This is a genomic window from Streptomyces sp. NPDC053665 (assembly GCF_055585285.1).
The window spans coordinates 397125-452462 of record NZ_JBVJKK010000002.1 but is presented as its reverse complement, the minus strand read 5'-3'; the positions used below and the strand labels follow the sequence as shown (position 1 = coordinate 452462).

General features: G+C 71.1%; 50 protein-coding genes, 1 other RNA gene and 1 pseudogene (2 of these 52 running past the window's edge). 24 read left to right on the top strand and 28 right to left on the bottom strand.

From position 1 onward, the window contains the following. Both ACZ6ZN_RS09585 and ACZ6ZN_RS09580 read left to right on the top strand, forming a co-directional pair. Nucleotides 1-158, top strand: partial view of a zinc ribbon domain-containing protein gene (locus ACZ6ZN_RS09585; RefSeq protein WP_469645643.1) — the end only. Its footprint begins 586 nt before the window's first position; the window shows 158 of its 744 coding nt (coding positions 587-744); the start codon falls outside the window, past its left edge; its stop codon occupies nt 156-158. An 18-nt stretch (nt 159-176) separates the two neighbouring features. Next, on the top strand, nt 177-1853 hold the full coding sequence (locus ACZ6ZN_RS09580) for a bifunctional RNase H/acid phosphatase (protein WP_469644658.1): 1677 nt from the start codon (nt 177-179) through the stop codon (nt 1851-1853). Here ACZ6ZN_RS09580 and eda read toward each other — a convergent pair. The 4 genes from eda to ACZ6ZN_RS09560 all read right to left on the bottom strand — a co-directional run bounded on the left by eda (nt 1828) and on the right by ACZ6ZN_RS09560 (nt 4713). Next, nucleotides 1828-2481: a bifunctional 4-hydroxy-2-oxoglutarate aldolase/2-dehydro-3-deoxy-phosphogluconate aldolase gene (eda, locus tag ACZ6ZN_RS09575; RefSeq protein WP_451876486.1), complete on the bottom strand. Its 654-nt coding sequence runs from the start codon at nt 2479-2481 to the stop codon at nt 1828-1830. The two genes, ACZ6ZN_RS09580 and eda, sit on opposite strands and share 26 nt — an antisense overlap. A 72-nt stretch (nt 2482-2553) precedes the next feature. After that, nucleotides 2554-3336: a peroxide stress protein YaaA gene (gene yaaA / locus ACZ6ZN_RS09570; RefSeq protein WP_451876485.1), complete on the bottom strand. Its 783-nt coding sequence runs from the start codon at nt 3334-3336 to the stop codon at nt 2554-2556. Nucleotides 3337-3379: 43 nt separating this feature from the next. Then, complete coding sequence (locus tag ACZ6ZN_RS09565; RefSeq protein WP_451876484.1) at nt 3380-3958, bottom strand: hypothetical protein; 579 nt, start codon at nt 3956-3958, stop codon at nt 3380-3382. Next, nucleotides 3955-4713 carry a MerR family transcriptional regulator gene (locus ACZ6ZN_RS09560; RefSeq protein WP_469644655.1) on the bottom strand — a complete coding sequence of 253 codons (759 nt, stop codon included), beginning with the start codon at nt 4711-4713 and terminating at the stop codon, nt 3955-3957. Before ACZ6ZN_RS09560 ends, ACZ6ZN_RS09565 begins: the two co-directional genes overlap by 4 nt. Nucleotides 4714-4879: 166 nt before the next feature. Between ACZ6ZN_RS09560 and ACZ6ZN_RS09555 the strand changes: the two genes are divergently transcribed. From ACZ6ZN_RS09555 to ACZ6ZN_RS09530, 6 genes and pseudogenes are all read left to right on the top strand, one after another. Further along, a complete protein-coding gene (locus ACZ6ZN_RS09555; protein ID WP_451876482.1) occupies nt 4880-5458 on the top strand; it encodes a Uma2 family endonuclease in 579 nt (192 codons plus the stop codon). 24 nt (nt 5459-5482) lie between these two features. Continuing rightward, nucleotides 5483-6313 (top strand): AraC family transcriptional regulator, encoded by an 831-nt coding sequence (locus ACZ6ZN_RS09550; RefSeq protein ID WP_469644651.1) that lies wholly within the window; start codon nt 5483-5485, stop codon nt 6311-6313. A gap of 19 nt (nt 6314-6332) precedes the next feature. Then, nucleotides 6333-7112, top strand: a pseudogene (locus ACZ6ZN_RS09545) (DMT family transporter); the annotation flags it as partial. 115 nt (nt 7113-7227) lie between these two features. Beyond that, nucleotides 7228-7631, top strand: an RNA gene (gene rnpB / locus ACZ6ZN_RS09540) — RNase P RNA component class A. A gap of 778 nt (nt 7632-8409) precedes the next feature. Beyond that, a complete protein-coding gene (locus ACZ6ZN_RS09535; protein WP_469644648.1) occupies nt 8410-9342 on the top strand; it encodes a hypothetical protein in 933 nt (310 codons plus the stop codon). Between the two features lie 39 nt (nt 9343-9381). Further along, the gene (locus tag ACZ6ZN_RS09530) at nt 9382-11487 is read left to right on the top strand and encodes an AIPR family protein (RefSeq protein WP_469644645.1); all 2106 of its coding nucleotides are present in this window, start codon (nt 9382-9384) and stop codon (nt 11485-11487) included. A 27-nt stretch (nt 11488-11514) separates the two neighbouring features. Here the strand turns inward: ACZ6ZN_RS09530 and ACZ6ZN_RS09525 are convergent, their stop codons facing one another. The 3 genes from ACZ6ZN_RS09525 to ACZ6ZN_RS09515 form a co-directional block, all read right to left on the bottom strand. After that, nucleotides 11515-13131, bottom strand: coding sequence for a serine/threonine-protein kinase (locus tag ACZ6ZN_RS09525; RefSeq protein ID WP_469644642.1), 1617 nt, complete (start codon nt 13129-13131; stop codon nt 11515-11517). A 79-nt stretch (nt 13132-13210) separates the two neighbouring features. Next, on the bottom strand, nt 13211-13402 hold the full coding sequence (locus ACZ6ZN_RS09520) for a hypothetical protein (RefSeq protein WP_376323417.1): 192 nt from the start codon (nt 13400-13402) through the stop codon (nt 13211-13213). Nucleotides 13403-13414: 12 nt separating this feature from the next. Then, on the bottom strand, nt 13415-14263 hold the full coding sequence (locus tag ACZ6ZN_RS09515; RefSeq protein ID WP_376323419.1) for a helix-turn-helix domain-containing protein: 849 nt from the start codon (nt 14261-14263) through the stop codon (nt 13415-13417). A 252-nt stretch (nt 14264-14515) separates the two neighbouring features. On the opposite strand from ACZ6ZN_RS09515, the gene ACZ6ZN_RS09510 reads away from it, so the two are divergent. Then, nucleotides 14516-14929, top strand: coding sequence for an ATP-binding protein (locus ACZ6ZN_RS09510; protein WP_376323421.1), 414 nt, complete (start codon nt 14516-14518; stop codon nt 14927-14929). Between the two features lie 44 nt (nt 14930-14973). Here the strand turns inward: ACZ6ZN_RS09510 and ACZ6ZN_RS09505 are convergent, their stop codons facing one another. The 4 genes from ACZ6ZN_RS09505 to ACZ6ZN_RS09490 all read right to left on the bottom strand — a co-directional run bounded on the left by ACZ6ZN_RS09505 (nt 14974) and on the right by ACZ6ZN_RS09490 (nt 23978). Beyond that, on the bottom strand, nt 14974-18177 hold the full coding sequence (locus ACZ6ZN_RS09505) for a type I restriction endonuclease subunit R (RefSeq protein ID WP_469644637.1): 3204 nt from the start codon (nt 18175-18177) through the stop codon (nt 14974-14976). 243 nt (nt 18178-18420) lie between these two features. Beyond that, a complete protein-coding gene (locus ACZ6ZN_RS09500) occupies nt 18421-19710 on the bottom strand; it encodes a restriction endonuclease subunit S (protein ID WP_376323425.1) in 1290 nt (429 codons plus the stop codon). After that, nucleotides 19707-21773 carry a type I restriction-modification system subunit M gene (locus ACZ6ZN_RS09495; protein WP_376323427.1) on the bottom strand — a complete coding sequence of 689 codons (2067 nt, stop codon included), beginning with the start codon at nt 21771-21773 and terminating at the stop codon, nt 19707-19709. Before ACZ6ZN_RS09495 ends, ACZ6ZN_RS09500 begins: the two co-directional genes overlap by 4 nt. 78 nt (nt 21774-21851) lie before the next feature. Continuing rightward, nucleotides 21852-23978: an N-6 DNA methylase gene (locus ACZ6ZN_RS09490; protein ID WP_469644632.1), complete on the bottom strand. Its 2127-nt coding sequence runs from the start codon at nt 23976-23978 to the stop codon at nt 21852-21854. A 30-nt stretch (nt 23979-24008) separates the two neighbouring features. On the opposite strand from ACZ6ZN_RS09490, the gene ACZ6ZN_RS09485 reads away from it, so the two are divergent. Next, nucleotides 24009-25862: a TIGR04141 family sporadically distributed protein gene (locus ACZ6ZN_RS09485; RefSeq protein WP_469644628.1), complete on the top strand. Its 1854-nt coding sequence runs from the start codon at nt 24009-24011 to the stop codon at nt 25860-25862. A gap of 224 nt (nt 25863-26086) precedes the next feature. Here ACZ6ZN_RS09485 and ACZ6ZN_RS09480 read toward each other — a convergent pair whose 3' ends face one another. After that, on the bottom strand, nt 26087-26464 hold the full coding sequence (locus tag ACZ6ZN_RS09480; protein ID WP_469644625.1) for a MazG-like family protein: 378 nt from the start codon (nt 26462-26464) through the stop codon (nt 26087-26089). Between the two features lie 44 nt (nt 26465-26508). After that, a complete protein-coding gene (locus ACZ6ZN_RS09475; protein ID WP_469645641.1) occupies nt 26509-27066 on the bottom strand; it encodes a DoxX family membrane protein in 558 nt (185 codons plus the stop codon). Nucleotides 27067-27227: 161 nt separating this feature from the next. Between ACZ6ZN_RS09475 and ACZ6ZN_RS09470 the strand changes: the two genes are divergently transcribed. Next, entirely contained in the window at nt 27228-27554 is a 327-nt protein-coding gene (locus tag ACZ6ZN_RS09470) for a nuclear transport factor 2 family protein (RefSeq protein ID WP_376323437.1), read from the top strand. Between the two features lie 276 nt (nt 27555-27830). Here the strand turns inward: ACZ6ZN_RS09470 and ACZ6ZN_RS09465 are convergent, their stop codons facing one another. Further along, entirely contained in the window at nt 27831-28589 is a 759-nt protein-coding gene (locus ACZ6ZN_RS09465) for an SDR family oxidoreductase (protein WP_469644623.1), read from the bottom strand. Nucleotides 28590-28723: 134 nt separating this feature from the next. On the opposite strand from ACZ6ZN_RS09465, the gene ACZ6ZN_RS09460 reads away from it, so the two are divergent. Further along, entirely contained in the window at nt 28724-30364 is a 1641-nt protein-coding gene (locus ACZ6ZN_RS09460) for an alkaline phosphatase D family protein (RefSeq protein WP_469644620.1), read from the top strand. Here ACZ6ZN_RS09460 and ACZ6ZN_RS09455 read toward each other — a convergent pair. Then, on the bottom strand, nt 30351-31385 hold the full coding sequence (locus ACZ6ZN_RS09455; protein ID WP_469644617.1) for a Gfo/Idh/MocA family protein: 1035 nt from the start codon (nt 31383-31385) through the stop codon (nt 30351-30353). The genes ACZ6ZN_RS09460 and ACZ6ZN_RS09455 overlap by 14 nt on opposite strands. An 85-nt stretch (nt 31386-31470) precedes the next feature. Between ACZ6ZN_RS09455 and ACZ6ZN_RS09450 the strand changes: the two genes are divergently transcribed. The 3 genes from ACZ6ZN_RS09450 (at nt 31471) to ACZ6ZN_RS09440 (ending at nt 35130) form a co-directional block, all read left to right on the top strand. Next, entirely contained in the window at nt 31471-32796 is a 1326-nt protein-coding gene (locus ACZ6ZN_RS09450; RefSeq protein ID WP_469644614.1) for a multidrug effflux MFS transporter, read from the top strand. Next, nucleotides 32730-33917, top strand: coding sequence for a serine hydrolase domain-containing protein (locus ACZ6ZN_RS09445; protein ID WP_469645640.1), 1188 nt, complete (start codon nt 32730-32732; stop codon nt 33915-33917). The genes ACZ6ZN_RS09450 and ACZ6ZN_RS09445 overlap by 67 nt, the downstream gene beginning before the upstream one ends. A 193-nt stretch (nt 33918-34110) precedes the next feature. Beyond that, the gene (locus tag ACZ6ZN_RS09440) at nt 34111-35130 is read left to right on the top strand and encodes a small ribosomal subunit Rsm22 family protein (RefSeq protein ID WP_469644611.1); all 1020 of its coding nucleotides are present in this window, start codon (nt 34111-34113) and stop codon (nt 35128-35130) included. Between the two features lie 189 nt (nt 35131-35319). Here ACZ6ZN_RS09440 and ACZ6ZN_RS09435 read toward each other — a convergent pair whose 3' ends face one another. Then, nucleotides 35320-35565, bottom strand: coding sequence for a DUF6243 family protein (locus ACZ6ZN_RS09435; RefSeq protein WP_469644608.1), 246 nt, complete (start codon nt 35563-35565; stop codon nt 35320-35322). 107 nt (nt 35566-35672) lie between these two features. Between ACZ6ZN_RS09435 and ACZ6ZN_RS09430 the strand changes: the two genes are divergently transcribed. Continuing rightward, entirely contained in the window at nt 35673-36314 is a 642-nt protein-coding gene (locus ACZ6ZN_RS09430) for a TetR/AcrR family transcriptional regulator (protein ID WP_451876474.1), read from the top strand. Between the two features lie 43 nt (nt 36315-36357). On the opposite strand, the gene ACZ6ZN_RS09425 is transcribed toward ACZ6ZN_RS09430, so the two are convergent. Continuing rightward, entirely contained in the window at nt 36358-37233 is an 876-nt protein-coding gene (locus ACZ6ZN_RS09425) for a glycerophosphodiester phosphodiesterase (protein WP_451876473.1), read from the bottom strand. A gap of 208 nt (nt 37234-37441) precedes the next feature. On the opposite strand from ACZ6ZN_RS09425, the gene ACZ6ZN_RS09420 reads away from it, so the two are divergent. Next, nucleotides 37442-38176 (top strand): bifunctional DNA primase/polymerase, encoded by a 735-nt coding sequence (locus ACZ6ZN_RS09420; protein WP_451876472.1) that lies wholly within the window; start codon nt 37442-37444, stop codon nt 38174-38176. Between the two features lie 47 nt (nt 38177-38223). Here the strand turns inward: ACZ6ZN_RS09420 and ACZ6ZN_RS09415 are convergent, their stop codons facing one another. The 4 genes from ACZ6ZN_RS09415 to efeO all read right to left on the bottom strand — a co-directional run bounded on the left by ACZ6ZN_RS09415 (nt 38224) and on the right by efeO (nt 42576). Continuing rightward, a complete protein-coding gene (locus ACZ6ZN_RS09415; protein ID WP_469644603.1) occupies nt 38224-39216 on the bottom strand; it encodes an SCO2278 family lipoprotein in 993 nt (330 codons plus the stop codon). Between the two features lie 125 nt (nt 39217-39341). Continuing rightward, nucleotides 39342-40172, bottom strand: coding sequence for an iron uptake transporter permease EfeU (gene efeU, locus ACZ6ZN_RS09410; RefSeq protein ID WP_469644600.1), 831 nt, complete (start codon nt 40170-40172; stop codon nt 39342-39344). A 2-nt stretch (nt 40173-40174) separates the two neighbouring features. Further along, a complete protein-coding gene (efeB, locus tag ACZ6ZN_RS09405; protein ID WP_398111295.1) occupies nt 40175-41413 on the bottom strand; it encodes an iron uptake transporter deferrochelatase/peroxidase subunit in 1239 nt (412 codons plus the stop codon). An 11-nt stretch (nt 41414-41424) separates the two neighbouring features. Next, nucleotides 41425-42576, bottom strand: coding sequence for an iron uptake system protein EfeO (efeO, locus tag ACZ6ZN_RS09400; RefSeq protein ID WP_469644597.1), 1152 nt, complete (start codon nt 42574-42576; stop codon nt 41425-41427). 219 nt (nt 42577-42795) lie between these two features. On the opposite strand from efeO, the gene ACZ6ZN_RS09395 reads away from it, so the two are divergent. Together ACZ6ZN_RS09395 and ACZ6ZN_RS09390 are read left to right on the top strand one after the other, a co-directional pair. Further along, nucleotides 42796-43473, top strand: coding sequence for a PhzF family phenazine biosynthesis protein (locus ACZ6ZN_RS09395; RefSeq protein WP_469644594.1), 678 nt, complete (start codon nt 42796-42798; stop codon nt 43471-43473). 98 nt (nt 43474-43571) lie between these two features. Beyond that, nucleotides 43572-43775, top strand: coding sequence for a hypothetical protein (locus ACZ6ZN_RS09390; protein ID WP_369197323.1), 204 nt, complete (start codon nt 43572-43574; stop codon nt 43773-43775). Nucleotides 43776-43845: 70 nt separating this feature from the next. Here ACZ6ZN_RS09390 and ACZ6ZN_RS09385 read toward each other — a convergent pair whose 3' ends face one another. Further along, nucleotides 43846-44493 (bottom strand): biliverdin-producing heme oxygenase, encoded by a 648-nt coding sequence (locus ACZ6ZN_RS09385; protein WP_469644592.1) that lies wholly within the window; start codon nt 44491-44493, stop codon nt 43846-43848. A 153-nt stretch (nt 44494-44646) separates the two neighbouring features. Further along, nucleotides 44647-45504 (bottom strand): type I methionyl aminopeptidase, encoded by an 858-nt coding sequence (gene map / locus ACZ6ZN_RS09380; protein WP_398111290.1) that lies wholly within the window; start codon nt 45502-45504, stop codon nt 44647-44649. A gap of 58 nt (nt 45505-45562) precedes the next feature. Here map and ACZ6ZN_RS09375 point away from each other — a divergent pair, with 58 nt between their 5' ends. Continuing rightward, the gene (locus ACZ6ZN_RS09375) at nt 45563-45793 is read left to right on the top strand and encodes a hypothetical protein (protein ID WP_398111289.1); all 231 of its coding nucleotides are present in this window, start codon (nt 45563-45565) and stop codon (nt 45791-45793) included. A 121-nt stretch (nt 45794-45914) separates the two neighbouring features. Here the strand turns inward: ACZ6ZN_RS09375 and ACZ6ZN_RS09370 are convergent, their stop codons facing one another. Continuing rightward, a complete protein-coding gene (locus ACZ6ZN_RS09370) occupies nt 45915-46517 on the bottom strand; it encodes a hypothetical protein (protein WP_369197327.1) in 603 nt (200 codons plus the stop codon). A gap of 209 nt (nt 46518-46726) precedes the next feature. Here ACZ6ZN_RS09370 and npdG point away from each other — a divergent pair, with 209 nt between their 5' ends. Continuing rightward, nucleotides 46727-47446: an NADPH-dependent F420 reductase gene (gene npdG / locus ACZ6ZN_RS09365; RefSeq protein ID WP_398111287.1), complete on the top strand. Its 720-nt coding sequence runs from the start codon at nt 46727-46729 to the stop codon at nt 47444-47446. 65 nt (nt 47447-47511) lie between these two features. Further along, on the top strand, nt 47512-47691 hold the full coding sequence (locus tag ACZ6ZN_RS09360) for a hypothetical protein (protein ID WP_469644586.1): 180 nt from the start codon (nt 47512-47514) through the stop codon (nt 47689-47691). An 11-nt stretch (nt 47692-47702) separates the two neighbouring features. Here the strand turns inward: ACZ6ZN_RS09360 and ACZ6ZN_RS09355 are convergent, their stop codons facing one another. Next, a complete protein-coding gene (locus ACZ6ZN_RS09355; protein WP_451876463.1) occupies nt 47703-48503 on the bottom strand; it encodes a site-2 protease family protein in 801 nt (266 codons plus the stop codon). Nucleotides 48504-48739: 236 nt separating this feature from the next. On the opposite strand from ACZ6ZN_RS09355, the gene ACZ6ZN_RS09350 reads away from it, so the two are divergent. Beyond that, entirely contained in the window at nt 48740-52015 is a 3276-nt protein-coding gene (locus tag ACZ6ZN_RS09350; protein ID WP_469644581.1) for an AfsR/SARP family transcriptional regulator, read from the top strand. Between the two features lie 20 nt (nt 52016-52035). Here ACZ6ZN_RS09350 and ACZ6ZN_RS09345 read toward each other — a convergent pair whose 3' ends face one another. The 3 genes from ACZ6ZN_RS09345 to panB form a co-directional block, all read right to left on the bottom strand. Next, a complete protein-coding gene (locus tag ACZ6ZN_RS09345; RefSeq protein ID WP_398111283.1) occupies nt 52036-52851 on the bottom strand; it encodes an ABC transporter permease in 816 nt (271 codons plus the stop codon). Continuing rightward, nucleotides 52848-53867 carry an ATP-binding cassette domain-containing protein gene (locus ACZ6ZN_RS09340; RefSeq protein ID WP_451876461.1) on the bottom strand — a complete coding sequence of 340 codons (1020 nt, stop codon included), beginning with the start codon at nt 53865-53867 and terminating at the stop codon, nt 52848-52850. The genes ACZ6ZN_RS09345 and ACZ6ZN_RS09340 overlap by 4 nt, the downstream gene beginning before the upstream one ends. A gap of 167 nt (nt 53868-54034) precedes the next feature. Then, nucleotides 54035-54904 carry a 3-methyl-2-oxobutanoate hydroxymethyltransferase gene (gene panB / locus ACZ6ZN_RS09335; RefSeq protein WP_469644577.1) on the bottom strand — a complete coding sequence of 290 codons (870 nt, stop codon included), beginning with the start codon at nt 54902-54904 and terminating at the stop codon, nt 54035-54037. A 200-nt stretch (nt 54905-55104) separates the two neighbouring features. Between panB and ACZ6ZN_RS09330 the strand changes: the two genes are divergently transcribed. Further along, nucleotides 55105-55338: the beginning of an MFS transporter gene (locus ACZ6ZN_RS09330; RefSeq protein WP_469644574.1), read on the top strand. Its footprint extends 1368 nt past the window's final position; only the first 234 of its 1602 coding nucleotides appear in the window; the start codon lies at nt 55105-55107; its stop codon lies off the right edge, out of view.

Sequence of the window (55338 nt, the reverse complement as noted above, 5' to 3'; positions counted from 1 at the left end):
TCGGCGCGGCGAAGCTGTACGCGCGCTCCTGCCAGGGCTGCCGGCAGGAGCTGGCCATCACCGAGCTGAACGAGATCCGGCGGGCGGCGCCCGACACGGTCGTCCGCTGCGAGAACTGCCGCCGCATCCTGGTGCGCACGTCCGAGTCCGGCCTCTAGGCCGAGGGAGCGGTACCGGTGCGGGAGTTCATCGTCGAGGCCGACGGCGGGTCGCGGGGCAACCCGGGGCCCGCCGGCTACGGTGCCGTCGTCAGCGACGCGGCGACGGGAGAGACCCTGCGGGAGACCGCCGAGTACATCGGCGTCGCCACGAACAACGTCGCCGAGTACCGAGGACTCCTCGCCGGCCTGCGCGCCGCCCGCGAACTGGACCCGGCCGCGACGGTCCACGTCCGGATGGACTCCAAGCTCGTCGTCGAGCAGATGTCGGGCCGCTGGAAGATCAAGCACCCCGACATGAAGCCCCTGGCGGCGCAGGCCGCCCGCGTCTTCCCGCCCGGCAGCGTCAGCTACGAGTGGATCCCGCGGGAGCGCAACAAGCACGCGGACCGCCTGGCCAACGAGGCGATGGACGCGGGTGCCAAGGGGCAGCAGTGGTCGGAGTCGGCGTCGACGGCCGAACTGGACGCGGCACCCCGAGCGGCGGCACCGCGGCAGTCGCCCGGCGACGCGGTCGCGGGCGCGGCCCGGGTGCGCGATGCCCTGGCCGCGGGACGCGCCGCCGGGTCGTCGGACAAGGGTGCCTCGACGGGTGCGGCGGACGCGGAGCCGTCGCCGCGTGGAGTCGCCCCTGCGGCGGCCGACACCGATGTGGACGCCGCGCGGGCCGTCGCACGCGGCGGGGCCGCGAGGACCGGCGCCTCGAACACCGGGACCGCAGCCGGGACCGCCGAAGGCGCCCCTGTTGGAGCCGGTGATGCCGAGGCCGACGACCGGGCCGGTGCTGCGGAGACCGATGACCGGGCCGGTGCTGCGGAGACCGATGACCGGGCCGGTGCTGCGGAGACCGATGACCGGGCCGGTGCTGCGGAGACCGATGACCGGGCCGGTGTTACGGAGACAGATGACCGGGCCGGTCAGGTCGAGGACGGCGGCGGTGCCGATGGCAAGAGCGGTGCCGGTGCCGATGTCCCGGCCGGTGAGGCCGAGGAGGGCGTCGGTACCAAGGGCGCTACCGCTGCCCGGGCCGCTCAGGCCGTGGCGAGCCCGGGGTGGGCTCCCGCCGACATGGGCGCCCCGGCCACGTTCGTCATGCTCCGGCACGGCGAGACCCCGCTGACCCCGCAGAAGCGGTTCTCCGGCAGCGGCGGGAGCGACCCCTCGCTGTCCGACGTGGGCCGGGAGCAGGCCGAGCGGGCCGCCGCGATGCTGGCCCGGCGCGGCACGATCCAGGCCGTCGTGTCCTCGCCCCTGGCCCGCACGCGCGAGACCGCCGGGATCGTCGCCGCCCGCCTCGGCCTCGACGTACAGATCGAGGACGGCCTGCGCGAGACCGACTTCGGCGCCTGGGAGGGGCTGACCTTCGCCGAGGTGCGCGAGCGCCACCCCGACGACCTGAACGCCTGGCTGGCCTCCCCGGACGCCCGGCCCACCGGCGGCGGCGAGAGCTTCGCCGAGACGGCCACCCGGCTCGCCGCCACCCGCGACAAGCTGCTCGCGGCCCACGCGGGCCGCACGGTCCTGCTCGTCACGCACGTGACGCCGATCAAGACGCTGGTGCGCCTGGCCCTCGGCGCCCCGCCGGAGTCCCTCTTCCGCATGGAACTGTCCGCCGCGTCCCTGTCGGTCGTCGCCCACTACGCCGACGGCAACGCCAGCGTCCGCCTCCTCAACGACACGTCGTACCTGCGCTGAGCTCCGCCGCCGCCCGGGCCAGCGCCTCGACGCGCCCCCAGTCGCGGGCGGCGACCGCGTCCGCCGGCAGCATCCAGCTGCCGCCCACGCAGCCCACGTTGGGCAGGGCCAGATAGTCCGGGGCGCGGTCCGGGCCGATCCCGCCCGTCGGGCAGAACCGCGCCTGCGGCAACGGCCCCGCCAGTGACCGCAGATACGCCGTACCACCCGCGGCCTCGGCCGGGAAGAACTTCATCTCCCGCACCCCGCGCTCCAGCAGCGCCACCACCTCGGACGTGGTCGACACCCCCGGCAGGAACGGCACCCCGGAGCCCCGCATCGCGTCCAGCAGCAGGTCCGTCCAGCCCGGGCTCACCAGGAACCGCGCCCCCGCGGCCACGGCGTCGGCCACCTGGCCGGGGCCGATCACCGTCCCCGCGCCGACCACCGCCTCCGGCACCTCCCGGGCGATCTCCCGGATCGCGTCCAGCGCCACGGGCGTGCGCAGGGTCACCTCGATCGCCGGCAACCCACCCGCGACCAGCGCCCGCGCCAGCGGCACGGCGTCACCGACGTCCTCGACGACCACGACGGGAAGGACGGGCGCGAGATCCAGCACGGAGGCAGGCGGAGGGGAGGAGGAGACCATGGGCCTCATCCTGCCGTCGGCGATGCGCAGTGCGCAAAGGTCGTTGCGCAACATGCAACGCGTCGGCGGCTCCTAATGCACCTCGTCCACCAGCACGTCCAGGGACCACGGCTGCCCCGCCTTCGCGGGCGCCTCCGCCTCCACGACGTACCCGAGGTCCCGCAGCGCCTCGACCAGCGCGGCGGGCGACTCCGGCGCCGCCCCCGAGGTCAGCAGACTCCGTACGATCCGCCCCTTCGTCGCCTTGTTGAAGTGGCTGACGACCTTGCGGGTCGGCGCGTGCAGCACCCGCACCGACGCGGTCCGCCCCGCGACCTCGCCCTTGGGCTTCCAGGCGGCGGCGTACGCGGCGGACCGCAGGTCCAGCACCAGCCCCTGCCCGGCCGCCTCCGGCAGCACCGACGCCATCGGCGCACGCCAGTGCGCGCCCAGCGCGCCCAGACCCGGGAGCTTCACGCCCATCGAGCAGCGGTAGGAGGGGATCCGGTCCGTCACCCGCACCGCCCCCCACAGCCCCGAGAACACCAGCAGCCACCGCGACGCGCGGCGCTTGGCCGCCGAGTCGAGGGTGGCCAGGCCGAGGGCGTCGTACAGCACGCCGGTGTAGATCTCCCCGGCCGGCCGGGTCCCGGCGGTGCGCAGCGCGGCGTTCTTGGCGACCTCGCCCCGCAGGCCCTCGCTCAGCCCCAGCACCTCGCGCGCCTTCTCCTCGTCACCGGAGCACAACTCGACCAGCTCGGTGAGCACGGCCTCGCGGGCGCCGGCCAGCCCCGGCAGGGACAGCGACTCGGGCTTCAGCGGGGCACCGCGGCCGGACGCGGCCTTCCCCTCGGACGGCGGCAGCAGGACGAGCACGGGTACTCCTTCGATCGAACTCCGCCGCCAGCGTACGGGGGCGTCAGACCAGGGCCCGCCCGAGGGCGCGGACCAGGCCGTCGGCGTCGTCGGCGTGGAAGCGGACGACCCGCACCTCGCGGCGGCGGCCCAGGAAGGTGACGTGGGTGACCGGCTCGGTCAGTTCGAGCGTGACGGTGGTCTGCGCGCCGACCTCCACGTCGAGCTCGCCCTCGGCCCGCTCGTGCGTCATCCGCAGCTCCCGCCGTACCGAGGCGATCCGCTCCAGCGGCACCTCCAGGTCGACGTGGACGTACCGCCGGATCCGCAGCGCGCCGCCGTCGGCGTCCAGCACGTGCGGGCGCACCACGGACGAGGCGTGCAGGGCGACGACCAGCACGATCGTGTACACGTCCAGGAAGAGGACCACCGCGTGCACGGTCGGCCAGTCCTCCAGCAGCACGGACATCGCCACCGTCTCGACCAGGCACACGAAAGCGAACCCGGCCATCATGGCGCCCTGCCCGCCCGCGTACCCGAAGCTCTGCACGCCGGCCGCGCCCTGCCTGCGCCGGGCCGCCCACAGCACCAGGCTCCACAGCAACCGCAGCTCGTGCCCGGCCAGCCGCCGCACGGTCCTCACCGCAGCTCCTCGCCGAGCAGCCGCATGGTGCGGCGGACGGCCTCCGCCTGCGCCGGGGCGAGGTCGGCGTAGAGCGCGCGCACCACGCCGTCGTTCTCGTCGACCTCCCCGGCCTGCGGGAACAGGCCGGGCGGGATGCAGCCGGCCAGCGCCCGGGCCGCCTCCTCGACCCGCGGGTCGTCCGGCTCGACGCCGGCGAGCGCGTCGAGCAGCGCGTACGCGGCCGCCACCCGCTGCACCGCCTCCGGCGCGCCGAAGGCCTCCCCGATCGACGCGACCATCCGCTCCCGGTCCCCGGCCGGCATGGCGGTCTCCAGGAACGCGATGATCTCGCGGTCCTTGGCGGCCATCGGCGAGTGCTCGGACAGATGCGCCGTCCCGGCGAACAGCGCCGCCAGCTCCGGTGAGACCGGCCCCTCGGCGGGCAGCCCGTCCTCCGCCTCCAGCAGCGCCCTCAGCCGCGCCCGCCGCCCGCGGATCTCCTCCTCCTGCCGCGCCAGGTCCTCGTCCAGTTCGGTGAGCACCTCGACGAGGTCCTTGCCCTCCTCGTCGGCCAGTACGTCCCGCACCTCGGCGAGCCCCAGCCCCAGCTCCGTCAGCCGCCGGATCCGCGCCAGCACGACGGCGTGCCGCAGGGTGTACTCCCGGTACCCGTTGGCCCGCCGCTCGGGCTCGGGCAGCAGCCCGAGATGGTGGTAGTGCCGCACGGCCCGCGTGGTCACGCCGACGACCCGGGCGAGTTCTCCGATCCGCATGCCACCAGTGAAAACGCTGACGCCACGGCAAGGTCAAGCGGCGGGTCCCCGGCCTTCTGACGGGGACGGCGGGCGTGTGCCACGATCGAGGGAACGGTTCCCGATCTCACGGGCGGGTGGTTCGGCGATGTCCCAGTCTGGCGAGCGACAGAAGGAGGGGCGTGACATGACTGCCATGGCCCACGAGCCGCTCTCGCAGGAAGACGTCCTGCTGGAGGGCTTCCTCGCCCTGGACACACCGGAGGGTTTCCGGGCCGAACTGATCGAGGGGGAGATCGTTGTGACGCCGCCGCCGGACGGGGATCACGAGAAGTGCATCAGCCGGATCGTGAGGCAGGTCATCAGGCACTCGCGGACCGACATGGACTTCTCCGGCAACAAGGGGCTGAAGCTCACAAGCGGGGGTGCCTGCCCGAAGAACCACCTGGTACCGGACGCCACCTTCGCTCCCCTCGACCGCGACCTGTTCGGCGGATCCGGCTCATGGATGCCCTGCGACGGCATCGCCCTGGTCCTGGAGGTGACCTCCACCAAACCGCAGGCCGACCGCGAGGCCAAGCGCCGCTGCTACGCCCGCGCGGGCATCCCGCTGTATCTGCTCGTCGACCGCGACACCGCGCAGGTCACCGTGTTCAGCGAGCCCAAGGACGACGACTACCGCGAGCACTGCGCCCGCCCCTTCGGCAAGACCGTCACCCTGCCCGACCCCTTCGCCTTCGACCTGGACACCGCCGACCTCCTCTGATCCCCTGGAGGCGGGGGGTACGACATGGGGACACCGCGGGAGCAGGCCAGCTGGACCAGGGCGCGGCTGGGGCGGGGCGGGCCGGCGCTCGATCTGCTCACCGCCTGCTTCGACCGGCACGTCTACGCGCCCCACGCCCACGACGAGTTCACGATCGGCGTCACCGTCGGCGGGTCCGAGATCATCGCCTACCGCGGCGGGCACATCCACTCCTACCCCGGCTCGATCGTCGTGCTGGAGCCGGGCGAGATGCACACCGGCGGCCCTGCCGCGTGCGACGGCTACGCCTACCAGGCCCTCTACGCCGGGACCGCCCTGCTCCGCGACGGCACGCTCGGCGGGCTGCCGCACTTCCGCGACCCCGTCCTGCACGACCCGGAACTGGCCGCCGCCCTGCGCACCGCGCACACCGACATCAGCGCCTGCCCCGACCCCCTGGAAGCCGAGTCCCGCCTGCCCTGGCTGCTCACCGCCCTGGCCCGCCGCCACTCCACCGCCCGCGCGGCGGACGACACCGTGCCCGGGGCCGCCGCCCTCGCCCGGACCGTCCGCGACCGCCTCGCCGACGAGCTGCTGGACCCGCCGTCCCTGGCCGCCCTCGCCACCGACCTGGGCCTGTCCCGCTACCAGCTCCTGCGTGCCTTCCGCACGACCGTGGGCGTCCCGCCGTACGCCTGGCTCGCGCAGCACCGCGTGGCCCGGGCCCGGAGCCTGCTGGAGGCCGGCCTGCGCCCGGCCGAGGCCGCCGCGCTCGTGGGCTTCGCCGACCAGGCGCACCTCACCCGCTGGTTCCGCCGGGTGCTGGGCGTGACCCCGGCGGCGTACCGCAACAGCGTTCAAGACGCGGTCCGGTGACGCGGCCGAGAATCACCGCATGACTGCACGCGGCTGGTTCCTGTTCTCCCTGATGGGAGTGGTCTGGGGCATTCCCTATCTGATGATCAAGGTGGCGGTGGACGACCTGTCCCCGTCCGTGGTGGTGTTCGCGCGGTGTGCGCTCGGCGCCGCGCTGCTGCTCCCGTTCGCGCTGCGCCAGGGCGGACTCGGCCGGACCGTCCGGACGCACTGGAAGCCGATGCTGGCCTTCGCCGTCATCGAGATCATCGGCCCCTGGTGGACCCTGACCGACGCCGAACGCCACTTGTCCAGCTCCACCGCGGGGCTCCTCATCGCGGGCGTGCCGATCGTCGCGATCCTCCTCGCCCGCTTCTTCGGCGCGGGGGAGCGGGTGGGGGCCCGCCGTGTCGCGGGGCTGGCCCTCGGTCTCGCGGGCGTCACCGTCCTCACCCTGCCGCACCTCACCGGGGGCGACGCCCGCTCCCTGGCCGAGATGCTGGTGACGGTCGTCGGCTACGCCACCGCCCCGCTGATCGCCGCCCGGCACCTCAAGGACGTGCCGACGCTGCAACTTATCACGCCCTGCCTGACGCTGGCGGCCGTCGTCTACGCCCCGGCCGCCTTCCTCACCCGCCCCGACGCCATGCCCTCCGGCGAGGTCCTGGCGGCGCTGGCCGGGCTGGGTGCCGTCTGCACGGCGGTGGCGTTCGTGGCGTTCCTGGAGCTGATCAAGGAGATCGGCCCGACCCGGGCCGGGGTGATCACGTACGTCAACCCGGCGGTGGCGGTGGCTGCGGGCGCGCTCCTGCTGGGCGAGGAGCTGACCCTGGGCATCGGTGTCGCGTTCACGCTGATCCTGGCGGGTTCGGTCCTGGCCACGGCCGCGGCACCGAAGCGGGACGCACCCCGGGTACCATGGTCGACACGGCAGACGAGCCGGGCGGACGGCCGCGTGGAGTCCCCGTGAGGGGGCTTCCCGAGGAACGTCCGGGCTCCACAGGGCAGGGTGGTGGCTAACGGCCACCCGGGGTGACCCGCGGGACAGTGCCACAGAAAGCAGACCGCCGGGGATCTCGGTCCTCGGTAAGGGTGAAACGGTGGTGTAAGAGACCACCAGTGCCTGAGGTGACTCAGGCAGCTAGGTAAACCCCACCCGGAGCAAGGTCAAGAGGAGACACCTCGGTGTCTCTGCGCGGACGATCGAGGGCTGCCCGCCCGAGTCCGCGGGTAGACCGCACGAGGCCGGCGGCAACGCCGGCCCTAGATGGATGGCCGTCGCCCCGGGCTCCGCGAGGAATCCGGGGAACAGAACCCGGCGTACAGCCCGACTCGTCTGCCGCCAACGGTCCATAACCAGGGAATACTCCTGGCAAGACCCTTTCCCCGGATCAGAGGCTTAGCCGCTCCGATCCGTACCGGCCCAAACCGGACCTCATGGCCACGAAGGTAGCCAATCACGGGGCCCACTGTGGGCACTCCTCCCGAGCGCTGGATGCGATGATCTCCGTGCGCGACAGCCCGGTTTGGCGGAAGACGAGACACCTGGGAGACGTACCCAGGGGTGGGTGGGAAAGTGATGGAGCCAGCCGGGGTAGCGAGAACCAGGGGCGTGTAAGCCGGATGCTGGAACTGGCGCGTTATCATCCCCCTGAGGCTGGCTCGGTGTGGTGGCAGGTAGTTCGGGGGAGTGGATGACGTTCGTAGAGCCAAGACGATTAGATTTTCCGTCTTCGGGGCGATCGCCGCGACTGGCGATTCTGCGCCCTGACAAAGACCTACTGCGTCTGCTTGAAGCCGACCAGACTAAGGAAAGGTCCTACTCCCAACCTTGCCGTGACTGGCCCGAGGTCAAGTCACACCTCGCGATCCTGCTAGCTCCCGCCGATCAGGAGGGGGACGAAGATGGCGGGGAGCAAGCGGAGCGGATCTGGGGGCTGGGTATCGTGCGCCCTGCTCATGAGACCGACCGAGACCGGAAGGTCGTCGTCGCCCGTGCGAGACGTCTTCGAGGCCTGGTGCCTGCCTCAGGGCTCTGGTGCGCCGGCAGCGAGCGAGACACCGCCCTCTCCAAGTCGTTACCGGCAAGCGGTCCTGTCACGGTCGGCGCAGACACTGTGTTCGCCAATCTCCTGCGGATCTCTCCTGATGTCGAGGCCGAAGTCCAGAGGTTGATGCCTCTGCTCGACGATGCCGAAGGCTGGAGCGAGCGGGAACTCCGCTGGCGTGATGAGCGTGACGCTCTTATGCTCTTCGCCAAAGTAGCGGGATTGGGCCGAAGCGACTTCTCGGAGGTACGCCTCTGGGACAGGACGGCCGCCCGGGCTTCGTTTATCAGCGGACTTGCCGGGACCGAAGTCCAATTGAAGCTCGACGACGTCCGCGGGCACACCGCGACAAGGTTCAGCGGCATAGGTGAAACCGTCGTCGAAGCGTTCGTGAGTCGCCGAGGCAACCGAAGCTATGACTTCGAGGCCACGTCGATAACCCATCAGTCGGTCGTGGACGGCCGGGAGGGTTCCCTCGACGCCTACTACTACCATGTCGACACTCGGACGCTCGTCGCGCTGCGCTATGTGCGTCCGGGTCCGAACGGGCTCTTCTCGCCTGAGATCTGGCACAGTCTGCATGAGTTTCACAGCCATGTTCACCGCCTGCCGAGACGCGACCAGCGGAGCGCCGACGCTTACAGTTTGCTGGACGAGCCTCTCTTTCTCCGCATTCATGAGCCGGAGCCCTTCACCGCCGCTCTGCACCGGACAAGTTCCGGTGCGATCTATCCCTATGACCAGGTCGCCGCAGCGTTCTCTGCCGCCGCGTCCAAACCCGGTCTCCCGGGCCCTCCCGTAGGCGCGCTCGCTCGCCACCTGGTACCGACCCACTTCGCCCAACTGGTGCGCGACGGTTGGCTCGGCGCAGGAGGGGTGCCCTTCGAAGCGGCCTTGGACTGGGTCGAGGCCACGATCGACACGGCTGGTGTTGCTTTGGTGGTCGTGGACTTCAGCCTCCGGCAGCGTGGCAACGGCTCAGGGATCAGGACGCGGCCGTAGGCCGGCAACAAGACACCACCAGTGGGAAGGCAACCATCCATGGCCATCTCGGGGGCGGACACACCTCGCCAGGTCACGCAGGTGCGCGAGCAACTGCACGAGACGTTCGACGGGGTGATAGATGTCAGCGACATCGCCCACTTCCGAGGGGGCAACTACGAACAGCGCTTCCTCTCCCGAGCACTCGCAGCCCTTGCGGTACGACGCGTGGCCCAGTGCACCGTGGCCGAAGCGGCCCGGTTCGTCACGGACGGCATCGCGGACCAGGGATTGGATGCCATCGCCCCCTTGCCGGAGAGCGGGCAGGCTCTGCTCGTCCAGGCGAAGTGGAGCGACAAGGGCTCAGCGACCTTCGACGTGGATGCCGCCAAGGCGATGGTGGACGGCCTGAACCGCATCGAGAACGAGCTGTACGACCAGTTCAACCAGCGTGCCGGCGCCCTCGCGCTGGAAGCCAGGCCGTTCATCATCAACAAAAGGGCCACCCTGCTCATCGCGCTGATGGGCACGGCGGAGCCTTCTCCGCCAGCGCTCGAGGTTCTCAACAACGCTCTCGACGAGTTCAACAAGCATGGTGCCCGCTTGAGCGTCGAGGTGCTGTACGCCGCAGATTTCCATGACCAGATCCATGCGGATCTCCGGCCGGAGCCGATCTGCCTGGACGTCCGCCTTGACGACTGGTACCAGCAGAAGGGGCCGCTCGACGCCTATCAGGGCACGGTTTCCGCCGAGAGCGTTGCCGAGTGGTACGAGACGCACGGTACCGGCCTGTTCGAGCAGAATCTCCGGGCCCCCCTCGGGACGACCGTCACCAATGCGGAGATCGGTCAGACCCTTACGTCCGATCCCACCAAGTTCTGGCACCTGAACAACGGCATCACCATGATCTGCGACTCGCTCACGGCGAAGCACGACAGCGCCAAGGCACCGCAGAGCAGGCCGACCACTCTCACCGTGAGTGGAGCGAGCATCGTCAACGGCGCTCAGACGGTACGGGCTGTCGCCAGAGCCATGCACGACGACGGTGAGGCTGCGGCCAACGCCACTCTGAGCATCAAGGTCATCAACACGCATGAAGACCGAGAATTCGGCATCCAGGTCTCGCAGGCGGCGAACCGGCAGAACGCCATCGAGCAGCGCGATCACATCGCACTCGAGCCTGTGCACCAGGCGATCAAGGCCAACCTGCGCGCCGAACTGCGCAAGCAGTACGTGATCAAGCGGGGCGAGCCGGTCGCCGCCCCCGAGACCGGTTGCTCACTGGACGAACTCGCTCTCGCTTTGGCGTGCCTGCACCCGGATGCCCAACAGGCCGCCCGGGCCGCTAGTTCGACGGAGAACCTCTGGGAGCAGGGCCCCAAGGGCAGCCACACCCTGTTGTTCAAACGAGAGCCCTCGCCACAAAAGGTGTGGCGCTCCGTGCTCACGCTGCGCGCGGCACGGAGCGCGGTCTACGAACTGGGCAGTGGGCAGAATAGTCGCGAGGCCGCTACCACCGAGCACGGTGGTTTTCTCGTCACCCACCTGCTCTTTCAGCATCTCGGCGCCACCAGTATCGATGACCCCGATTTCGACTGGGAGAGCGAGGTGCTGGAGAAGATTCCCGCCCTCGTACCAGACCTGGTGCGACGGCTGACGCACCAGATCGTCACTCGTTACGGGCCGCGTCCCCAGATCAGGACCGCTTTCCAGAGCGTGGATATGTGTCGGGATCTCGCGAAGCATGTCCTCGCTGACCTGGCCGATGGCGTCGCCATTCCCGCACCTCCCGCGAAGGAGCGCAAGCCGCGTCGCCCGAACACCGTGCCGCTCCTGGTCGACCGCCGTGCCATGAAGGACGGATCGCCCCTTCGGTACGTGGCTCAGACCGAGCCCGAACGTGACGCCATGGAAGAGTGGCTTGCCGCAGACGAAAGCCGACGCCAGGCGACCTGGGTCAATCACCGGACGAAGCCCATTCTCTGGGCGCACGACGAGCAGCAGTACTCGCCGTCCGGGCTGGTGTCGAAGATGTGGGCGGACGCCGACTGGGACGAGCGACCCGTGGCCAACCAGGGAACGGCTCGCTGGTTCCAGTCGGATGGCCTGAGCCTGTGGAATCTGGCTCAGCGCATCCACGGCGAAGAGGCCGAGGACGAGGCCTGACGGCGCGTGCACCGCACCGGCAGGACGTCAGTAAGGGAGTGGGCCCTCCGGGTCGCGCAGTCGGGCCAGGAGATCGGCGATCTCGCGGGTCTCCTCATGGTCCTCGCCGAGGAGGACGCACATGTCCTCGTGGAGGGCGTCGAGGACCCCCTCTGCCTCGGTGCGGCGCCCCCCTGAGAAGAGGAGCACGCCGATACTGCGCCGTAGGTCGAGAGCGGTTTCGGAGGCGTCCCCGGCCGCGTCGGACACGACTTCCAGAACCTCCTGGAATTCCCGTAGGGCGACGGTGGCCTGACCTAGGTTGGCCCGGCAGTGGGCGGCGTGCCGACGGCACTCCAGCGTGCTTTCATCGCCCGGTCCCGCCGTGCGGGCGTAGACGGCGGCCAGGGCGTCGAACTCCGGCAAGGCACGCCGGAAGTCCTCGCCGGCCATGAGGACCGCCGCGCGCTGCCTCCGAAGGCCGAGCACACGGGAGTTGTGTGCGCCGAGGGCGGTGGCCGCTGTGGCGATCACTGCCTTGAGGACGTCCGCGGCCTGGGCGAACCGTCCGCTCTCGGCGAGGTCCGCAGACCGGGCGTAGGCGTCCCTGATCGCGTCCCGCAGCGCGGTGTCGCCGCGCGCCGGGACCGGTACGGGGGCCACCGGCCCGAGCGAGGGCGCGGGCGGCGTGGTCCGTCGCAGGGGTGCGTTCGGCTGTCGGTAGACCACCGTCGGGTCGGGAAGTTCGGAAGGGGAGTCGCCATGGGTGAGGGCCGCGGGATCGGCTGCCGATCCCGGTCGCGGCAGGTGCGGCGACAGGCGCTCGTACACCGCGTACGCGTCGACGGGACGCTGCTCCGGCACCTTCGCCAGCAGGTCCAGGGCCAGCGCCTCAAGGTCCTCCGGCACCTCGGGCCGCAGGGTGCGCAACGGCTTCGGCGGCACGTTCATGTGTTGGTGCAGAAGCTGGTACTCGTTGTCGCCGCTGAACACCGGCTCTCCGGCGAGGAGTTCGTGCAGCACGCAGCCGAGCGCGTAGAGGTCGCTCAGCGGGGTGATCTGCGCGCAGTCGATCTGCTCGGGCGGCATATAACGGCTGGTACCGATCCGGCTGCCCGTAGCCGTGAGCCGGGTGACATCCGTGCGCAGCAGTTTCGCGATGCCGAAATCCAGCACCTTGACCGTGCCGTCAGCGGCGATCAGGACGTTGTCCGGCTTCAGATCGCGGTGCACGACCGGGATGGCGTGCGCGTACGACAGGACTGTGCAGATCTGCGCCACGATCGACGCGGCCCAGCTCACCGGGAGTAGCGCCGTCGCGCCGTCCCCCGAGCCCGTGAGCACCCTGCGCAGGGAGATCCCGCGAACGTACTCCATCACCAGGTACAGCCGGTCGTACGACGCCTCGTCCAGCACCGCGTCGAACACCTGCGGCACTCCGTGATGCCCGATCCGAGCGGTGACGCGCGCCTCGCGTTCGAAGCGGCGGGCGAACTCTTCCGCCTGTGCCGGCGATGCGACGACGTCGGGCCGGATGAGCTTGACCGCGATCTCTCGGTCGAGAACGGCGTCGTAGCCGCGCCAGACCGTGCCCATACCGCCGGATTCGATCTCCTCGATCAGCTCATAGCGGCCCTGCTCGCCGATTCTCCGTGCCTGCGCCACGCGTCGCGCCCCCGTCGTCCTGATGCCACGTCAGTCGATCGCTGTACACGGTACCTATCGGCGCGGCGTGTGGCAGGGGTTACAACAGGTGGTCGGCCTTTCCGGCCTTGATGTCGGTGATGAGGGTGCGCAGGGCTTCAAGGGAGTCGGTGAGGTATCGGTCCTCTTGGCCGTTGACGGCTATGTAACCGTTGCCGTCGGCGTCGGTGCCGAGGCGGAAGCAGGAGCTGCCTTCGGCGCAGTACGGGGCTTCCCAGGTGATGTCAGCCATCTTGTCTCCTCCTCATAGCTGTTGGGCGATGTGGCGGATGAAGTCGTGGGACTGCTCTGGCGGCAGAGCCAGACTTTCCAACAGATCGAGTTGCGCCCGGTATTTCGCCAGCTGACTTTCGGCGTGGAGAAAGGTGGGCCCGTGGGAGCTGTCAACCTGCACCGTATCGAGCTGCGGTACGGGCCCTTCGATGTGGACGACCGTCTGTCCTGCACCAGGGAAGGCGCCGTGCGAAAAGGGGAGGACGAGCACGGTGACGTTGTCCCGCTCGGAGACCTCCAGCAGGTACTCCAACTGGGCACGGGCCACGTCCGTACCGCCGAACTGCATCCGGAGTGCGGCTTCGTGGATGACAGCGACGTACGGGACCGCCCTGTTGCCGGTGATCACCTGCTGGCGTTCCGCACGCAGCGCGAGTCGCAGAGCAACTTCGTGCTCGGGCAGTGCAGGAACCGCAGCCCGGAAGATGGCCATCGCCTGTTCCGATGTCTGGAGCATACCTGGCACATGCACGGTGTTGGCCCCGCGCATGCGCACGGCGTTGCTCTCCGCTTCGGCGATGTCCAGCAAGCCTTGGGGCAGGATGCCTCGGTAACGCTCCCACCATCCCGTACTCGCCTGAGCCATCTCGACCAGCGCCTCGATGTACGTCTCATCGGTCACGTCGCAGTTGCAGGCCAGTGTTCGCAGGCGGTCGGCGCTGATGCCCCGGACTCCGGACTCGATGTTGGAGATCTTGCCTCGGTCCACGCCCAGTAGGCCTGCCGCGAACTCTGCGGACACGCCTGCCGCAGTACGGATACGTCGCAGCTCACTTCCCAGACGCTTCTGCCGTTCTGTGGGGGTCGTCCTCGGGGGCATGGGTTCCCTTCCATACGGCGGACGTCGCTCGGTCGCACTCGGAAGCCATCTCACCCTGCTGTGGTGAATTCTCTTGAGCGCGTGGCAAATTTACCACCCATTGCTCTACTGTCAGTGGCGCGTAAGTTACACACCGCAATGCCGGAAGCGCACCGCGCGAGCATGCCCGTCTGCCCTGGGTCGGGTGTGCCCGCGACCAGGGCGGTAGGCCACCGGCGACCCCAACCCCCGCACAGAGTCGCGGAGTTCGCCATGCCCGAAATCCCTCTCGTCCCTGCCCACTGGCGCTTCCCCGCCCATCCCGCCTCCGTACGCCGAGCCCGGCACGCCGTCACCGAATCGCTGCCGGACGTCCTCCGCCCACACCTCGGCGACGACCTGGGCCTGTTGACCTCGGAGCTGCTCACCAACGCCATCCGTCACGGTGCCTGCGGGGAGGACGGGGACCTCGTCGAACTCGTTCTGTGGCCGGCCGATGGACACTACTGGCTGGCCGTCTCCGACCCAGGTACCGGCAAACCCGTTCCGGCCCACCCGGGCCCTGGCTGCGAGAACGGTCGGGGCCTGATCCTCGTCGAGAGCCTCGCCACCGCCTGGACCGTCCGTCCCCGCCCCACGCGCGGAACGTCCGTGATCGCGGGGCTCTCGTTCCACCAGGGAGGTTGACCAGGGGAAGTGGCCGGCAAGGAGGGGCCGGAGGGCCGGGCGGGTCAGGCCGCGTCGTCGTCGATGTTCTCTTCCCGGCGGATCATTCGCCAGGCCGCCCGGCGCGCACTCTGGTTGAGCGACTGCTTGAAGCTGTCGTCGTGGCTGAAGTACTGCCGTCCCATGTCGGCGATGGTGTCGATGTGTTCGGCCATCTTGTCCTCGAAGACCTCGTCGAAGACGAGCCCGAAGTTCTCCTCGTCGTTGACGGCGGCGGCGCGGACCTTCGGGTCGGCCTTCGCCTCAGAGAACGGCGTGATCACGTCCTGATCGGTGAAGTCGGTGCCGAACTTGTCGTTGAACTTCTCGATCAGCTCCGACAGCAGCGACTTCTCCTGCTCCTTGGCACCGCCTCCGCCTTCACCGAAGCCGCGCAGCTCCGCGGCTCCCTCGGCGGTCAGCGCGAGGTCGTGCTGGCCGGTCCTCTGGATGCGCAGGTGGCTGAGGTCGACATCTCCTATGTCCACGCCGCCGTCTCCGCGTCGCGGCAGGCGGTTGAGCAGGTGGCGGCCGTAGAGGTAGAGGCATTCGAGGTCAGCATCGCGGTAGGGCACGATCTGCGAGAGGAAGCCGTACTTCCGCACGTAGTCGTTGAGATCCGCGCGGAACTGTTCGGCGGCCTCGGCGGCTTCCTCGTCGGGATCGCCGGCCTCGTCCTTGCGGTTTAGCAATTCGGTGAACCGTTTGACGGCGGGGTCCAGATGCCGGTACAGCTCCGCGTGGAGCTTTTCCCAGCGGGCGGCCGAGCCTGCTGCCTTCTCCTCGGCTGCCAGATAGGCGTCCGCGAACTCCCGCATCTCCTCCTCGACGAGGATGTCGGCCCGCATTACCTGGCTCTGCGCGGTGTAAAGGAGATTGGGGTCGGAGGGAAGGGTGTTCGCCTCCTCGAAGTACGGGCGGAAGGACTCCTTGATGTCCTCGGCGTCGTTGACGAAGTCCAGTACGGCCAGGTCCGCCTGCGACTTGCGGTCGGCGGTGCGGTTCAGACGGGAGAGGGTCTGGACGGCGCTGATGCCCGCGAGCTTCTTGTTCACGTACATCGTGGTGAGCAGCGGCTGGTCGAAGCCGGTCTGGTACTTCTCGGCGACGACCAGGATGCGGTACTCGCGCTGAGTCGCCGTCCCGCCCGTGCGCACGGCCTTGTCGTCCTTGCGCGTGTACGCGAACGCCTTCGGCAGCGCGGACTCGGCGAGGCCGCCGTTCTCCTTCGGCTCGGTGGTCTCCTCGCCGTCATACGTCAGGCTACCGGAGAACGCGACAAGGACGCCGGGGTCGGCGTACGCGTTGTCGCCGATGTACTTCCTGATGGCACGGGCCATTTGTACGGCGCTGTGCCGGGAGGCCGTCACCACCATGGCCTTGGCACGCCCGCCGAGTCGGCCGGCGGTGTGCGTGCGGAAGTGCTCAACGATTACCTGCGCCTGTTGCGCCACGGTGGAGTCGTGCGTGAGCGCGTACCTGGCGAGCAGCGGATTCGCCTTGGATGGATCCACCTCGCGCTCGGCCGGGTTCTTGTTCACCAGCTTCCAGTACGTGTCGTACGTGACGTAGGTGCGCAGGGGATCGAGGATGAAGCCTTCCTCGATGGCCTGGCGCATCGAGTACGTGTGGAAGGGGACGTACGCAGGCTTGCCGTTGACGGTGTCCAGGGTGCCGAAGAGTTCGAGCGTCTTGGCCTTGGGCGTCGCCGTGAACGCGAAGTAGGAGAGGTTGGAGGCCTTGCTGCGTTGAGTGGCCTTGCGAATGAGCTTGGCGTCGGTGGTGGTAGTCGCCGCTTCCACCTCGGTTGCCCCGGCGTCGTCGGAGTCCGAGTCCAGGCCGAGGTCACGCAGCGCCGCGCGTACGGCTGTGGCCGCGTCACCGGACTGCGACGAGTGCGCCTCGTCGACGATGATCGCGAAGTTGTGACCCTGGATCTCGGTGGGGTTGCGGCGCAGGTAGTCGATGAGGGCGGGGAAGGTATGCAGCGTGACGGTGATGATCTTGCCGGTCTCGCGGGACAGTGCCTTGGCGAGCTGGTCGGACTTCGCGCCGTGCTTCTCGTCGATCTTCACGACCAGACCGGCCGTCTTCTCGAAACTGCCGACGGTCTCGCGCAGTTGGGCGTCGAGATTGCGGCGGTCGGTGATGATCACGACCTTGTCGAAGACGGGCGCACCGGGCTTGAGTCCGGCGGCCAGGGCGTCGGGGTCGATCTCGTTGGGGTTGGTGGGGGTGTGCAGCGACGATAGGCGGTGCGCCAGCCACCCGATGGTGTTCGACTTGCCCGAGCCGGCGGACGCCATGCCGAGGTAGTTGTGACCGGCGCCGTGGCGGGCCGCGTGGTCGGCGAGCTTCTTGACGATGTCCCACTGGTGGTAGCGCGGGAAGATCAGCTTCTTCCGCGTCCGCCCGTCTGGGCCCTTCTCCTTGCTGAGATGCACGAACCGCTCGATCAGATCCAGCCAGGTGTCCCGCTCCCAGATCTGTTCCCAGAGGTACGAGGTCGCGTACGTCCCGGGGACGGTGGGCGCAGGATTGCCGGCACCGCCCGGCTTCCCCGGCCCCTCCGAGCCCGTGTTGAACGGTAGGAACCGCGTCAGCTTGCCGCGCAGTTCGGGCGCGACGTAGACGACGTCCGTGTCCACGGCGAAGTTCGCGATGACGCGGCGCGCGAAGATCAGCTCAGTGGGGTCCCGCTTGATTCGGTACTGCTCCTTGGCGTGCTCCGCCCCCTGCCGTGTGAGGGCGTTTTTCAACTCGGCGGTCGCCAGCGGGATTCCGTTGAGGAACAGAGTGAGGTCCAGCTCGTTGCCCTTGTCAGCTTGCTTCGCCGCGTACTGCAACTCCTTGACGAAGGTCAGCCGGTTCGCCCGATAGTCGTCCAGGACGGCGTCCGCCGCGACGAGCGACGGCCTGAAATAGGCGAGCCTGATCAGGATGCCGTGGTCCTTCACACCCTTGCGGAGGACGTCCAGCACGCCGTCGGTTCCGATCGCCTGATCCACGCGCTTGGCGAACCCGGCCTGGGCGACGTTGGGATCCCCGCCGTAGAGAGCAATCAGCTCGGCCCAGTCGTCGGCCTGGGTTTTGCCGATGAAATGGAAGAGCTGGGCTGTGTCCAGGCCGAGTTGGGGGCGGTAGTCCTGTCGGTTTCCTTCAAACCAACCGCGCTTGAGCAAGGCGGCGACTATTGCGTTTCCAAAGGCTGCTTCGTCGTGGACGGGCATGAGCGGTATTCCCCCCGCTTTCGGTGATCAGATGAGTGATGTCGCGGCAAGACTTGTCGATCGCGAATGAGTTGGCGCTGGCAAGGTCGAGATCCAACCAACGGCGGTACGCACCCGTCCCACCGTTTGGTGGGTCAGCCAGCCCTTGCAGTCGCGTAACGTGTAGCGGTGGACTATGTAGCTTCTACCCGAACGCGTGGTGAACGGCAGCGGTCGGTGAGGAGCGGCGGGGCTATGGTGCGATCATTCCTCGATCCCTCGTCCGCTAGCGGTAGACACGTCGATTTGACCGGTGACGGCGGCGGTGATTAGGGCTTGGCGGCGCTCGGCGAGCAGAGCGGAGTGTCGTGCAACTCGAGAGCGGAGCGCCTCGTGCGTGCCCAGTACTCGGCTGGCGGAAGCAGCAAGGGAGGTCTGTTCTGCCGAGTCGGGGGTGGGCACCAGAAGGCGTTTCAGATCCCAAATATTGATGCCCTTGATTGTCGCCCCCGTGACTCGCTGCTGAATCTGATGAACCACTGCAGGTGACTCCAAAATGAGGCGTAGCCAATCGGGGGAAACTCCAGGGGCAGCTGAAATTCGAGCAGTATCTTGTGTCAGGTTCGCGCCAGTCAACTCGTTCGGCACAACAGCGATCTCACCGACACTTCCTCGGATGGCGATAACAATATCGCCGCCCTTAACGCGAGAGCGAGCATAACCCGCCTCAATCTCCCGAGTGGTGCGATTCAGGGTTTGCAACGACAGTCGGTTGGCCGCTACGTCGCCTCCCTTGATGATGGGAACACCTTCTGTCACGTTGGGGCCAGGCAAGACGATGCCGTACATGATCCGTCGAAATTGATCTGTTAGGTATGTCAGTGGTGTCCACTTCCAGCCATTTCGGAGGCTGTCACCGGGCTTCTCTGCGCCTGGGTGAAGCATTTTCGCCAGTACGGCCTGCTCCCTTTCGCGGACGGCCCTATCGAACTGCGCCAAGGATGAACGCAGCCTGTCCATGCGAGCGGTCTCGGTGTCGAGGAAGTCGGCGATGCGCCGCTGTTCCTCCTCTGGTGGTAGTGGGATAGGTAGGCGATTGATGTCCCATTGGAATAGATGCGGAACTCCCATTCCGCCTTTAAGCATGTTGATGGTTGCCTGTGTCACCCGGCTGGCTAGGACATACCGAAGATAGGATGGATCAATCCCGGTCGATCGGATGACGGCAATCGATCCGTTCACGGTCGCCGGGCGAGGGAGGTCCCGAACGATATTGACGATTCCCAGAGTGTTACCGTCTTTGGCAAGCAACACATCTCCTGGCTTCAGCTGAAGTTCTGGAGATTCTTCGTAACGGAACTCGGAAATGTAGTTTACGTTGGAAAAGTCAATATCCCGCCCCTTGATGTTGGGGGTCGAAAGGAACGCGTATCCGTCTGGCTGGTACTCGGCTGCCGTGAGAGCCTTCCAGCCAATTCGTGCGTTGACCGTAGCGACCCGATCCACCCGAGTTCTGCCCCATCCTGCAGGCAGCGAAGGAAGTGTGATGGTCATTCCGTCACCTCTCCAAGCAGGGCCTGGATCTCGGTCTCCAGAGACTTCAACTCCGCGTCGATCTCCGCCAACGGTCGCGGCGGCTTGTACACGTAGAAATGCCGCGTGAACGGGATCTCATAGCCGATCTTCGTCTTGGTGTGGTCGATCCATGCGTCCGGGACGTGCGGCAGGACCTCCCGCCGAAGGTGCTCCTCCACGTTCTCCTTCAGTGGCACGTTCTCGTAGTCCCTCAGCTCTGGGTCCGGTTCCGGTTCGCCCTTGATGCGCTGGACCTCACCCTTTAGGTCACGGACGCCGACCGCTTCGCGCAGCGCCTTGCTGAACGGCGCACCCGTCGGCCACAGCAGGCCGGCCGCGACGATCGCGTCCTTCAGGTCGATCCATGCGTCGGATTTCGCCGTCCAGGACTTGCCGACCAGCGGGCGCAGCGCCTCCGCGAAGGCCTCGGCGTCCGTGGCCCTTGCAATCGGCTTGGACGCGGTGATCGCCGCCAGCGTCTCCTCCGTCACCTCGAAGCGGAGCTTCAACGGCCGTTCGACGGTGATCCGGCGATACCCGAAGTCCTCGTTGCGGAAGACCTTGATCTTCCCGGCCTGGTCGGCCAGGTCGTGGCCGCCGCCCTTTTCCGCCGCGTCGACGACCGCCAGCGCCTCCGTGTAGAGCCTGGTGATCTCGGAGATGTGCTGCTCGCCCAGTTCCTTGCGCTTGTCGCCGAGCGACTTCCGCATTTTGCGCCAGTAGTCACGCGCGTCCAGCAGGACGACCTTGCCGCGCCGGTCCCTGGCCTTGCGGTTGCTCAGCACCCAGAAGTACGTGGAGATGCCGGTGTTGTAGAAGAGCTGGTCGGGCAGGGCGACGATGCCCTCCAACCAGTCGTTCTCCAGGATCCACTGCCGGATCTTGGACTCACCTGACTCCGCTGCCCCCGTGAACAGCGGGGAGCCGTTGAAGACGATGGCGATTCGGCTGCCGCCCGCCCCCGACGCGTCCACCGGCTTCATCTTCGAGATCATGTGCTGGAGGAAGAGCAGCGACCCGTCGTTGATGCGTGGCAGGCCGGCGCCGAACCGCCCGCTGACGCCGAGGTGTTCGTGCTCGTACTCGACCGCGTCCTTGACCTTCTTCCACTCCACGCCGAACGGCGGGTTGGCCAGCAGGTAGTCGAAGGTGGCGCCGGCGTGGCCGTCGTCGCTGAAGGAGTTGCCGAACTTGATGTTCTCCGGGTCCTGACCCTTGATCATCATGTCCGACCGGCAGATGGCCCAGGACTCCGGGTTGAGTTCCTGGCCGAAGACCTTGACCGTGGCGTCCCGGTTGTGAGCGGTGATGTGCTCCTCGGCCGCGCTGAGCATGCCGCCGGTCCCGCAGGCTGGATCCATGACCGTGCGGACGGTGCCCGGCAGGGCCAGCGCGTCACTGTCCGGCGCGATGAGAAGGTTGACCATCAGCCGGATGACTTCCCGAGGCGTGAAGTGCTCACCGGCCGTCTCGTTGGACTGCTCGGCGAAGCGCCGGATCAGCTCCTCGAAGACGTATCCCATCTGGTGATTGGTCACGATCTCGATCGGCTTGCCGTGCTCGTCGAGCACGACATTGCCTTCCGCGTCCCTCTTCACCGGCCGCAGGTCGAGGTCGGCGAATCGTCCGACCACCTGGTACAGCAGGTCCGCCGCGGCCAGCCGCTTGATCTGCTGGGCGAAGTCGTACCGCTCCAGGACTTCCCGGGCGTTGGGGGAGAAGGCGCCGTAGTACTCGTTGAGGTACTTCGCCGCGTGGGAGGCGTCGCCCGCGATGGCCTTCAGCGTGTAGGTGCTGGTGTTGTAGAAGCTGTGGCCGGACGCCTTGCGCAGGAAGCGGTCGGGGTTGATGTCCTGGTTCTCGTAGCGGGCGGCGACCTCCAGGACCTTGTCCTTGGTCGGGGCGAGGACGCACTCCAGGCGCCGCAGCACGGTGAACGGCAGGATCACCTTGCCGTAGTCGGACTGCTTGTAGTCGCCGCGCAGGAGGTCGGCGACCGACCACGCGTGGTTGGCCAGTTCCGTGTGCTTACTGCTGTTCAACGCTGTCCTTCCGGAGTTTCGCCGTCCCCAGGGACGGAGAGGTCAAGTCTGGCCGTTCGCGGCGCCGGGCCGCAGGTTTCACGCCGATCTGTGACCGCGCGGCAACAGCGCGCCGCCGGTGAGTCCGGTGCTGAGGAGACGTTTGACGTCCTCGGCGGCCCGGTCGGCCCGGCGCGCGGCGGCACGCAGTTCGTGCAGGCTGCGGAACGCGGCGCCGTAACGCTGCTGCTCCGCGAGCGGGAGCAGGGGAACGCGTAGTCGCCGAGGGTCCACCCGGATGATGGATGTGCCGGTGGCCGCGGCGTTGACGTTCTGCTCTGCCGCGAGGAACCCGGCGAGGAACCACGGGTCGAGCCGACGCTGATCCGCGCGGAACAGCAGCAGATGGGGTCCGAGGAAGCAGCCCGTCTCGCCCGGCTCGGCGACCCGGGCCACAGCCGTGCGTCCCACGCCGAGGAGTTCTGTGAGAAGCACGTCACTTGCCTGGACCAAGGGGAGGGCGATGCCGGCGGGCAGGTCCGCTTCCGTACCGGAGGCGGGCCGATTCTCGAAGACATCGGCAGCCGTGAGCGCCGGTCGTGCGCCGGATTCCGCTTCGGGCCGGGGCTGCGGTGGGCCGCTACGGGTCCGGCGGCCCGGGGACGCGGTGTGGAGCAGACTGAGTGCGCCGCCGCGCAGAAGGTCCGAAACCGTTGCTGTGCGCCAGTCGCGGGGCCGGTCACCGGCTGGCGGCCACTCACCGTCCGCGCTGAGGCCGACCAGGTCTGTCGCCGTTCGCCTGAGTTGGCCGTACAGCTCCGATGCCTGCCGAGTCAGCAGGGCGGGGCGCAGTGCTTGTTGGGAAGCCGTCCGGATGTGGCGGGCCGGGGTCAGGTCCACGGCTTCGTCCAGGAGGTCGGTGACCGGCATGGCGGCGGCGATGCCCGGGGCTCCGGTGAAGCCGTCCTGGTCGGCGAGGTAGGGTCGCCACGCCGAGAGCACGGTGCCGTCGATGGTGGCCCAGTCCAGATCCCGGTTCTCAGAAGCGGCCGCGTCGACGAGCAGGATCGTCCCCGGGACTTCAGCCTGCGGATCGGGCCGTTCGAGCACCCACAGGTGCAGGCCGATGTGGAGAGGGGTGGCCGCGCCCTGGGGAAGCGAGACGACCGCGCGGAGGGCTCCGTCCCGTACGAGCTGAGCCCGGATGCGCCGGCCGGCGGTGCGCTCCGCGACGGCGGGCGGCATGAGCAGTACGGCACGGCCCCCAGGCGCGAGATGGGCCAGGCAGTGCTGGACCCAGGCGAGTTCGGGCTCGCCCTTGGGAGGCACGCCGTAGGCCCAGCGCTGGTCGTAGGCCAGATCATCGTGTCCCCAATCACGGACCCCGTACGGGGGATTGCACAGGACGGCGTCCGCGGTGAGGCCCTTGAAGGCGTCGGAGCGCAGGCTGTCTCCCGTACGTACGGTGATGGCCGTCTCGGGGGCGCTCAGCCGGAGCCGCACGGCGGCCTGGGCGGCCTGGGCGGCCAGGATGTCCTGGCCGTGCAGTTCGGTCGCCCCTGCGGATGCCGCCGCGGCGAGCAACGATCCGGTGCCGCACGCGGGGTCGAGAACGCTCACGGGGAAAGCGCCCGTGCTGTCGGTCAGGAGCCGGGCCATGAGGTCGGCCAGGGGGCGCGGCGTGAGGTAGGTGCCGGTGCCCCCCGTGTCTTCCAGCAGGCGTTCTGCCAGGACATCCGTCGCAGCCTCGGCGCCGTCCGTGACGACGCACTGCAGCAAGGCCCTCAGCGGCCCCACCGCCTCGGGGGCGTATACGGCGGCGTTGTCGGTTCCCGGAAAGCCCTTGGTCCCGCCGTCCGCAGCTGACCGGACCCATCGCAGCAGTGCGTCGTCACGCAGTTCGGGAAGGGCTTCGCGTTCTCCCCGGTCCAGCCGGGCAGCCGCGAGCACCACAGGGAGCAGGTGCAGGGCCAGTTCGGCGTCGCCGGCGTGGGTGCGCAGTGCGGTGCGAAGCCGGTCCGCGGGTGTGTCCTCGGGGAGTTGGCCACGGGTCGAGAGCCACGCGCGCACGGCGTCGAGGTCGTAGGTGGGGCTGGTGTCCGTGCCTCCCGCAGGGGCCGGAAAGTCCGGGTGCCGACGACGCCAGTTGCTCACCGTGGCGCGGGTGACTCCGGCCAGCCGGGAGATGTCGGCGGCGGTCACGAAGGCACTGGCCTGCTGATTCATGGGCTCCTGCCGGGTGACGTGGGGACGGGCATGCTGGACGGCTTCACTCTATACCGACATCTAACTGATGTGAACCGTTTGACAGTGCTTTCAGTTGTCGTTCTACTGGTTGTGCTTTCACTTGGCTTCCCGGCTTTCCCGGGTCTCCCGGGCTGCCCCCTGCTCACAAACGTCGAATGGAGCGGCACCATGGCCACCAGCACCTCCGGCACGTCGAAGCGCACCCTGTACCGGCTCACGGGTGTCGCTCCCACGGTCGACGCGATGTTCGACGTCCTCGACCCTGATCGGCTCGAAGCCGTTGACGCGGAACTGCACGTCCCGGAGGAGCGGTTGGGCGTTCCGGCGCTGCTGGTCACCGGCAGCTTCGAGCAGCCCGTCGCAAGCTGGTGCGGCGAGATCAATCGCACGACCGGGTGCGAGGTGTCGCGGCCGGTGAACCGGTCCGCTGGACTGCTGATGCTCGTGGTCGACGGCGAGGTGTATGCCATTGGGTACGACCAGGGCTTCCGTCTGGTGCCCGATCGGGTGAAGGACCGGCGGTTCGGGCTGAGTTTCGTGATTCGCAGGGTGGACCCCGCCCAGATCCGGGACATGGTCTCCCACAGGCCGGGCGGTGGCCGGACCGACATCACCCTCGTGCCCGGCGGCGCTCCGGTCTGGAGCCTGGGTGTCCAGGAGCACGCGCAGATCGTGCGGCGGCTGGGCGGTCGGCTGGACGGGATCCAGTTGACGATCGCGCAGAACGACCGTACGAAGATCTCCAGCGTCGAGGGCGGTACCGGGCTGCGGATGCACCTCGGTATCGACGCAGCGGACCTGGTAGCCGACATCCGGGCCATCGCCCGTGTCATCCGGGACGAGGCCCCGGCTCCGGAACTGGAGTTCGTCGAGCACATCGTCCCGGTCAAGGACGCCGACCTCGTCACGCGGCTGGAGGAGCGGCTCGATGACATGCTGGGCCAGGTATCGGACGGACGTATCGCGGTCGCCGTCCCGTCCGATCGCTGGGACGACTACGGCGCCGCCCAGGCGTTCGCCATCAAGGTGCACAGCCCGGAGGCGCGCCTCACCGATGACTTCAGTCTGGAGTACGTCCTCAACCGGGCCCGCGTGCAGAGGGCGGGAACGCGCTTCGCCGCGCTCCGGGACGGCACCGTCACCCTCTACGCGCACACCCGGGCGGAGAAGGGTGACGTCATCTGGACCTCGAGCGTGCTGCGGTGGATCGAGGCGGAGGTGGCGCTCGGTGCCCGCCGGTTCTTCCTGCTGGACGGCCAGTGGTACGAGATCGGTGAGGCGTACCTGGAGGCGATCCGTTCGCAGGTGGAGCGGCTCATCACCGACACGCCCTCGGTCGACCTTCCGGCCTGGGTGCTTGGGGACAAGGAGCGGGACTACAACGAGTCGGTGCCCGACCTGCGGCCCGGGTACGTCTGCTTCGACCGTGACAACGTCCGGACCGCGCTGCACCGGGGCAACGGCGTGGAGATCTGCGACCTGCTGAGCCCGGACGACGTCCTTGTCATGGTGAAGCGGGCCAAGGGGTCCGACGCGCTGAGTCATCTGTTCGGTCAGGCCGTGGTCGCCGTGCAGACCCTGCTGCACTCGCCGGAGGCCGTGGACGGGTTCGCTCGGAAGGTGGCCGCGGCCCGGCCCGGCCGGGCCTTGCCGGACGGCTTCCGGCCGTCGAAGGTCGTATTCGCGATCCTGCTGAAGAGCGGAACCGACCTCACCGCCGACACTCTGTTCCCTTTCTCCCAGGTCACTCTCGTGCAGACGGCCAAGATGCTTGAGGCGTGGGGCGTGGCCGTCGAGGTCATCGGGATCCAGGCCGCGGCGGTGCCTCCGAGCCGGGCGGGATTCCGCCACCTGGCCGCGTAGGGGGCCCATCGAGCCTCGAGCTTGCCGAAGTGCGGCGTGATGTCGTTTGCGGCCAACGGGGAAAGTGACGCGGGCGTGCTGAGGCTCCACTGCCATTTTGCGACGGGACGCAGGTTGCTCGATGCTCTCCACGTCCCGCCCGCGCACTTCCTTTGCACAGGGGGTGGAGAGGACGGCCGGGCGATACCGAGGGACACACGACCGGGCAAGATCGCCCGGGAGTTTCAGCCGGGGTACGGGCCGGCGGTGCGGCCTGGTGACAGGCGCACCGAACCCAGTGCCCTCGCCCGCACCCGCGCCAGATGCCCCCCGAACACCTCCCGCGCCTCCGGCGTCAGCGTCCGCAGTGCCAGCAGTGCCGTCACGACGACGTCGCACAGCTCCGCCTGCACGTCCTCCCACGTGTGCGTGACGCCCTTGCGGGGGTTCTGGCCCGTCACCCCGATCACCGCCTGCGCGACCTCGCCGACCTCCTCGGAGAGTTTCAGGATGCGCAGGAGGAGGCCCTCGCGGCCCTCGACCGGGCGGTTGGTGTCGAACCACTCCGACAAGGTGTCGATCGTGTCCCACAGGTCGGGCGCGGGCGGCGTGTGATCCGTCATGGGCGGCAGCCTGCCACGAGGGTCTGACAACCCCCGGGGGCCCGCTACTCCAGGTACTCCTCCTCGAAGAGCGGGTCCTGCTCGCCCTCCTTCGCCTTCCTCAGGCGCCTCGCCCGCGCGCCGATCACCAGCACCGTGCCCGCCGCCGTCGCCGCGAAGGCCGCCGGGATCATCCAGCCGCGGTTCACCGCGTGGCCGAGGACGTGGTCCAGGGAGAGGCGGCCCGGGCCGGTGACGGCCAGGCCCGCCGCCGTGAGGGCCAGCGTCGCCGCGTACTCGTAGCCGCCCTCCTGGTTGAAGAAGCCGTTCGGGGTGTGGACCGCCGCCGCGCCCGCCATCGCGCCGGCCGCCGCCGCCCCGGCCGCGGGGGTCGCCAGGCCCAGCGCCAGCAGCGTGCCGCCGCCCGTCTCGGCCAGGCCCGCCGCCGTCGCGCTCGCCTTGCCGGGGACGTAGCCGACGGACTCCATGAACTGGCCGGTCCCCTCGATGCCGTGGCCGCCGAACCAGCCGAACAGCTTCTGCGCGCCGTGGGCCGCCAGGACACCGCCCGTCCCCAGTCGCAGGAGCAGCAGTCCCAGATCACGTCGGTCGTAGCGCGTCACGTCGTCTCCCGGAGCGGGCAGCAGGAACAGGAAGGGCCTCGTGGGGAGGCGCTCCTCCACCGTGGCACCTGCGGATGCAGCGGACATCCGGCGGCGGCGCCGGGAGCGCCGTTCGGGTGGTACGGGTGGCGAGGCCCGGCCCGCGGGACCACGCTGCTCGTATGACGATCCAGACCACGCGGCTCAGCGACCCGGCCGTCCGGGCCTTCGTGGCGGCCGTGAACAACCACGACCGCGACGCCTTCACGGCACTCCTCGCGCCCGGCGCCACCATGGCCGACGACGGCACGGACCGGGACCTCACCGAGTGGGTCGACCGGGAGATCTTCTCCTCGCGCGGCCACATGGAGGTCGACAACGAGTCCAACGGCGGCCGTTCGCTCATCGCCCGCTACAGCAACGACACCTGGGGCGAGATGCGTACCCGCTGGAGCTTCACCGTGGACGACGACGGCCGCATCTCCCGCTTCGAGACCGGCCAGGCCTGACGTCCCCTCCCGCAAGGCCTGCGCCCCTCAGGCCTTGGGCGGCAGTCGTTCCACGCGTACCGGTGCGTACTCCGCGATCCCACGCGGGGTCCACCCCCACCCGGTGCCGTGGAACGACTGCCGCCTCCCCCCTGGATGTGGCCCATGGAAGCCCTCTGCTCCAAGTGTGAAGCTTTGGTGTAGGAGAGTTGAGCATAAGCGCCCGACCGGCCGCAATAGTTCGGACGTTCATATTCCGGATGTGCACGTTGACGCGTGGACTTCCCGCGTCCGTCCTCAGCCGCGTCCGACGAACGGCATCGTCGTCGCCAGCACCGTCGCGAACTGCACGTTCGCCCCCAGCGGCAGTTCCGCCATGTGCCGCACCGTGCGCGCCACGTCCGCCACGTCCATCACCGGTTCCGGGGCTACTTCCCCGTTTGCCTGGAGCACTCCCGCCTGCATGCCTGCCGTCATGTCGGTCGCCGCGTTGCCGATGTCGATCTGCCCGACCGCGATCCCGTACGGACGGCCGTCCAGGGAGAGGGACTTCGTCAGGCCCGTCAGGGCGTGCTTGGTCGCCGTGTAGGCCACCGAGTGCGGACGCGGGGTGTGCGCGGAGATCGAGCCGTTGTTGATGATCCGGCCGCCCTGCGGGTCCTGCTCCTTCATCCGCCGGAACGCCGCCTGCGCGCACAGGAACGCCCCGTTGAGGTTGGTGTCCACCACGTGCCGCCACGCGTCGTAGGGGAGTTCCTCGACGGGCACGCCGCCGGGCCCGAACGTGCCGGCGTTGTTGAACAGCAGGTCCACCCGGCCGAACCGCCCGGCCGTGGCGTCGAACAGGGCGGTGACGTCCTCGGGGCGTGAGACGTCCGTCCGCACCGTCAGTGCCGCTCCCTCGGGCACCAGGGCCGCCGTCTCCTCCAGCGTCTCCGCGCGCCGGCCCGCCAGTGCCACCGACCAGCCGGCGCGCAGCAGTTCCACCGCGACCGCCCGGCCGATGCCCGAGCCCGCACCCGTCACCACCGCGACTGCATTTTCCTTGGCGTTCATGGGCCCGCAGCGTACGGCAGGGCCCGTCACCCGGAACTTCCCTGCCCGCCATGTGGGTGCCGTGTACGCGTCAACCAGGAGTCGTCCCCGGCCACTGCAATGCCCCTTGCAGCCATTCGCCAGGGGAGGACCGGATGACACCCGCAGCACACCCGTCGCACCACGCCCCCGAACTCCGCGCCGCCGCCCGCCACATCAACCGCCGCCGCTTCCTCACCACCACCGGCGCCGCCGCCGCGCTGGCCTTCGCGACCGGCCTGCCCGCGCCCGGAGTCGCGGCCGCCGCCGAACTCGACGCCGTACGCATCACCGACAACCCCTTCACGCTGGGCGTCGCCTCCGGCGACCCGCAGCCCGGCTCCGTGATCCTGTGGACCCGCCTCGCGCCCGTCCCCTTCCAGGCCGACAGCGGCCTGCCCGCCGAACGCGTCACCGTGCACTGGGAACTGGCCCACGACGAGCGCTTCCGCCGCATCGCCCGGCGCGGCACCGCCACCGCCCACCCCGAGTTCCACCACACCGTCCACGTCGAGGTGGACCACCTCCCACCCGGCCGGGTCTACCACTACCGCTTCCGCACGGGCCGCTGGGTCAGCCCGGCCGGCCGCACCCGCACCGCCCCCGCCCCCGGCAGCCGCGTCCCGTCCCTCACCCTCGCCGCCGTCTCCTGCCAGGCCTACCACGACGGCTACTACACCCCGTACGCCCATCTCGCCGCCGACGACGTCGACCTCGTCCTCCACCTCGGCGACTACCTCTACGAGTACGCCGTCGACGCGGCCGGCGGGCAGCGCAAGTACACCGACCGCACCCTGCCCGGCCTGTTCGCCCGCGAGACGCTGACGCTGGAGGACTACCGGCTGCGCTACGCCCTCTACAAGTCCGACCCGGACCTGAGCGCCGCCCACGCCGCCCACCCCTTCGTCGTCACCTGGGACGACCACGAGACCGAGAACAACTACGCCGACGACACCCCCGAGAACGGCGTCCCGCCGGAGGAGTTCCTGCTGCGCCGCGCCGCCGCCTACCGCGCCTACTGGGAGAACCAGCCGCTGCGCCGCCCCCAGCGCCCGGCCGGACCCGACATGCGGCTGTACCGCCGCCTGACCTGGGGCCGGCTCGCCCAGTTCGACGTCCTCGACACCCGCCAGTACCGCTCCGACCAGGCCTACGGCGACACCGCGCACGTCCCCGGCCCCGAGTCCGACGATCCGGCGCGCACCATGACCGGCGCCACGCAGGAACGGTGGCTGCTCGACGGCTGGCGCTCCTCACGGGCGCTGTGGAACGTCGTACCGCAGCAAGTCCTGTTCTCCCGGCGGAACATGGACCTCACCCGCCCCGCCCGGGTGTCGATGGACGCCTGGGACGGCTACAGCGCCTCGCGCCGCCGCGTGCTCGACGGGGCGAAGGCCGCCGGAGTCGAGAACCTGATGGTGCTCAGCGGCGACGTGCACTCCGCCTACGCCTTCGACATCAAGGACGACTTCGACGACCCGGCCTCCGCCACCCTCGGCACCGAGATCGTGACGACGTCGGTCTCCAGCGGCCGGGACGGCGCCGACAGACCCGCCACCTGGGAGACCTACACGTCCGCCAACCCGCACCTGAAGTTCTTCAACGGACGGCGCGGCTACGCCACGGTCACCCTCGGACAGCGCTCCGCGCGCGCCGACTTCAAGACCGTGCCGTACGTGACCAGGCAGGGGGCGCCGGTCACGACGGCCGCGTCGTTCGTCACGGAGGTGGGGGAGCAGGGGCTCAAGCCGGCGTGAGGTCCGGTGCCGCGTCCCCCGCCGGGGTCTCGCCGGGGTAGCGGACGCCGACGCGGTCGCGGATCGTGTCGAGCGTCCGCATCACCGCGAGCGTGCCGTCGAGCGGGACCAGCGGGGACTCCGTCTCGCCTGCGCGCAGGGCCCGCATGACCTCCAGCGCCTCGTGGCGCATGGAGTTGCGCGGGCCGTCCAGCGGGTCGGCCGTGAACTCCTCGGCGTCCCGGCCGTCCCGGTGCAGCACGAACCGCTCCGGGAAGAAGAACCCGTGCGGGAGGTCGATGCGGCCCCGGGAGCCGGTGATCGAGGCGGCGTTGGGCGTACCCCCCACGATGGAGCAGTGCACCGAGGCCAGGGCGCCGCTCTCCCACGAGAGCACCGCCGCCGTCTGGAGGTCGACGCCCTCCTCCGAGAGCACCGCGCGCGCCGCGACGTCCGACGGCTCACCGAGCAGCAACTGCGCGAACGACACCGGGTACACGCCCAGATCGAGCAGCGCGCCCCCGCCCAGCTCCGGGCTGCGCAGCCGGTGCGAGGGCGGGAAGGGGCCCGCCAGCCCGAAGTCGGCCTGCACACTGCGCACCTCGCCGATCGCACCGTCGTCGACCAGCGCCTTCATCCGCCGCACGAGCGGATTGCAGTACATCCACATCGCCTCCATCAGGAAGCGCCCGTGTTCCCGTGCCAGCGCGACGAGTTCCTCCGCCTCGCGCAGGTTCAGCGTGAACGGCTTCTCGCACAGCACGTGCCGCCCCGCCGCCAGGCACAGACCGGCCGCGGCCCGGTGCGCGGTGTGCGGGGTGGCGACGTAGACGACATCGATGTCCTCGTCCTGGGCGAGGGCGTCCCAGCCGCCGTAGGCCCGGGGTATCCCGAACCGCTCCGCGAACGCCTTCGCCGGTTCCGGCGACCGCGACGCCACCGCCACGACCTCCGCGTCCGGCAGGTCGATCAGATCCGCGGTGAACGCCGCCGCGATCCCCCCGGTCGCCAGGATCCCCCACCGCACCGTGTCCGCCGTCATTCCGCCCCGCCTCCACCTCGTGACCCCGAGCACTGCGTACGAGCTGAGAGCATAGGTGGCGATCGACGTATCGAGGGAGGGACTCATGCCCGAGGGTGGGGCGTCCATATCGAAGACCGCGCAGGAGGCCGCAGCCGGGACGGAGCGGCCCGACCGCACACCGCACCGCCGCACCGGGCTCCTGGTCACCTTCCTCCTCGGGAGCCTGACCGCCGTACCGCCCCTGGCCATGGACATGTACCTCCCGTCCCTGCCCGAGGTCACCCGCTCCCTGCACGCGCCCGCCGCGACCGTCCAGCTCACCCTCACCGCCTGCCTCGCCGGCATGGCGCTCGGGCAGCTCGTCGTCGGGCCGATGAGCGACCGGTGGGGGCGCCGCCGGCCGCTGCTCGCCGGGCTCGCCGTCTTCGTCGTCGCCACCGTCCTGTGCGCGTTCGCCCCCACCGTCGAGACCCTGGTCGCCTTCCGGCTCGCCCAGGGCCTCGCGGGCGCCGCCGCGATCGTCATCGCCCGCGCCGTCGTCCGCGACCTCTACGACGGCATGGCCATGGCCCGCTTCTTCTCCACCCTCATGCTCATCTCCGGAGTGGCCCCGATCGTGGCCCCGCTGATCGGCGGTCAGGTCCTGCGCGTCACCGACTGGCGGGGCGTGTTCGTCGTCCTCACCGTCATCGGCGTGCTGATCGGGGTCCTCGTCTGGACGCGGCTGCCGGAGACCCTGGAGCCCGCGCGGCGGCACAGCGGCGGCGTCGGCGAGGCCCTGCACGCGATGCGCGGCCTGCTCGCCGACCGCGCCTTCACCGGCTACATGCTCACCGGCGGCTTCGCCTTCGCCGCCCTCTTCGCCTACATCTCCGCGTCCCCCTTCGTCGTCCAGGAGATCTACGGCGCCTCCCCGCAGACCTTCAGCCTGCTGTTCGGCGTCAACTCGGTCGGACTGGTCATCGTCGGCCAGATCAACGGCAAGGTCCTGGTCGGCCGGGTCAGCCTGGACCGGGTGCTGGGCATCGGCCTCACGATCGTCATCACCGCGGCCGGCGCGCTGCTGCTGATGTCCCTGGGCGTGTTCGGGGAGGTCGGCCTCGGGCCCGTCGCCGTCGCGCTGTTCGTGCTGATGTCCGCCATGGGCATCACCATGCCCAACACCCAGGCGCTCGCCCTGATGCGCACCAAGCACGCCGCCGGCTCGGCGTCCGCCCTGCTCGGCACGACCTCGTTCCTCGTCGGCGCGGTCGCCTCGCCGCTCGTCGGCGTCGCCGGCGAGGACACCGCCGTCCCGATGGCCGTCGTCCAACTGGCCTCCGCCCTGGTGGCACTGGCCTGCTTCATGGGAGTGTGCCGACCCTGGAGGACGGGAGGCCGGCGCCCGAGCGCGGCGGCAGCGGCACCGGCGGAAGGGGCGGAGAGCTGAGCGCACCGAGACTGCGCGACGGCACGCCGGAACGCGCCGGACTCGACCCCGCGGAGCTGCGTCACCTCGTCCGGGAGATCAACGTCCTCACCACGGGGCGGCGTCCCTGGGCACCGGGCGCGGTCCTGGTCGTCGGACGCGGCGCCGTGATCGCCGTCGAGGAGGCGGCGGGCTGGGCCGTCCGCTACGCGGCCTACGACCCGGACACCGACGCCGGTGTGGAACTGCCGCCCGGGGAGCGGGTCCCCATGACCGTCGGCACGCCCTTCGACCTGGCTTCCCTGACCAAGCTCTTCACCTCCGTCGCCGCCGTGCAGCAGATCGAGCGCGGCACGCTGGGCATCGACGCGAAGGCCGGGGCGTACCTGCCCGACTTCACCGCGGCGGCCCGGCACGGCATCACCGTCCGGCAGCTGCTCACCCACACGTCCGGGCTGCGGCCCGAACTCCCGCTGTACGACTGCGCCGACGACGGGCAGCGGCTCGCCCTGCTCCGGGCCGAGGCACCGGTCGGCGCGCCCGGCACCTACTGCTACTCCGACCTGAACATGCTGCTCCTCCAGCACCTCCTGGAACGCCTCACCGGCCGCACGCTGGACGTCCTCGTCCGCGACGGCATCACCCGGCCGCTGGGCATGACGGCGACGGGCTTCGGGCCGTGCCCGGGCGCGGCGGCGACGGAGGACCAGCGGCGCCCCTGGGCCAAGGCGGACCGGGGCATGGTGCGGGGGGAGGTGCACGACGAGAACGCCTGGGCGCTCGGGGGAGTGGCGGGCCACGCCGGCCTGTTCTCCACGGGCCGGGACCTGGCGGTGTTCTGCCGCACCCTGCTCGCCGGGGGTTCCTACGGCCCCGCCCGCATCCTCGGCCCCGACTTCGTCGACCTCCTCTTCACCCCGCCGGGGCTGGGTTTCTCGCTCGACCAGCCGTGGTTCATGGGCGACCTGGCCGGGCGCGGGGCGGCCGGGCACACGGGCTTCACGGGCACGTCCCTCGTTCTGGACCGGGCGACGGACACGTTCCTGATCCTGCTCACCAACGCGGTCCACCCCCGCAGGCGCCGCCCCGACAGCGCGCCCAGGGCGGCGGCGGGATCGAGGGTGGCCCGGGCGGTACGGTGACCCACCACCTGCCGGGGGGTGGCCCGGGCGGTACGGTGATCCGCCGACCGTCCGACCGTCCCCGCCGGGCGCCGGTCGACGCGCAGCGCACGGCGGTGGCCGTCGAGGACGGTCCCGACGTGCTGGACCCGCTCCCCGCGCGGAGCCCGCGCTCGCCGTCCTCGGCCCCCGGTCCGCCTCGTAGAATCGCCGGGTGAACGCCCCCGCACTTCCGGCCGAGAATCTCCGCGCCGCCCTTGCCGGCCTGCTCGACGGTCTTCCGCCCCGGCAGGCCGCGCAGGCCGTCGAGCGGCTGATCGCCAACTACCGCGGGGCCACCCCGACCGACGCCCCCATCCTCCGCGACCGGGCCGACGTCGCCGCCTACGCCGCCTACCGCATGCCCGCCACCTTCGAAGCGGTGCGCTCCGCGCTGGAGGCGTTCGCGCAGGCCGTGCCCTCCTGGGCGCCGGGCGGGCACACCGACGTCGGCGGCGGGACCGGGGCCGCCGCCTGGGCGGTGAGCGCGACCTGGGACGGGCAGCGGCCCGTCACCGTCCTCGACTGGGCCGAGCCCGCCCTCGCCCTCGGGCGGGAGATCGCGGAGGCCGACCCCGCGCTGCGGGACGCACGCTGGCAGCGCTCCCGCATCGGCGCGGCGCTCACCCTCGAGAGCACCGACCTCGTCACGGTCTCCTACGTCCTGAACGAGCTGACGCCCGCCGACCGCACCGCCCTCGTCGACGCCGCAGCGGCCGCCGCCCAGGCCGTCGTGATCGTCGAACCCGGCACCCCGGACGGATACGCCCGTGTCATCGAGGCCCGGGACCGCCTGATCGCCGCCGGGTTCCACATCGCCGCGCCCTGCCCGCACAGCGCCGCCTGCCCCATCGCCCCCGGCACGGACTGGTGCCACTTCTCCGCCCGGGTCAGCCGTTCCTCCCTGCACCGCCAGGTCAAGGGCGGTTCGCTCGCGTACGAGGACGAGAAGTTCAGCTACGTCGCCGCGAGCCGGTTCCCCGTCGAGGCCGCGCCCTCCCGCATCGTCCGGCGCCCCCAGATCCGCAAGGGCCAGGTCCTGCTCGACCTGTGCGAGAAGGAACCGTCCCTGCGCCGCACCACCGTCACCAAGCGGCACGGCGACCTCTACAAGGCCGCCCGCGACGCCGACTGGGGCGACCCCTGGCCCGATGCCGATGCCGGTCCCGGCCCGACCCCCGGCCCCTCCGTCTGACGGAACCCGGCCCCGCAGCCCGGGGCGACCCCCGCGCCCACCCGCGCCCTGCGCGCATGAGCGGGGTCCTCCCGGGAGTCCGTTCGGCGGTGTCCGCCGGTCGCCGGCCGCGACCGCCTCAGTACATCCGCCGCACGGCCCGGGAGGATCCCGCGCAGGAGGGGGCCGCCTCCCCCGGACGGGGGAGGCTCAGGGCGACGGCCGTGCCGTACCGTCCGCCTCCTCCCGTCGTCCCTCCCGGTCTCCGCGCTCTCCGCGCTGCTCCCGCTGCTCCCGCTGCTCCTCGAGCCGGCGCAGCAGCTCGCGCTTGCGGGCCTGGGGATCGAGTCCGCCGCCGACCCGGCCCGCCCTGCCCGCGCCCCGCAGGGCCTCGCGGCCGAGGTTCCTGCGCGCACCGCCGACCCCCAGCATGTTTCCGGCTCCGCCTCGGGCCATGTCGGACTCCTCTCTCCCGCTTCAGTGAACGAGACGTATCGTCTCGCCCTCGGACGTGCTCCACTGTCGGCGAGACGGACCGTCTTGTCAACTGATAAGTTCGGGCCATGGCCGCCCAGAACTCGCCCCAGCCCGCCGCCGGCAAGCCCGCCCCCGACTCCACCCGCCGCAGCGAGCGGTCCCGCCGCGCCATCTACGACGCCGCCCTGGCGCTCGTTGTCGAGGCCGGCTACCCGAAGACCACCATCGAGGGCATCGCCGCCCGGGCCGGGGTCGGCAAGCAGACGATCTACCGGTGGTGGCCGTCCAAGGCGGACGTGCTGATGGAGGCCTTCCTCGACCTCGCCGAGCGGTCCACCGAGGAGGCCGGGGCCGCACCCCACACCTTCCCCGACACCGGTGACGTCGCCGCCGACCTCAAGGCGGTCCTGCGCGCCACCGTCGACGAACTGCGCGACCCCCGCTTCGAGGCACCCTCGCGGGCGCTCGCCGCGGAAGGCGTCGTCAACGAGCAGCTCGGGCGGGAGCTGGTGGCCAAGCTTCTGCAGCCCTCACTCGACCTCTACATCGGCCGGCTGCGTGCCGCGCAGGACGCCGGGCAGATCCGCGACGACGTCGACCCGCGCATCGCCCTGGAGTTCTTCGTCTCCCCGCTCGCCCAGCGCTGGCTCCAGCACACCGGCCCGATCTCCCACGCGTACACCGACACGCTCGTCGACTACGCCCTCCACGGCCTCGCGCCCCGCTGAGAGGCCCGCTGGACGCCCGCTGGACGCCCCACCGGGCGGTCCGTCACGTGCCCCGCCGGACGTCCCGCCGCACGTCCCGCCGGGCGGCCCGGGCCAGGCGCCCCGGGGCGTCCGTGATGACCCCGTCGCAGCCCAGCCGGAGCACCCGGTCGCGCTGCGCGTCCGTCACCACCGTGTGCGCCCACACCCGCGGGATGCCCGACCGCACGGCCCGCACCAGGTCCGCGTCGCGCGCCCGGTGGTCGACGTCGAGCAGGTCCACGAAGGACCGCCACCGCTCGGGCCGGTCGGTGCGCAACTGCTCCGCCGAGCGCCACAGCTGTGTCAGCAGGCCGAGCCGGTGCACCCGCAGCGCGACCGCGGGGTCGTTGGAGTTCACGAACACCGAACGGGTCAGGCCGCGGGCCTTGATGAGGCCGGCCAGCCGGTCCAGGCTGCGCGGGTCCTTCGCCTCCAGCATCAGCACGATCCGCCCGCCGAAACGATCCAGCACCTCGGCGACCGTCGGCGGCCGCTCCGGGCGCCAGCTCCCCGGCAGCCGGTCCCTCGGGCGCAGCCGTACGCCCTGCCACTCACGGGCGTCGAGGCCGCGCACCTCGCCGCCGAGGGCGGTGGTGCGGTTCAGCGTCTCGTCGTGGAACACCACCGGTGTGCCGTCGCGCAGCATCCGGGTGTCGAAGTCCAGCACCTGCGCCGTCCCCCGGGCGTAGGCGGCCATCAGGCCCGTCATGCTGTTCTCCGGCACCTCCCGGGCGCCGCCGCGATGGGCGACGTAGGTGATCCGGGGCAGGGCCGCGGCCGTGAGGTGGCCCGTGCCCCACTCCAGCGGGACCGGGGCGGCGCCGGCGGGTCCCGTCAGGGTCAGCGAGACCACGGATGCCGCGGAGGCCAGACCCGTCAGCGCGATCCAAGTGACCATGGCGTTACGGTAGGGCGCCATGTCATGGCAAAGCGGGCAATGACACCAGATCATATGAGGAGTGCCGATCATCCCGGCGGCATATGCCTCGCCCCACCGGTACCCGTCTCGGCCGTCCTGCCCCGGATGTGGGCTCTGGGCCCCCGGTGCGCGCAAAGATGGGACGATGAGGCATGCTGTTCGGCACGACGGCGAGGCGAGGAGATAGATGAGCGCGGAGTTCGGCGGCCGGAGCGGCCTGCAGGGCAGACTCACCCAGTGGCTGCGCGCCGGGCGCCGGCCGAAGGAGGCCGCCGGGGACGGCGGCCGTGAGGACCTGCTGCTCGCCGCCGCCGACGCGGGACTGCCCCTGGCGCCCGCCGCGCATCCGGCCGGATACCGCTGCTCCTGCGACCGCGTCGGCTGCCCCACCCCGGCCCGTCACCCGGTGTCCTTCGCCTGGCAGACGCAGTCCACCACCGACCGCGGCCAGATCGAGCGCTGGGCCCGCCACCAGCCGCAGGCCAACTTCATCACCGCGACCGGCATGGTGCACGACGTCCTGGACGTGCCCCTCGAGGCCGGCCGTGACGCGCTGGAGCGGCTGCTCGCCGAGGGCGTCGAGGTCGGGCCGGTCGCCGAGAGCGACGACGGGCGCATGCTGTTCTTCACCCTCACCCGCGGTACGCCCGAGGACGAGGACGAGTGGTGGCCCTGCGAACTGGACTGCCACCCCGAGACGATGGACGAGCACCCCGGGCTGCGCTGGCACTGCCGCGGCTCCTACGTGCTCGTCCCGCCGGCGCGGCTGCCCGGCGACGAGCAGGCCGTGCGGTGGGTGCGCGGCCCGGAGCACGCGCTGCCCGACCCGCTGAGCCTGCTGGAGGTGCTCACCGAGGTGTGCACCCGCTACGCCGGCCAGGAGAGCGACCCCGCCGGTGCGGCCTGGCCCCTGCGGCACTGAGGCGCCCGGCCCCGCCGCACGCCGGTGCGCCGTGCCGCGGGTGACGTCTAGGAGCCCTGGGCCGCCGTCAGGCCCTGGATCCGCCCGAGGACCGTCACCTTGCCCGGGCCCTTGGGGTCCAGCGCGACCTCGTTGGAGACGAACTCCATCGTCAGGGTCTGCTTGATCTCGCCCTTGGTCAGCGCCTGCACGGCCTTGTTGGGCGTCGGCACCGACGTGCCCGCGTGCGCCGTCTGCTTCTCGTAGTGCCGCGTGGCGAAGAACACCAGCGCACCGCCGTCCTCCGTGCGCAGCCCCAGCGGCGTGTAGTCGCCGCCGGCGAGCGGCTCGTCGATGTACTGCGTGACCATGCCCGGCCGCTTGCCGTTCTTCTCCCGCAGGGCCCGCCACCGGCTGGTGTGCGGCCCGTCGGTGAAGCTCTTCCCGCCGCTCTTGAGGTACGCGGCGTACGTCCGGCTCAGCTCGCCGGGCGCCGTCGCCAGGTCCTTCGCCCGCACCGGCACGGACTCGGCCCAGCCGTCCGCGTCCTGCGCGAACCGCGGGACGGCGGCCGGGGCGACGAGCGTCAGGTACGCCACCTGGAAGGGGTCGTCGAGGCTGCTGCGGGTGAACACCAGCAGCCAGCGGGCGGATCCGCCCTTGTTGCCGGCGGCGTCGGCGAGGAACCAGCGGGGCCAGCCGGCCTTCTTCGGGATCGTGAACTTCGCGTCCGTCAGCTTCAGCGGCGTGTGGTTCGGGTTGCCGTCCGGGTTGTTCACCTTGCCGGCCTTCAGCCGGGCCGCGTCGATGTCGGCGAGGGCTCCCGTGGTGCGGTCGGCGTCCAGGGAGGCGTCGTAGGCCTCGTCGGCCTCGTTGTACGCGGCGGTGAACTCCCGCAGCGCCTCGGCCGCTTGGGCCCGGGTGGTGGACGGGAGGACCTCCCGTTCGCCGTGCACGACGACGCATCCGCTCGCCGTCAGCGACAAAGCGGTCAGCGAGGCTGCTATGAGGGCGCTCCGGGCGGGCCGGCGGAGCGTTCGAGGGTCGCGATCCCTGCTCATCGGGTTCCTTCACCTTCCCCTTTCCGGAGGCGAACCCTACCGGGTGCCTCCGGCGGCCGGACCGGGGTGGGTCCGGCCCGTGCGCGCCCGCTGCGGAGCGGGTGCACGGGCCGGACCCGGCGGCGTCAGACCCGTTCGCCCACCGGCTCCTCGGCGGTCCTGGCCGGCGCCAGGAACAGGGCCAGGGTCGGGATCAGGTACAGCAGCCAGGCGGTGACCTGGAGGGTGGTGGGATCGGGCTGGAAGTTGAAGACGCCCTTCAGCAGGGTGCCGTACCAGCTGTCCGGCGGGATCGTGCCGGAGATGTCGAAGGCCTTGTCGGTGAGGCCGGGCAGGAAGTCGGCCTCCTGCAGGTCGTGGAAGCCGTAGGCCAGGACGCCCGCCGCGACGACGACCAGCATGCCGCCGGTGTACGTGAAGAACTTCGCCAGGTTGATGCGCAGGGCGCCCCGGTAGAACAGCCAGCCCAGCAGGACCGCCGTCAGCAGGCCGAGGGCGACGCCCAGCAGCGGCTTGGGGGTGCCGTCGCTCGCGGCGTGCACCGAGGCCCAGACGAACAGGGCCGTCTCCAGGCCCTCCCGGCCGACCGCGAGGAACGCGGTGGCGACCAGCGCGCCGGTGCCCATCGCCAGGGCCGCGTCCAGCCGGCCGTGCAGCTCCGACTTCAGGTGCCGGGCGGTGCGCCGCATCCAGAACACCATCCACGTCACCAGGCCCACGGCGAGGATCGACAGGGAGCCGCCGAGCGCCTCCTGCGCCTGGAACGTCAGCTCCTGGGAGCCGAATTCGAGGGCGCAGCCGAAGCCGAGCGCGAGCGCCACGGCGACGCCGATGCCCGCCCAGATCGGCTTCAGGGCGTCCCTGCGGCCGGTCTTGACCAGGTACGCGATGAGGATGCAGACGACGAGGCTCGCCTCCAGACCCTCGCGCAGGCCGATCAGGTAGTTGGAGAACATGCCTACGCCTCCTCGGAGAACAGCGCCCGGCCCCACCAGTCGTCCCGGTCGCGGACGCCCGGCGGGACGGCGAACAGCGCCGAACCCACGTGCTGGATGTATTCGTTGAGCGCGTCCGCGGCCAGGTTGCGCTGGATCGGGATGAAGCCCTTGCGCACGTCGCGCTGGTAGGCCAGGAAGAACAGGCCCGCGTCCAGGCGGCCCAGTCCGTCGGTGCCGTCGGTGAAGGAGTAGCCGCGGCGCAGGATCGTCGCCCCGTGGTTGGCGTCGGGGTGCGCGAGCCGCACGTGCGCGTCGGGCTTCATCGCCTTCAGGAACGGCTCGTCGCGCTCCTTCGCCTTGCCGACCGGCGCGCCCTCGCCCTTGTCACGGCCGAAGATGTCCTCCTGCTCCTGCAACGAGGTGCGGTCCCAGGTCTCGATGTGCATGCGGATGCGGCGGGCGACGAGGTAGCTGCCGCCCGCCATCCAGGCCGGGCCGTCCTTCTCGCCGACCCAGACGTGCTCGCGCAGGCGGTCCGTCTCGGTGCCCGCGATGTTGCGCGTGCCGTCCTTGAAGCCGAAGAGGTTGCGCGGGGTCTGCCCCTCGGGCGTCGTCGAGGACGTCTTGCCGAAGCCGAGCTGCGACCAGCGGATGACGACCTTGCCGAAGCCGATGCGGGCCAGGTTGCGGATGGCGTGGACCGCCACCTGCGGGTCGTCGGAGCAGGCCTGGATGCACAGGTCGCCGCCGCTGCGGGCCCGGTCGAGGTTGTCGCCCGGGAACTTGGGCAGGTCGACCAGGGCCTCGGGCCGCCGGTCCGCCAGGTCGAACCTGTCGAACAGGGAGGGACCGAAGCCGATCGTCAGGGTGAGGCGGGACGCGTGCAGGCCGAGCGCCTCGCCCGTGTCGTCCGGGGGTGCCTCGGGCAGGCCGCCGTAGGCGCCCTCGCCGACCGGGTGCCCGGCGGTCATGCGGCGGGCCGCCTCCGTCCAGTCCTTGAGGAGCTGGACGAAGGACGCCCGGTCGTCCGTCGTCACGTCGAACGCGGCGAAGTGCAGGCGGTCCTGGACCGGGGTGGCGATGCCCGCCTGGTGGGGGCCGTGGAAGGCGACCGCCGTGCCGGCCTGCGGCCTCGGTTCCTCGTCCGTGCGGGCCATCGCCACGGCGCCGCCCGCCGCGGCGGCGCCGAGCGCCAGGCCCGCGCCGCCCCAGCCGAGCAGGGAACGGCGGCTGGGGGAGGGCGCGTTGCTGTCCGTCATGGCGGTTCCCGCTACTTCACGACTGCCGCGGCGAGCTTCGACAGCGGCTCCGCCAGGGCGTTGACCGCGTCCGACAGCTCCTTGCGGTCGGCCTTGCCGACCTTGTCGTAGGAGGTGAACGCGTAGGAGCCGCTGTCGGGGCGGTACTTGTCGAGCAGGGCGTTCAGGGCCGCGAACTGCTTGTCCAGCTCGGTGGCCAGGGCCGGGTCGTTCTCCTTGGCGACCGGCTCGAGCAGGTCGTAGGACTTCTGCGCGCCCTCGACGTTGGCCTTGAAGTCGACCAGGTCGGTGTGCGAGTAACGCTCCTCCTCGCCGGTGACCTTGCCGGTGGCGACCTCGTCGAGGAGTTCCTTGGCGCCGTTGGCCATGGAGGTCGGGGTGATCTCGGCCTTGCCGACCCGGTTCTGCCAGTCCTTCAGGTCCTTGATCAGCAGCCCGGCGAGGTCCTTCTCGCGGGCGCCGATCTTCCCGTCCTCCCACAGCGCCTTTTCCAGGCGGTGCCAGCCGGTCCAGTCGGTGGCCGGGTCCTGGCCGTCCTCCAGTCCGTCCTCGCGGACGTCGACCTTGGGGTCGATGTCGCCGAAGGACTCCGCGACGGGCTCAGTGCGCTCCCAGCCGATGCGGGAGGGGGCGTAGGCCTTCTTCGCGGCGTCGAGGTCACCGTCCTGGACGGCCTCGGCGAAGGCCTCCGCCTTCGGCAGCGTCTCGTCGGCCTGCTGCTGCACGTAGGACCGGTACGCCGCCACGGCCCGGTCCAGGCGCGGGTCGCGCTTGACGGCCTTGCCGCCGGTGGCCTTCACGGACTGGCGGATGCCGTCGCCCTTCATGCCGGGCTTGCAGGCGATCTGGTAGTCGCCGGCCTTCACCTCGGCGGTGACGCGCTGCTTGGTGCCGGGGCCTATGTTCTCCCGCTCGGTGACCACGCGGTCGTCGGGGAAGAGGACGTAGACCTCGGTGACCTTGGAGCCCTTGTTCTCGACGGCCAGCTCGACGTGCCCGGCCGGGAACTCCTTCTTCGACACCTCGCACTTGTCGTCGGTCGCGGTCACGTTGATCACGCGGTCGCCGCCCTTGGCGTCGCTCTTCTCGGTGCAGCCGGTGACGGCGGTCAGAGCCGCCACCGCGACGGCGGTGAGGGCGAGGGAAGGTCTCGCGGGTCGCATGAGGGCTCCAGTGCGTGGCCGAAACATGAGTGCGGTGAGCCTCGGCTTGGGAAGGTGAGGCTCACCTAACGCATAAGAATCGCGTAAGTGTCATCAAATCCACCTCATGAATCGGTCAAGGAGCGGTCAAGACTGCGGCGCCGGGTTGCGCGAACGCTCGTTCTTCCCGTCCTCCGCCCCCGCCCGCCCGGGTGATCGACCGGTGCTTGAATGCCCCCCGTGACTGACTACGACGTGCTCCGCGTGTTCTGCGGGCCGAACGGCGGATACGGCAACGAGCTCGCGGTCGTGCGCGAGGGCTCCGTCCTGCCGGAGCGGGAGGACCGGCAGGCGTTCGCCGCGAAGGCCGGGTTCAGCGAGACGGTGTTCGTCGACGACCCCGAGCGCGGGGTGATCGACATCTACACCCCCACCGTGCGCCTGCCCTTCGCCGGGCACCCCTGCGTCGGTGCTGCCTGGCTGCTGGACGTGCCGGAACTGGTCACCCCGGCGGGGGTCGTCGGGGCGCGGCAGGACGGGGAGTTCTGCTGGATCGAGGCCCGGGCGGACTGGGTCCCGCCGCGCACCCTGCGCCAGTACGGCAGCGCAGCGGAGGTCGACGAGCTGGACGTGCCACCGCCCGGGGTGGGGGCACCGCCCACGCCGTTCGGGCTGTGGGGGAGGGTGTACGCCTGGGCCTGGGAGGACGAACCCGCCGGGCGGATCCGGGCCCGGGCCTTCCCCGGCCGGGGCGACGGCATCGACGAGGACGAGGCGACCGGGGCGGCGGCCCTGCTGCTCACGGACCTGCTGGGCCGGGCCCTCAACATCACCCAGGGGGCCGGGTCCCAGATCCTCACCGCGCCCCAGCCGGGCGGCTGGACCGAGGTCGGCGGCCGGGTGCGTCTGGAACGCTGACCCGGTCGGCGCGCGCCCGTACGGGTGGAACAGCGTGTGTGAGCCGCGGTGAGCGGGGACCACTGGGCGTGACCGAGCACCACCGCGAGAGGAATCCCATGCGCATTCGTTCCGCTCTGGCCGTCATCGCCCTGACCGCCGCCGTGACCGCCACGGGTGCGGCGACCGCCGCGGCCGACGACGAGGGCCACGAGTACCGCGACCACGTGGCGTGCAGCCCGTACTTCGGTGAGCTCGAGGCCGAGACCGCCGAGATCGAGTGGGGCGGCGCCGTCTGCCACAACGGCCCGTTCGACATCTGAGTCGGCCGAGCTTCGAACGGACCGGGGCCCCTCGCCGCGCGCGAGGGGCCCCGGTCCGTTCCCGCACGCGTCACGCCGAGAGCGGGAACTCCTCGCCCAGGGCGCGGAAGACCCCGTGATTCAGCTCGTACGCCCGGCTGCACTCGGCCACGACCCGCTGGCGCTCCAGCTCGTCCGCGGGGACCGCGTCCAGCAGCTCCCAGTAGCCCCGCTTGAAGGCGGCCGGGTTGGGGACCTGCTCGAACACGTAGAAGCGGACCCCGTCACCCTTGCTCGCGAAGCCCCACGTCTTCTCGGCCGTGGCGCGGATGATCTGCCCGCCGGAGAGGTCGCCGAGGTAGCGGATGTAGTGGTGGGCGACGTACCCGGCCGGCCAGGTGCGCGCGCACTCGGCGATCCGCCCGGCGTAGGCGCGCGTCGCCGGCAGCGCTTCGGCCGACGCGCGCCAGCCGGGGCCGCGCAGATGCTCCAGGTCCCGCTCCAGCGCCGCCCCGCGGAACAGCTCCGGGCGGACGAAGGGGCCGGCCACCGGGTCCCCGGCCAGCCGCCCGGCGGCGGACTCCAGGGCGTCGTACACGAACCACAGCTGCTCTGTGTAGCGGGCGAACGCCTCGACCCCCAGCCTGCCTCCGAGCAGGTCGCTCAGGAAGGCCGAGCCCCTGACCTGCTCGTGCTGCTCGCGGGACGCGGTCCGGACGACGGTCGAGAAGGATTCCATGGGCCCACTCTCTGCGGTCGGGTCACCCCGAGTCAACGGCTTGCCGACGTGCTGTCGGTAAACTTCCCGACACGGCGTCGGGAAAAACCGCCGCGCGCACGCCGACGGCCCGCCCTCCGGGGAGAGCGGGCCGTCGCCGGGTCCGTGGGCGTGCTACGGCAGCGTGAGGATCTCCGCGCCGGTGTCCGTGACGACCAGCGTGTGCTCGAACTGCGCCGTGCGCTTGCGGTCCTTGGTGACGACGGTCCAGCCGTCGTCCCACATGTCGTACTCGTGCGTCCCGAGGGTCAGCATCGGCTCGATCGTGAACGTCATCCCGGGCTGGATGACCGTGGTCGCGTGCGGGCTGTCGTAGTGCGGGACGATCAGGCCCGAGTGGAACGACGAGTTGATGCCGTGGCCGGTGAAGTCCCGCACCACCCCGTACCCGAAGCGCTTGGCGTACGACTCGATGACGCGGCCGATGATGTTGATCTGCCGGCCGGGCCTGACCGCCTTGATCGCCCGCTCCAGCGACTCCCGGGTCCGCTCGACCAGCAGCCGCGACTCCTCGTCGACGTCACCCACGAGGTAGGTGGCGTTGTTGTCGCCGTGCACCCCGCCGATGTACGCCGTGACGTCCAGGTTGACGATGTCGCCGTCGCGCAGCACGGTCGAGTCCGGGATGCCGTGGCAGATGACCTCGTTCACGCTCGTGCACAGCGACTTGGGGAAGCCGCGGTAGCCGAGCGTCGAGGGGTAGGCGCCGTGGTCGCACATGTACTCGTGCGCCACCTTGTCGAGCTCGTCGGTCGTCACGCCGGGGGCGATGAGCTTCGCGGCCTCCGCCATCGCCCGGGCCGCGATCCGGCCGGCGACGCGCATCGCCTCGATCGTCTCGGGCGTCTGCACCTCCGGTCCGGTGTACGGCTTCGGCGCGGGCTTGCCCACGTACTCGGGGCGGCGGATGTTTCCGGGCACGGAACGGGTGGGGGAGAGCTCCCCGGGGACGAGCAGCGACTGGCCAGACATGCCAGCGAGTCTAACCAGCGGCGACGGGGGAACATGTCGGTGGCGAGAGGAGCTGGTCATGGCCCTGTTCAAGAAGCGGACGGTCGGCAAGCCGGGCGAGTGGTACTACTGCCTGGAGCACAAGAAGGTCGAAGAGGGGCCCGAGTGCCCCAACAAGGACCGCTTCGGCCCGTACACGAGCCGTACGGAGGCCGAGCACGCGATGGCGACCGCCCGGGAGCGCAATCTCCAGTGGGAGAACGACCCGAAGTGGCACGACGCCCCGGCGGGCGGCCGAGAGGACGGCTGACCCACCCCGACACGACGCCCGGTCCCCGGCCCCTGCCGCCCCGGGCGTCGGTCATGCCGGAGCGGTGCGCCCCGGGGGTGCCCCCCGCTGGGCGCCGACCGGGGGCGCGGGGTGCGGCGTGTCACCAGCGGGCCGGGGGCGGTGCCGTCAGGTGTTCCGCCAGTCTCGACACCCGGTCCCGCAGCCGGCGCCGGCCGCGTGGAGCCGGCAGGGCGTTCTCGCCCGCCGCCGCGCTGACCAGGTGCTGCACGGTGTCGAGGTCCAGCTCCGCCCCGTCGGGGACCGCCAGGACCTCGTGGGACATCGACGGCAGCTCGTCCCCGCCCTGGCCGAGGGCCAGGATCGTCGCCCCGGCGCGGCGGGCGTCGAAGACGCGTTCCAGCAGCGCGGCCGCCGGGGCCCCCGGGGTCACCACCAGCAGGGTCTCGCCGCGCCGGGCCGCCTCCAGCCGGCCGAGACCGACCGCGAGGTGCGCCGGGTCCGAGGGGCGGGCGTCGTGCCGCACCAGCGTCGGGGCCAGCTCCGGCGTGCCCGACCAGGCGGCCTCGTCCACGAGGTGCGCCGCCAGGTGCCAGGGCTCGTACTCCGGCGTGCCGACCAGCAGCAGTCCGCCGCCGTGCGACACCACCGACCCCCGCAGGGCCCCGGCGAACCGCCGGGTGGCGCCCAGCCACTCCGTCCCGGCGAGCACTTCCCGCAGCAGCGCGACCCGTACGGCATCCATGACCCCGATCCTGCCCCGGCTGCCCCGGGACCCGGACGCGCTTGCCCGCGGATTCGCCCGGCCCGGGCACGCGCCCCGGACATCCGTTCCACGGCCGAACGGGCGGGGGAGCGGCCGGGAGACGCGTCGTCCCCCGGCCCGGCCGGCCGGGCGCCGGGCACCGGCACCTGGAACGGTCGGGTCGGCGGCGCGGCCGTAGAGTCGGGGCCATGACCTCTACCGACAGTGCCGCCACCGGAACCGCGCAGAAGGCGCCCGCCAAGGACCCCTGGGACCTGCCCGACGTCTCCGGGCTCGTCGTCGGCGTGCTCGGCGGGACCGGCCCCCAGGGCAAGGGCCTCGCCAACCGGCTCGCCCGGGCCGGGCAGAAGGTGATCATCGGCTCCCGTGCCGCCGACCGCGCGCAGGCCGCCGCCGAGGAGATCGGCCACGGCGTCGAGGGCGCGGACAACGCCGAGACCGCGCGCCGCAGCGACATCGTGATCGTCGCCGTGCCGTGGGAGGGCCACGGCAAGACCCTGGAGTCGCTGCGCGAGGAACTCGCCGGCAAGCTCGTCGTCGACTGCGTCAACCCGCTCGGCTTCGACAAGAAGGGCGCCTACGCCCTCAAGCCGGAGGAGGGCAGCGCCGCCGAGCAGGCCGCCGCCCTGCTGCCGGACTCCCGCGTCACGGCCGCCTTCCACCACCTGTCGGCCGTCCTGCTCCAGGACCCGGAGATCGAGCGGATCGACACCGACGTCATGGTGCTCGGGGAGGAGCGGGCGGACGTGGAGATCGTGCAGGCCCTGGCCGGCCGCATCCCCGGCATGCGCGGCGTCTTCGCCGGGCGGCTGCGCAACGCCCACCAGGTGGAGTCCCTGGTCGCGAACCTGATCTCGGTCAACCGCCGCTACAAGGCACACGCCGGGCTCCGCGTCACGGACGTATGACCGCATGGGGGACACTGGAAGGCGCCCGCAGTGCCCGCAGTGTCCCCCGACAGGAGCCACCCGACATGCCCCGCCTCGCCCTCTACGCCCTCATCGTCTGCCTTCTGTCCGTGACCGCGGCCGTCGTCTCCTTCGTCCAGGGCAGCTGGCTGGGCATCGTGTGGGTGCTGCTGGCGGGCCTGTCGTCCAACATGTGCTGGTACTACGTCAAGCGCGGCCGGCAGCAGAAGTCCGTCGCCGGCTGAGACCGGCACCCTCAGGGCGCCACCGAGCAGAACTCGTTCGAGCCCTGCCAGAAGCGGTACAGCTCCTGCCCGCAGTACGTCTCGACGTCGCTGATCCCGAGGGACTTCAGGATCGCGTCGACCGCGTCGAAGAAGACGCCGTTCACCGCGGGCAGCCACAGCAGCGCGAACACGAACAGCAGGCCGAACGGCGCGAACGGCTCCACCTGCCGCCGGACGCCGTACGACAGCCACGGCTCGATCACGCCGTAGCCGTCCAGGCCCGGCACCGGCAGGAAGTTCAGCAGCGCGGCCGTCACCTGGAGCAGCGCGAGGAACGCCAGCGCGAACCGGAAGTCGGCCGGCACGCCGTCCAGCGCGCCCAGCCAGAACGGGGCGGTGCACACGACGGCGAACAGCACGTTGGTCAGCGGGCCCGCCGCCGAGATCAGACTGTGCCTCCAGCGGCCCCGGATCCGGTTCCGCTCGATGAACACGGCACCGCCGGGCAGACCGATGCCGCCCATGATCACGAAGATCACCGGCAGCACGATGCTGAGCAGCGCGTGCGTGTACTTCAGCGGATTCAGGGTCAGATAGCCCTTCGCGCCGATCGAGATGTCGCCGCTGTGCAGGGCGGTGCGGGCGTGCGCGTACTCGTGCAGGCACAGCGAGACGATCCACGCCGCCGTCACGAACAGGAACACGGCGACCCCGGGCTGCTCCGCGAACCCGGTCCAGGTCGCCCATCCCGTGACCGCCGTCACGGCCAGGATCCCGACGAAGACGGGACTGATCCGCCGCTCGCTGTGGCGGCTGGTGGCGGTGGTCATCGGACTCCCTGCTCTCGAACACCCGGTGGGACGGCCCGACGCTACCGGGCGCACACGAAAAACGCCTCGCGCGGGGCGGCCGGTTCCGCAAGGGTGGTGCGGTCCGGCGCCCGGTGACCGCGCCGGGCCGCAAGAACCCGACCGGCACCCCGCATCCGACCGGCACCCCGCATCCGGCCGCGCAACCGCCGCCGCGCCGGGCACCGCCGTGCCCCGCCCCCGCACCACCGGAGACAATGGACCCCGTGCGCTACCGCATCCTCGGCACCACCCAGGCGCTCCGCACCGACGGCTCGGCCGTCCCGGTGGGCGGGGCGCGGTTGCGTGCGCTGCTGACCGTGCTGGCCCTCCGCGCCGGGCGGACCGTGTCCGTGGGCCTGCTCGTCGACGAGGTGTGGGGCGCCGAGCCACCCGCCGACGCCCCGGGCGCGCTGCAGGCGCTCGTCGGCCGGCTGCGGCGGGCCCTGGGCGCCGACGCCGTGGCCTCCGCCGAGGGCGGCTACCGCCTCACCGCCGCGCCGGACGACATCGACCTGCACCGCTTCGAACGGCTCGCGGGCGAGGGGCTGCGCGCCCTGGCCGACGGCGACCCGGGCAAGGCCGCCGCCGTCCTCGACGACGCCCTCGCGCTGTGGCGCGACCCGGCCCTCGCCGACCTGCCCGAGCGCACCGCCGAGGCGGCCCGCGTCGAGGCCCGCCGGCTGGACGTGCTGCGGGCCCGCCACACCGCCGCCCTCGCCCTGGGCCGGGCCGAGCAGGCCCTGCCGGAGCTGACCGCCCTGTGCGACGGCCACCCCCTGGACGAGCCGCTCCAGGCACTCCGGCTGCGCGCCCTGCGCGAGGCGGGCCGCACCGCGGAGGCGCTGGACGCCTACGACGAGGTGCGACGGCTGCTCGCCGACCGTCTGGGCACGGACCCGGGACTCGAACTGCGCTCCCTGCACGCGGAGTTGCTGCGGGCCGGCGACGACCCCGGGCCCGTGCCCGCCGCCGTGCGGCCGGGCCGGCCGGCCGGGAACCTCCGCGCCCGCCTCACCTCCTTCATCGGCCGCGAGGCCGACATCGACACCCTCCGCCGGGACCTCAAGGCGGCACGCCTGGTGACGCTGCTCGGCCCCGGTGGCGCCGGGAAGACCCGCCTGTCGCAGGAGGCCGCCGAGACCGTACGGGGCAGCATGCCCGGCGGGGTGTGGCTGGCCGAACTCGCCCCGGTCGACGACCCCGCCGCCGTGCCGGAGGCCGTGCTCACCGCCGTCGGCGCCCGCGAGACCGTGCTGTACGGCGCCGGCGCCGAGGGCATCCGCGCCGCCGTGGCCGAACGGCTCGACGACCCCGTCGAACGTCTCGCCGAGCACTGCTCCCGCCCCGGCATGCTGCTCATCCTGGACAACTGCGAGCACGTCGCCGCCGCGGCCGCCCGGCTCGCCGAGGAACTGCTCCAGCGCTGCCCCGGCCTCACCGTCCTGGCCACCAGCCGCGAACCCCTGGGCGTCGCGGGCGAGTTGCTCCGCCCGGTGGAGCCGCTGCCCGAGCCGGTCGCCCTGCGCCTGTTCGCCGAGCGGGGCGCCGCGGTCCGGCCCGGATTCCGCATCGAGGACGACCCCGCGGCGTGCGCCGAGATCTGCCGGCGGCTGGACGGACTGCCGCTCGCCATCGAACTGGCCGCCGCCCGGCTGCGGATGCTCACCCCCCGCCAGATCGCCGACCGGCTCGACGACCGCTTCCGCCTGCTCACCTCCGGCAGCCGCACGGTTTTGCCCCGCCAGCAGACCCTGCGGGCCGTCGTCGACTGGTCCTGGGAACTCCTCGACGAGGACGAACGCGACATCCTGCGGCGGCTGTCGGTGTTCGCGGGCGGCTGCGACCTGCCCGCCGCCGAGGCGGTGTGCGGACCGGCCGCCCTGGAGGCGCTCGGCTCCCTCGTCGACCGCTCCCTGGTCGTGGCCGCACCGGCCGACGGCGAGATGCGCTACCGGTTGCTGGAGACCGTCGCCGAGTACGCGGCCGAGCGGCTGGACGAGTCCGGGCAGCGCGCCGCGGCCGAGCGGGCCCACCTGACCTGGTTCCGCGAACTGGCGCGCCGCACGGACCCTTTGCTGCGCGGCCCGGAGCAGAGCGGCGCCATCCGGCGCCTGGAGCGCGAGTACGAGAACCTGCGCACCGCCCTGCGGCACGCCGTCGCCCTGCGCGACGAGCAGGAGGCGCTGTGCCTGGCCCTGTCGCTGGTCTGGTACTGGCAGATGCGCGATCTGCGCATCGAGGCCCGGAACTGGTGCCGCGAGGTCATGGCCCTCGGGCCGGACCCGTTCACCGAGCCGGTGCGCCCCGCCGCCCCCGTCTGGCAGCGCTGCACCGACGCCCCGCCGCCCATGACCGGCGAAATCCTGTGGGAGGCCCGGCGCGGCATCCACCTGGCGCACCTGGCGTGCATGGACACCGAACTGGACGCCTGGCAGAACCCGCGCTCCCAGCAGAAGCTGCGGACCATCGCCGCCACCTACGAGCCGGGCCTGCCGCAGAACTGCCGCCTGCCCGGCCTGCTGTGGTTCTTCGCCGTGATGCTGACCGGCGACATGGACCGGCTGCGGATCATCATGGACGCCTCCATCCGCACCTGCCGCGCCACGCCCGGCTTCGACTGGGAGCTGGCCTCCGGGCTGCAGATGCGGGCCAACTTCCTCGCCAACCGCACCGACTGGGCCGGTGACGCCGGGCGCGACGCCGACGAGTCGCTGGAGATCTACCGCCGCCTCGGCGACTCCTGGGGCACCGCCGAGGCCCTGTCCGCCCGCGCCGAGGCCCATGAGCGCAAGGGCCACCACGCCCTGGCCGCCGCCGACTACGAGGCCGCCATCGCCCACGCCGAACGGCTCGGCGCCCGGGCCCAGGCGGCCGTCCTCACCGCCCGGCTCGGCAGTGCGCTGCTGGAGTCCGGCGAGGACGAACGCGGCGAGCGGCTGCTGCGCGAGGTGATCGCCCAGCACGAGGACTCGCACAGCGAGGCCATGCCCGCCGCGCGGCTGTTCCTCGCCGGGCGGCTCGGCATGACCGGCCGCTTCCCCGAGGCCCGCGAGCAACTGCGGCGGCTGCGCGAGGACTTCCGGATCTCCCACTTCATCGTCTTCGACGCGTTCATCCTCGGCGCGGAGGCCTGGCTGGACGCCATGGAGGGCCGCCACGAGGACTGCCTGGACCGCACCCGCAGGGCACTGGAGCGGGCGGGCGACCCCGTGTCCGAGGCCATCGCGCCCCATATGCGGGCGGTGTACCTGACCACCGGAGCCAGGGCCCTGTCCGCCCTCGACGGGGGACGGCGCGCCGCGGACGCGGCCCGCTGCCTCGGCGCCGCCGACGCCCTGCTGCCGCCCGGCCACCTCGCCCAGCGGCAGGAGCGCGAGACCCGCGAGGCGGCGGAACGGCAGGCCCGGGAAGTGCTCGGCGACGCAGCGTACGAGGCCGCGTACGCGCGGGGCGACGGCCTCACGGTCGAGGAGGCCGCCGCCCTGCTCTGACGGCGCCCGGCCGCGCCCGGTCAGCTCTTGGTGCGGAACTTGTGGATGGCGACGGGCGCCATCACGGCCGTGATGGCGGCCGACCAGCCGAGCGTCACCCACAGGTCGTGCGCCACCGGCCCCCCGATCATCAGGCCGCGTGCGGCGTCCGCCAGCGTGGACAGCGGGTTGTAGTCGGTGAACGCCTGCAGCCAGCCCGGCATCGACGTGGTCGGCGCGAAGATCGACGAGCCGAACTGCAGCGGGAACAGCACCAGGAAGCCCATCGCCTGCACGGACTGCGCGTTCTTCAGCATCACGCCCAGGGTGAGGAACACCCACATGATCGACGAGGCGAACGCGGTGGACAGCGCCACGGACGCGAGCAGCCCCGGCCAGTCGGTGATCTCGAACCCGACGGCGACGGCGACGACCATCAGCACGGCGGTCGCGAACAGCATCCGCAGCAGCTCCACGGAGATCTTCGCGAACAGCACCGAGCCCCGCCCGATCGGCATGGACCGGAAACGGTCCATGACACCGGAGTTGAAGTCCTGGCTGAAGCCCGTGCCGACGCCCTGGGACAGCGTCATGCTCATCATCGCGATCATGCCGGGGATCACGTACTGCACGTACCGCTCCTGCCCGCCGCCCAGGGCCTGCCCGATCGAGCCGCCGAAGACGAACACGAACAGCAGGGTGAAGATGACCGGCATCAGCAGCGCGTCGGCCATCGACTCCGGGTCCTTGCGGATCCACAGCAGGTTGCGCCGGATCAGGGCACCGGTGTGGCGCAGATGGCCGCGCAGCGGGATACGGGCGTCGGTCACGGTGTCGTCGAGGGTGACGGCGCTCATACGGCGGCCTCCTGAAGGTCTTCGGCGGGCACGGCGTCCTGCGGGGCACTGGCACGGTGGCCGGTGAGGGACAGGAACACCTCGTCCAGGCTGGGCAGTTCGGTGGTGATGGAGGCGAGGGTGATGCCACGCGCGGTGACCGCGCCGACCACCGCGGTCAGCTGCTCGTCGCTGAGGATCGGCACCAGGACGTCACCGCGGTCGCCGTCCACGGTCGTGGTGGCGAGGCCCGTGATGCCGAGGTCGTCGAGCGCGGCGGCGAGCGGCCGCAGGTGCGCCGGGTCGGCCGGGCGGATCCGCAGCGCACGGCCGCCGACCTTCGCCTTCAGCTCCTCGATGGCCCCGCCCGCGATGACCTGGCCGCGGTCCACGACGGTCAGCTCCGAGGCGAGCTGCTCCGCCTCCTCCATGTACTGGGTGGTGAGCAGCACGGTCACCCCGTCGCCGACCATGCGCTTGACCTCGTCCCACACCTCGTTGCGGGTGCGCGGGTCGAGCCCGGTGGTGGGCTCGTCCAGGAAGAGCACGGACGGCCGGCCGATCATCGAGGCGGCCAGGTCCAGCCGCCGCCGCATGCCGCCGGAGTACGTGCCCGCGTGCCGCTTGGCCGCCTCGGTGAGCGAGAAGCGCTCCAGCAGCTCGTCGGCCCGGCCCCGCGCGTCCTTGCGGGACAGGTCGAGCAGCCGCCCGATCATGTACAGGTTCTCCCAGCCGGAGAGCTTCTCGTCCACGGAGGCGTACTGCCCGGTCAGGCCGATCACCCGCCGCAGTTGCCGGGGCTGCCGTACGGCGTCGTAGCCGGCCACGGTGGCCCGTCCCGCGTCGGGGGTGAGCAGGGTGGACAGGATGCGTACCAGGGTCGTCTTCCCGGCCCCGTTCGGTCCGAGCACCCCCATCACGGTGCCCTCCCGCACGTCCAGGTCGACCCCGTCCAGGGCCTTCGTCTCCCCGTAGTGCTTGACCAGCCCCCGCACGGTGACAGCGGCGCCGCTGGTTCGTTCGTCGATGCGCGTCATGGCACAGACGGTGCCAGGCCCCACCGACACTTCACCGACAAGCCGCCGACACCGCCCCGACAGGCCCGCCGGCCCGGGGCGGAACCCGTCGGGGAACGCGGGGCGAAAGGGGACAGCCCGTCGACGGGGGAAGATCGACGGGCTGTCCGGGGGTGGTGCGGCAGTGGCTAGTGGACGGAGTGCTCCTCCTGCGGGAAGGTGCCGCCGACGACGTCCTCGGCGAACGCCTTCACCGCGTTCCCCATGACCTCGCGCAGGTTCGCGTAGCTCTTCACGAACTTCGGCACGCGCCCGCCGGTCAGACCCAGCATGTCGGTCCACACCAGGACCTGGGCGTCCGTCTCCGGGCCCGCGCCGATGCCCACCGTCGGGATGTGCAGCACGCGCGTCACCTCGGCGGCGAGCTCGGCCGGGACCAGCTCCAGGACCACCGCGAAGGCCCCGGCGTCCTGCACGGCCTTGGCGTCGCGCAGCAGCTGCTGGGCGGCCTCCTCGCCGCGCCCCTGCACCCGGTAGCCCATCGCGTTGACCGACTGCGGGGTCAGGCCGATGTGGGCCATCACCGGGATGCCGGACTCGACGAGCAGCCGGATCTGCTCGTGCGAGCGCTCGCCGCCCTCCAGCTTCACGGCCTGCACGCCGGCCTCCTTCACCAGGCGGGTGGCCGAGCGCAGCGCCTGCACCGGCCCCTCCTGGTAGGAGCCGAAGGGCAGGTCGCCGACGATCAGGGCGCGCGAGGTGCCCCGTACGACCGCGGCCGACAGCATGGTCATCTCGTCGAGGGTGACGGGCACGGTCGTCTCGTAGCCGAGGTGGCAGTTGCCCGCCGAGTCGCCGACGAGCATCACCGGGATCCCGGCCTCGTCGAACACGGATGCGGTCATCGCGTCGTACGCGGTGAGCATCGGCCACTTCTCGCCGCGCTCCTTCGCGGCGGCGATGTCGCGGACGGTGATGCGCCGATTCCCCTTGCCCCCGTACAGCGTCTTCCCGCCGTCGGCGGCATGTGCAGTCTGGGCAGCCGAAAGCTGCGTCATGGCACGGCTCCTAACACGTCATCTCGAGGCGCCCTGACGGCGTCCCCGGACCACGTCCATGGTGGCACTTCGTGCCGGGTTGGGCTAGAGGAGCCCCTGTGAGGTGCGCCCCCGGCCACAAGCGGAATCCGCAGTAAGAGCGCGGTAAGAGTATTCCGATACGAGACGGTCTCGTATCGAAAATGGCCTACGCTGGACACATGACCTCACCTGCCGACCAGGCCGCCCCCACCGGCCCCCGCGTACCGGAAGCGGTGCACCGGCGCCGCTGGGCGATCCTCGGCGTGCTGATGCTGAGCCTGCTGATCGTCGTTCTCGACAACTCCATCCTCAACGTCGCCATCAAGACGATCTCCACCCCGGCCCCCACCGGCCTGGGCGCCACCCAGAGCGAGCTGGAGTGGGCGATCAACTCCTACACCCTCGTCTTCGCC

What these genes read in the sequence shown, in the direction of transcription:
- eda (WP_451876486.1), bottom strand. Translation starts at nt 2,481, where the DNA reads ATGGTCTCCTCCTCCCCTCCGCCTGCCTCCGTGCTGGATCTCGCGCCC.
- ACZ6ZN_RS09560 (WP_469644655.1), bottom strand. Translation starts at nt 4,713, where the DNA reads ATGCGGATCGGAGAACTCGCCCGGGTCGTCGGCGTGACCACGCGGGCC.
- ACZ6ZN_RS09555 (WP_451876482.1), top strand. Translation starts at nt 4,880, where the DNA reads ATGACTGCCATGGCCCACGAGCCGCTCTCGCAGGAAGACGTCCTGCTG.
- ACZ6ZN_RS09550 (WP_469644651.1), top strand. Translation starts at nt 5,483, where the DNA reads ATGGGGACACCGCGGGAGCAGGCCAGCTGGACCAGGGCGCGGCTGGGG.
- ACZ6ZN_RS09530 (WP_469644645.1), top strand. Translation starts at nt 9,382, where the DNA reads ATGGCCATCTCGGGGGCGGACACACCTCGCCAGGTCACGCAGGTGCGC.
- ACZ6ZN_RS09520 (WP_376323417.1), bottom strand. Translation starts at nt 13,402, where the DNA reads ATGGCTGACATCACCTGGGAAGCCCCGTACTGCGCCGAAGGCAGCTCC.
- ACZ6ZN_RS09515 (WP_376323419.1), bottom strand. Translation starts at nt 14,263, where the DNA reads ATGCCCCCGAGGACGACCCCCACAGAACGGCAGAAGCGTCTGGGAAGT.
- ACZ6ZN_RS09510 (WP_376323421.1), top strand. Translation starts at nt 14,516, where the DNA reads ATGCCCGAAATCCCTCTCGTCCCTGCCCACTGGCGCTTCCCCGCCCAT.
- ACZ6ZN_RS09505 (WP_469644637.1), bottom strand. Translation starts at nt 18,177, where the DNA reads ATGCCCGTCCACGACGAAGCAGCCTTTGGAAACGCAATAGTCGCCGCC.
- ACZ6ZN_RS09500 (WP_376323425.1), bottom strand. Translation starts at nt 19,710, where the DNA reads ATGACCATCACACTTCCTTCGCTGCCTGCAGGATGGGGCAGAACTCGG.
- ACZ6ZN_RS09490 (WP_469644632.1), bottom strand. Translation starts at nt 23,978, where the DNA reads ATGAATCAGCAGGCCAGTGCCTTCGTGACCGCCGCCGACATCTCCCGG.
- ACZ6ZN_RS09485 (WP_469644628.1), top strand. Translation starts at nt 24,009, where the DNA reads ATGCTGGACGGCTTCACTCTATACCGACATCTAACTGATGTGAACCGT.
- ACZ6ZN_RS09480 (WP_469644625.1), bottom strand. Translation starts at nt 26,464, where the DNA reads ATGACGGATCACACGCCGCCCGCGCCCGACCTGTGGGACACGATCGAC.
- ACZ6ZN_RS09470 (WP_376323437.1), top strand. Translation starts at nt 27,228, where the DNA reads ATGACGATCCAGACCACGCGGCTCAGCGACCCGGCCGTCCGGGCCTTC.
- ACZ6ZN_RS09465 (WP_469644623.1), bottom strand. Translation starts at nt 28,589, where the DNA reads ATGAACGCCAAGGAAAATGCAGTCGCGGTGGTGACGGGTGCGGGCTCG.
- ACZ6ZN_RS09460 (WP_469644620.1), top strand. Translation starts at nt 28,724, where the DNA reads ATGACACCCGCAGCACACCCGTCGCACCACGCCCCCGAACTCCGCGCC.
- ACZ6ZN_RS09455 (WP_469644617.1), bottom strand. Translation starts at nt 31,385, where the DNA reads ATGACGGCGGACACGGTGCGGTGGGGGATCCTGGCGACCGGGGGGATC.
- ACZ6ZN_RS09450 (WP_469644614.1), top strand. Translation starts at nt 31,471, where the DNA reads ATGCCCGAGGGTGGGGCGTCCATATCGAAGACCGCGCAGGAGGCCGCA.
- ACZ6ZN_RS09435 (WP_469644608.1), bottom strand. Translation starts at nt 35,565, where the DNA reads ATGGCCCGAGGCGGAGCCGGAAACATGCTGGGGGTCGGCGGTGCGCGC.
- ACZ6ZN_RS09430 (WP_451876474.1), top strand. Translation starts at nt 35,673, where the DNA reads ATGGCCGCCCAGAACTCGCCCCAGCCCGCCGCCGGCAAGCCCGCCCCC.
- ACZ6ZN_RS09425 (WP_451876473.1), bottom strand. Translation starts at nt 37,233, where the DNA reads ATGGTCACTTGGATCGCGCTGACGGGTCTGGCCTCCGCGGCATCCGTG.
- ACZ6ZN_RS09420 (WP_451876472.1), top strand. Translation starts at nt 37,442, where the DNA reads ATGAGCGCGGAGTTCGGCGGCCGGAGCGGCCTGCAGGGCAGACTCACC.
- ACZ6ZN_RS09415 (WP_469644603.1), bottom strand. Translation starts at nt 39,216, where the DNA reads ATGAGCAGGGATCGCGACCCTCGAACGCTCCGCCGGCCCGCCCGGAGC.
- efeU (WP_469644600.1), bottom strand. Translation starts at nt 40,172, where the DNA reads ATGTTCTCCAACTACCTGATCGGCCTGCGCGAGGGTCTGGAGGCGAGC.
- efeB (WP_398111295.1), bottom strand. Translation starts at nt 41,413, where the DNA reads ATGACGGACAGCAACGCGCCCTCCCCCAGCCGCCGTTCCCTGCTCGGC.
- efeO (WP_469644597.1), bottom strand. Translation starts at nt 42,576, where the DNA reads ATGCGACCCGCGAGACCTTCCCTCGCCCTCACCGCCGTCGCGGTGGCG.
- ACZ6ZN_RS09390 (WP_369197323.1), top strand. Translation starts at nt 43,572, where the DNA reads ATGCGCATTCGTTCCGCTCTGGCCGTCATCGCCCTGACCGCCGCCGTG.
- ACZ6ZN_RS09385 (WP_469644592.1), bottom strand. Translation starts at nt 44,493, where the DNA reads ATGGAATCCTTCTCGACCGTCGTCCGGACCGCGTCCCGCGAGCAGCAC.
- map (WP_398111290.1), bottom strand. Translation starts at nt 45,504, where the DNA reads ATGTCTGGCCAGTCGCTGCTCGTCCCCGGGGAGCTCTCCCCCACCCGT.
- ACZ6ZN_RS09375 (WP_398111289.1), top strand. Translation starts at nt 45,563, where the DNA reads ATGGCCCTGTTCAAGAAGCGGACGGTCGGCAAGCCGGGCGAGTGGTAC.
- ACZ6ZN_RS09370 (WP_369197327.1), bottom strand. Translation starts at nt 46,517, where the DNA reads ATGGATGCCGTACGGGTCGCGCTGCTGCGGGAAGTGCTCGCCGGGACG.
- npdG (WP_398111287.1), top strand. Translation starts at nt 46,727, where the DNA reads ATGACCTCTACCGACAGTGCCGCCACCGGAACCGCGCAGAAGGCGCCC.
- ACZ6ZN_RS09360 (WP_469644586.1), top strand. Translation starts at nt 47,512, where the DNA reads ATGCCCCGCCTCGCCCTCTACGCCCTCATCGTCTGCCTTCTGTCCGTG.
- ACZ6ZN_RS09355 (WP_451876463.1), bottom strand. Translation starts at nt 48,503, where the DNA reads ATGACCACCGCCACCAGCCGCCACAGCGAGCGGCGGATCAGTCCCGTC.
- ACZ6ZN_RS09350 (WP_469644581.1), top strand. Translation starts at nt 48,740, where the DNA reads ATGGACCCCGTGCGCTACCGCATCCTCGGCACCACCCAGGCGCTCCGC.
- ACZ6ZN_RS09345 (WP_398111283.1), bottom strand. Translation starts at nt 52,851, where the DNA reads ATGAGCGCCGTCACCCTCGACGACACCGTGACCGACGCCCGTATCCCG.
- ACZ6ZN_RS09340 (WP_451876461.1), bottom strand. Translation starts at nt 53,867, where the DNA reads ATGACGCGCATCGACGAACGAACCAGCGGCGCCGCTGTCACCGTGCGG.
- panB (WP_469644577.1), bottom strand. Translation starts at nt 54,904, where the DNA reads ATGACGCAGCTTTCGGCTGCCCAGACTGCACATGCCGCCGACGGCGGG.